Consider the following 57,671-nt stretch of genomic DNA (forward strand, 5'->3'; position numbering starts at 1 on the left):
CCCCCCCCCCCCCCCCCCCCCCCCCCCCCCCCCCCCCCCCCCCCCCCACAAAGGGGCTCAGCGTAGAACCTGTTGACCTGTATCAAGATCTTCAGACCTGCATAGCGGCACAATACTGGCACCTTGCCAAAACTGTTTCCGCTATCAGAGAAGACCTCCATGGGTGCCTGGCTTAGCAATATCTCGCTGAAATACAAATTCTGGGCGGTCAATGCGGTCGCTTTCGTCACCACCCTGCTGCTGGTGCTGTACGCCGTGCAACTCGAGCAGCAAGCCCGCAGCCAAGCCTCACAAGCGTCTGCTCAGGCTCAGGCGCAATTGCTCAAGGCCTGGCCGGCCGGGCAGGCGTTGCCCAAGGCTGACCAGGTGCTGACGTTCAAACGCGGTGAAGCGCCGCGCCTCAACGACCAACCTGTGCTGGAGATCAGCGAAAGCAACGGCTGGAACGAGATCAATCACCTGCCGCTGTTCGGCAACAACCCGCTGATGGGTGCCGAAGTGTTCAGTCGCGCCGACGGCCAGCAAGTCGCGGTCATTGCCTATGGCCCAAGCCTGGCGCAAGTGTTCAGCGAGCGTTTTGCCAACTACGCCGTGGCGGTGTTCATCCTGATGTTCGCCATGCTTTGCGCCTCACAGTTGCTGATCCGTTTCCTGCTCAGCCAGCTCAACACGCTGAAAGACGTGATGCTGCATGTCGAAAAAAGCGGTGACCTCTCGGCCCGCGTGCCGCTGGCCTGCAAGGACGAAGTCGGGCAGATGGCCAATGCGTTCAACGCGATGCAGGCCGGTTATCAGCGCGTGGTCACCACCGTCGCCAACACCGCGCGGCAACTGGACGTCGGTGCCGCACGTCTGGCGGCGAGCATGAACGACGTGCGCCACGGCATGCTCGGTCAACAGAGCGAGACCGATCAGGCCGCCACCGCGATCAACGAAATGACCGCCACGGTTTATCACATCGCGCAGCACGCCGGTGCCACTCGCGACCTGTCGCAAACCGCCGACAGTCTGGCCGGCAGCGGCCAGCAAGTGGTCAGCCGTGTGCAGCAGTCGATTGCCGGACTCTCCAGCGGCGTGCAGCAAACCGCCGAGATGATTCAGCGTCTGGCCGAGGACAGCCAGAAAATCAACGGTGTGGTCAGCGTGATTCACAGCATCGCCGAGCAAACCAATCTGCTGGCGCTGAACGCCGCCATCGAAGCGGCCCGCGCCGGCGAGATGGGCCGTGGCTTTGCGGTGGTCGCCGATGAGGTGCGCAACCTCGCCAAGCGCGTGCAGACCTCCACCGATGAAATCACCACCATGGTCTCGGCACTGCAGGCCGGCACGCGCGATGCGGTGGACTTCATGCAGGAGAGTTCGTACAAGGCCGACGACTGCGTGCAGCAGGCGCAGGAGGCTGGCGAGGCGCTGGCGGAAATCACTGGCGCCGTGGCGCAGATGCGCGAGAGCAACACGCAGATTGCGGTGGCGGCGGAACAGCAGAGTCAGGTGGCTGAAGAGATGAATCGGGCGGTGGTGAGCATTCGTGATGTGACCGAGAATACCGTGCAGCAGACAGTAGATTCGGCGACCACCAGTAATGAGTTGGCGACGTTGGCCGGGGAGCTCAACAAGGCTATTGGTCAGTTGAAACTCTGACGACGCCTTCGCGAGCAAGCTCGCTCCCACAGGGAATCTGTGGCGTACACAAATCCACTGTGGGAGCGGGCTTGCTCGCGAAGGCGTCAGTCGGGTCAACATCGAATCCGGCGATGACGCCTATCATCGCCATAGCCAACCTTGATTCGCCGCCCCACCCGCCCCGGCCTATTCTCCAACCATGTGTTCAACATGGATCGAGGAGTAGCAAACATGGGCAAACGTCACCCCAACCTTCCCGCGTGGCAATGGCGCGCGTACCCGAACAATCACCAGCACCCGACCAATCTGGTGTTGCACCTGATTGCCGTACCGTTGTTCATCGTCGCGTTTCTGTTGATCGTCTCTGGCGTGTTCAGCCTGAGTCTGGCCAGTGTCGCCATCGGCGTGATTGGTATTGTCGCGGCGCTGGCTTTGCAGCGCCACGGCCACAGCCTGGAGGCGCAAGCCTCCGAGCCGTTCAGCGACCGCCAGGATGCAGTGTCACGCTTGCTGGTCGAGCAGTTCCTGACCTTTCCGCGGTTCTTGCTCAGCGGTGGCTGGTGGCGCGCCTGGCGGGAGCGTCACCGTCGGCATTGATTCAGGCAAAAATCGTTACGGTCTGACGACTCATGGCGATCAACTCCCCGTCCGCACTCCACAGTTTGGCGGCGACATGGCCGTAACCGTCGGCGGCGTATTCGATGTCTGCCAGGTATTTGCACCAGTCCAGGGTGCTCAGGTCGCGTAATGGCTGAACGAATTCAATGGTCCAGGTCAGCGTGCTGCCCGGTGCCGGCTTCTTCAGATACGGCAACAATGCCGGTGGCCACGCATCCACCAGTGCCAACAGATGCGCCTCATTGACCGGCTCTTCCTTCACATCGCCACGCAAACGCACCCAACCGCCCATCTGCCGCGATTTATTGCCGGTGAACGGCATGCCGCCGACACTCCAGCGCATCGACAGATGCCGCATGAACTCCGGGGTCACGCCTTTGATATAGGGCAACTCCTGGCATTCATCCCAGTGTTTCATTTCAGCAGCGGGATAGGCCTCAACCGCCACCTCCGAGGGCCGCGAAGCGCCGAAACTGCCTTGCACGATCGTTACCACCTGACCGTTCTGCATGGCCCGCCCCAGCACCTGGCTGACTGCTTTGCCTTCGCGCAACACATCGACTTCGAAACTCACCGGTACTTCCGGCTCGACCGGGCCGACAAAGGTGATCGCCAGCGAACGCACCGGGCGCTCGGCCGGCACTTTCGCGCGCATGGCTTCGTATTGCAGCGCCGCGACCAGGCCACCAAAACTGGCCCGACCCTGGCCCCACTCGGCGGGAATGGTCAGTTCTGGATCGCGACGGACCGCATCGAGCAGATCGGAAAAGCGCATGACAACCTCAGCAAGCGAAAATTGAATGCTGCGATCTTAACCAGCATGAGAGGGCGCCGCAGCGTCTATTCCGGTCAAATGGACTGACAGAAAGGCCTTAACTCAATATCAACCGCACCGCAGATCCCTTGTAGGAGTGAGCCTGCTCGCGATGAGTTCGTATCAGTCGACATCAATGTTGACGAATATAACGCTATCGCGAGCAGGCTCACTCCTACAGGAGATATGTGCCGATATCGGGGGTTATTTGAAACAGGCTGAACTGAGTTTGTCGAGCACCCGATCCGCCTTGGCTTCAGCCTTGATCAGGCCCGCCTGCCACGTCGCGACGCACGGTTGCAGATCGCTTTCCAGTTCGGCCCGCGCCAGCCACTGCCAGCAATCGTGCCAGTCACCCAGCGCGCCCTGCGCCGACTTCAGCCGCGCCAGCGCCGGTTCAGGCAGGCGATCGAGTTCCGGATAGGCTTCGATGCCATAACGCACGCGTTTGATCAGCAAGCGCAGACGATGGCGATCGTGGGCGGGATCGTGCAAAGCCTCGTCGAGTTTTTTCCACTGTTTGTGCAGGCGCTTTTCGATGCGTTTGCCCAGGCCCTTGAGCAGCCCCTGGCGCTCGGAGGCACGCAAAAATCGCGGGAAGGCATCGAGGATGATCAGCAGCGAAGCCACTTCGGCGCTCGCTGCCAACGTCGGATAGGCTTCAGCCATCTGCGCCATGCGCCGCTGCGCGGCCTGCGGTTGATCGTGCTGGAGCAGGTAGGCGGCCAGCACCTCGCGATCGCGCCACGGCGTGGTCAACTGACCGACCGCCGACGCGGCGCCCTCCAGCTGTTCCACACCCGGCAAGCCACGCAAGGGCCGCAACAGGCTGCGCAAGCGGCGCACCGTGGTGCGCAAGTCGTGCAGCGCCTCGGGGTCGGTACGCGCAGTCAGGCGCGCCTGACAGGCCAGCAAACGCACTTCCAGACTCAGGACATGAGCCACCAACCGGTCAACCAACGCAGACATCGCTTGCTCCTGATTCACATGGCCTGAAGGCTGAGTCTGCCGTGAGCAGGCAGGCGCATCCTTGCGTCAAGTCAGCAGCTTAGCGCCCGGCGCGGGATTCGCGAATATAGAAACGCGCCTTCTCGGCTTTGTTGCTGCAGCCCTCGAAACCTTCGAATTGCTGTTGGGTCTTGGCCGCCGTCAGCAACGACAGCGCCTTGGAGTAACTGACCGTGCCGGCGAAACCTTCGGCCTTGGCCAGATCCAGTTCATGCCACGCCGCATCGAGCTGACTGCCGCAGCTGTCGCGATAAGCAGTCTTGCCAGCGCAACCGGCCAATGCCAGCGCGATCAACGGCACACAGATCCAGGCTTTCATCACTAACTCCTCAAATAGGTCAACAGTCGTGCAGGTAAGACGTTACGGCGCGAAAAAAGTGCCTTGGCGCCCGGTGAATCTGCGGTGACGAAAAGATAACCCCGACGGGTCACACAGTATCGGAAAACGACTCTGCTGCCGCCCCGAACGACTCTGGCGATTGTCGCCCGCCCATGGATGGGTGCATTGTGGTGCCTTGTCGGGGGAGGAAGTTTGATGAAAAAGCGTGTAGCACTGGTGCTGGGCTCCGGAGGCGCCCGGGGCTACGCCCATATCGGGGTCATTGAGGAGATCGAAAGACGCGGTTACGACATTGCCTGCATTGCCGGTTGTTCGATGGGCGCAGTGGTCGGCGGGATCTATGCGGCGGGCAAACTCGACGAGTACCGCACCTGGATCGAAACGCTCGATTATCTGGATGTGCTGCGTCTGGTGGACGTGAGCTTTCGCCTTGGGGCGATTCGCGGTGAGAAAGTCTTCGGGCAGATCCGCAAGATCGTCGGCGAGATCAATATCGAAGACCTGCGCATTCCCTACACCGCCGTCGCCGCCGACCTCACCAACCAGCAGGAAATCTGGTTCCAGGAAGGCTGCCTGCATCAGGCAATGCGCGCCTCGGCGGCGATTCCCAGCCTGTTCACCCCGGTGATGCAGGGTAACCGGATGCTGGTGGATGGCGGCATTCTCAACCCGTTGCCGATCGTGCCGGTGGTCTCCAGCCACTGTGATCTGATCATCGCGGTCAACCTCAACGCGACCAACCAGCGGCATTACAAATTGCCGGTAATCCAGCGCCCGCCAGCCTTTCGTTCGCGCTTCGACAGCCTGCTCAGTTCGCTGGGTTCGAAAATGCCGTTCCGCCGCAAACAGGCCGAGCAGTTGTTGTTACTGGAGCAGGAAGCGCTGCGCGCCGAAGCGGGCGAGATCAACCCGTGGCTGGAAGGCAGCGAACCGGAGAGCCAGCAACCGGCAGCGGCTCCCGAACGCGAAGGCGCGCCGAAATCCGCCACCGGCTCGTTCATCATCGACAACGTCGGACCGGCGTCACTGCTGGACCTGATCAACCAGAGTTTCGAGGTGATGCAGACCTCGCTGGCGCAATACAAGATCGCCGGCTATCCGCCGGACATCCTGATCAACGTGCCGAAGCGCGTGTGCCGGTTTTTCGAGTTCTACAAGGCGCCGGAGTTGATCGCACTGGGACGGGAGATTGCGCGGGATACGCTGGATCGGTATGAAAGTGAGCAGAGCAGAGAGCCTTGAAGTTCTCGGTTGCCTGTCAGGGCCTCTTCGCGGGCAAGCCCGCTCCCACAGGGTTCTGGGGTGTTTTGAAAATTGTGTATCACACCGACCACTGTGGGAGCGGGCTTGCCCGCGAAGGGGCCAGACCAGGCAACACAAAAACTACAGGCTGCTCTCACTCAACAGCCGATACCCCACCCCCGCTTCAGTCACGATAAACCGCGGCCGGGTCGGATCATCCGCCAGTTTCTGGCGCAAATGCCCAACCACAATCCGCAAGTAATGACTGTCCTCGGTATGCGTCGGCCCCCAGATATCCTTGAGCAATTGCTGCTGGGTGATCACCCGGCCCGGATGCCGCGCCAGTTGCGCCAGCACCGCGTATTCCTTGCGGGTCAGCGCCACTTCGACACCGTCGAGCAGCACCCGCCGATAAGCCAGATCCACGGTCAGCGGGCCGAACGTCAGCGCCGCTTGCTGGGCCTCGCCGGCAGGCGCCTGACGCAACAACGCGCGGACCCGGGCGAGAAATTCCTGAATGCCGAACGGCTTGGTCACGTAATCGTTCGCGCCGCCATCCAGCGCCTGGACTTTCTGCCCCTCACTGGCGCGCACCGAGAGCACCAGCACGGGCGCGGTGGCCCACTCGCGAAACTCGCGCAGCACCTGCTGGCCGTCCATGTCCGGCAAGCCGAGGTCGAGCACCAGCAGGTCGGGTTTGTTCAACGCCGCCTGGGCCAGGCCCTCGGCGCCGGTGCCGGCCTCCAGCACTTTATAGCCTTGTGAGGCGAGGCTGATGCGCAGGAATTTACGGATCTGTGGTTCGTCATCAATGACCAAAATGGTCGCGGTCTGGCTCATGAATTCACATCGACACAAAAGATTGGCAAGAGAGTAGCGCAGTCGCGATCAGGCTTCATTGTCCATCCCCGGTTGCGTCTGCAACGGCAGGTGCAGAGTGATGCAGGTGCCGCGGCCGTCGATGCCGTCGGCCACGCTGATCCGCCCGCCATGCGCGCCGACCATGCCCTGACAGATCGCCAGCCCCAGCCCCGTGCCCTGCCCTCCGCGATCACCCCGCGCGGCGGTGTAGAACATGTCGAAAATCTTCGCCCGCTCGTCCTCGGGAATCCCCGGGCCTTCGTCGCTGACCGAGAAGAAAATCTCTTCGTCACTGGCGCCGGCACGCAGTTGCAAACGCCCATGGGCCGGCGAGAACCGCGCAGCGTTTTCCAGCACATTGACCAGCGCCTGTTCGATCAGCGCCGCGTGCACGAACAGCAGCGGCAGCTCGGCGGGCACGTCGGTGCTGACCTGCAGCGGCGCCAGCACCGCACGCAGGCGATTGAGCGAACTGCCGACGATGTCTGCCGGCGACACCCAGTCCCGCGCCAGCTTCAACGCACCGTGGCCGAGGCGCGTCATGTCGAGCAGATTCTGGATATAGCGATCGAGGCGTTCGGCTTCATCGCGTGTGCCTTCGAGCAACTCGCGGCGATCCTCCAGCGGAATGGCTTCGCCGAGGGCCAACAGGCTGTCGATACTGCCGCGCATGGACGTCAGCGGTGTACGCAGATCGTGGGACACCGAGGCCAGCAGCGCACTGCGCAGTTGTTCGGTTTCGCCGTGCAGGCGCGCGGCTTCCAGATCATCGGCCAGTTGCGCCCGGGACAATGCCTGAGCCAGTGGCTGACTCAACGCGGTGAGCAGGCGTCGGCGCTGGCCGCTCAAGGTCTGGCCCTCTTTGGCGCAGACCCCGAGCAGCGCCAGCGGCCCGTCCTCCACCGACAGCGGCCACCACCACCAGCGACCGAACGGCAGCGTGCCGGTGCCCATGCCGGCCGGTTGATCGTGCTGCCAGGCCCAATCGGCCGCAGCCCGTTCCGCCTCGGTGAACTCCAGCGGCCCGCCGGTCTCGACTTTCCAGCCGCCCTGCCCGTCCCGATTGAGCAGGCACAACTGCAAATCGCTCCAGCCATTGAGGTGCTGCGCCGCAGCGCTGATCACCGCCTGACGATCCGTCGCGGCAGTCAGTTTACGTGACAGGTCGAGCAGTTCGCTGGTCTCCTCCTGCGTGTCGCGCAGGGCCTGTAACTGGCGGCGCTGGCGTGCGGCGAGATTACCGGTGAGCGCCGCCATCAGCAGGAAGAACAGCAAGGTCAGAACGTCTTCTTCGCGCTGGATGGCGAAGGAAAAATTCGGCGGAATGAACAGGAAATCGTAGGTCAGAAACGACAGCGCCGCGCACGCCAGCGCTGGCCCCAGGCTGCTGCGCACCGCCACCAGCAACACCGCTGCGAGGAACACCAGCGAGATGTTCGGCAGCGGCAAAATACTCGACACCGCCCACGCCAGCGCACTGGCCAATACCGTGGCGACCAGTGCCAGCGCGTAATCGAACCACACCAGCGTCGGCGTGACGCGAAGGCGCGGCGCAGGCTGCTCGCGATCATTGTCGAGCACGTTGATTTCCAGGCCGTGGGCCTGACGCAGCAAACGCGCCGCCAGACCACCGCCGAACAGGCGACGGCGCAGACTCGGCCGCGACTGGCCGACCAGCACCAGACTTGCCCGGCGTTCGGCGGCATGCTGGATCAGGGTTTTCGCCACTTCGCCGGCGCGCAACAACACCACTTCGCCGCCGAGGCGTTCGGCCAGTTGCTGGGCATTTTGCAGGCGCAGGCGCGATTGCTCGTCGCGCACCGTGCCGTTGTCGACATGCACCAGACTCCACGGCAGATGCCGACGCTGGGCCACCCGGCTGGCGTGGCGCACCAGGCGTTCGGCATGCGCATCGCCATCGACGCCGACCAGCAAACGCCCGCGCACCGCCGGCGCCGCCTGACCGAGTTGGCGATAGCCTTGAGCGAGATCGTTATCGACCTGCGCGGCGGCAGTCTGCATCGCCAGTTCACGCAACGCGGTGAGGTTGGTCTGGGTGAAAAACGCATCGATCGCCGCCCGCGCCTGTTCCGGCACGTAGACCTTGCCTTCGCGCAGACGCTCCAGCAATTCACGCGGTGGCAGGTCGATCAGCAGCAGTTCGTAGGCTTCCTGCAACACCCAGTCCGGCAGGGTTTCGCGCACCTGCACACCGGTGATCCCGCGCACCTGATCGTTGAGACTTTCCAGGTGCTGGACGTTGACCGTGGTGTACACGTCGATTCCGGCGGCGAGCAGTTCCTGAATGTCCTGCCAGCGCTTGGCGTGGCGACTGCCGGGGGCGTTGGTGTGCGCCAGTTCGTCCACCAGCACCAGTTTCGGTTTGGCCGCGAGCAAGCCGTCGAGGTCCATTTCTTCGAGCATCACGCCACGGTATTCCGAGCGCACCAGCGGTTGCTGCGGCAAACCACCGAGCAGCGCTTCGGTTTCCGCTCGGCCATGGGTTTCGACGACGCCGGCAATGATTTTCACGCCCTGACGCAATTGCGTGTGCGCCGCCTGGAGCATGGCGTAGGTCTTGCCGACACCGGGGGCGGCGCCAAGGAAAACCTTGAGTCGGCCACGGCCGTCGCGGGGCAGTTCTGCTAACAGTGCGTCGGCGCGGCCGGCGTCGCTCATGCTTGATCTCTTCAGTCAGATGTTGATGTGTTGCCAGTTATGGCCTCTTCGCGAGCAAGCTCGCTCCCACAGGTTCAGTGTTGCTCTTGTGGGAGCGAGCTTGCTCGCGAATGGCCGCACCGCCGATTCAGAGTTTTTCCAGCGCCATGTTCAGCTCCAGCACATTCACCACCGGTGGCCCCACCAGCGGCTGTTCGATGTGCGCATCGAGCAGTTGCTGCAAGGTCGACACCGGCAGGTTGCGCGCTTGCGCGACACGCGCCAGTTGATAGGCAATTGCCGCCGGTGGCAAGTGCGGATCGAGGCCGCTGCCGGAGGTGGTGAGCAGCGCCAATGGCACCGGACCCTGGCCGGGCACCTGCAACTTGTTGGCGTCGTCGATCACTCGTGTGGCGAGTGCCGGATTGCTCGGCGCCAGGTTGCTGGCGCTGCTCGACACGGTTGCAAACGCGCCCGCCGAAGGACGTGGATGGAACCATGCATCACCGACGAAATCCTGAGCGATCAGGGACGAGCCGCGCACCTTGCCATCGGCGCCGTGCACCAGGCTGCCATTGGCCTGTTCAGGGAAAGCGACCTGCGCAACGCCGGTCACCACCAGTGGGTAGGCCACGCCAGTGATCAGGGTCATCAGCACCAGCAGGCTCAGGGCCGGACGTATCATTGTGGACATTGCAAAATCCTCGAATTCGTTGGGCAAACTTTTGCGGGGTGCCAGGGAGATCTTTTCCCCCTCACCCCAGCCCTCTCCCCCAAGGGGGCGAGGGGAAAGGGAGCCGATCTCTGCGCTTTTCCAGACCTGAGTTCGGCTCGCTATCCCAGGTCGGTACGCCTCTTACAAACACCTCGATCAGTCCCCTCTCCCTCCGGGAGAGGGTTAGGGTGAGGGGCTCTTCCAACCTCAAACCAAATGCAAAGCCGTGAGCAGCATGTCGATCGCCTTGATCCCCACGAACGGCACCAGAATCCCGCCCAGTCCGTAGATCAGCAGATTGCGCCGCAGCAGTGCCGCGGCACTCGCTGCCTGTACGCGCACGCCACGCAATGCCAGTGGAATCAGCACCACGATGATCAGGGCGTTGAAGACGATGGCCGAAAGGATCGCGCTCTGCGGACTGGTCAAGTGCATGATGTTCAGCACGCCCAGTTGCGGGTAGATCGCGGCGAACAGCGCCGGCAGAATCGCGAAGTACTTGGCGACGTCGTTGGCGATGGAGAAAGTCGTCAGCGCACCACGGGTCACCAGCAATTCCTTGCCGATCTGCACCACGTCCAGCAGCTTGGTCGGGTCGCTGTCGAGGTCGACCATGTTTGCGGCTTCGCGTGCGGCTTGCGTGCCGTCGTTCATCGCCATGCCGACGTCAGCCTGGGCCAGCGCCGGAGCATCGTTGGCGCCGTCGCCACACATCGCCACCAGACGACCGTCGTTCTGCTCATGACGAATGCGTGCGAGTTTCTTCTCCGGGGTGGCTTCGGCGAGTACGTCATCGACGCCCGCTTCTGCCGCAATGGCCGCCGCGGTCAACGGGTTGTCACCGGTGACCATCACCGTGCGAATCCCCAGTTTGCGCAGCTCGGCGAAACGCTCACGAATGCCTGGCTTGACCACGTCCTTGAGGTGGATCGCACCGAGCAGTTTGCCGTCGGCGCAAACCAGCAACGGCGTACCGCCGCTCTGCGCGATCTTGTCGATTTCCCGCGACAGCGCCGGGGCCAGATCGGAGCGTTGTTGACCGAGGAACGCCAGCAGCGAATCGACTGCGCCCTTGCGGTACACGCGGCCCTGATAGTCGATACCGGACAAGCGGGTTTCCGCGCTGAACGGCACCGCTGTCAGGCTATCCAGCGCCGGCTCGGTTTGCGGGTGCAGACCGCGCAGGTATTCGACGATGGATTTGCCTTCGGCGGTTTCGTCCGCCAGCGAGGCGAACAACGCGCCTTCGGCCAACTCGCGACCACTCACGCCCGGCGCGGCATACACCGCGCTGCAACGGCGGTTACCGAAGGTGATGGTGCCAGTCTTGTCCAGCAGCAGCACGTGCACGTCACCGGCCGCTTCCACTGCACGCCCGGATTTGGCAATCACGTTCAGCCGTACCAGTCGATCCATCCCGGCGATACCGATCGCCGACAACAGGCCACCGATGGTGGTCGGAATCAGCGTGACCAACAGCGCCACCAGAAACACCAGCGGCAGGCTGCCGTTGGCGAAGTGGGCGAACGGTTGCAGGGTCACGACCACCAGCAGGAAGATCAGGGTCAGGCCGATCAGCAGGATATCCAGCGCGATTTCGTTCGGGGTCTTCTGGCGTTTGGCGCCTTCGACCAGCGCGATCATACGATCAAGGGTCGATTCACCAGGGTTGGCGGTGATCTTCACCAGCAGCCAATCGGACACCAGGCGCGTGTTGCCGGTGACCGCCGAGCGGTCGCCGCCGGACTCGCGAATCACCGGCGCCGATTCACCGGTGATCGCCGCTTCGTTGACCGCGGCGATGCCTTCGATGACTTCGCCGTCACCGGGGATCATCTCCCCCGCTTCGACGCGCACCACGTCGCCTTTGCGCAGGTTGGCGGCGGGCACCACCTGGAAGCTGCCATTGGCCATTTTGCGTCGTGCGCTGAGGCCTTCGCTGCCCGCCTTGAGGCTGTCGGCGCGGGCCTTGCCGCGACCTTCGGCCAAGGCTTCGGCGAAGTTGGCGAACAGCACGGTGAACCACAGCCACAGGGCAATCTGCGCGGCGACGAACGTCGGCACGACGTTGTCCGGGATGAAGCACAGCACGGTGGTGAAGATCGCCGTCAGTTCGACCACCAGCATCACCGGCGAACGCACCAGCTGGCGCGGGTCGAGCTTGACGAAGGCTTGCAGCAGCGCCGGACGCCACAGTGCCGAAATCGCGGTTTTCGCTTGTTCCGGTGCCTTGACGGCAGCGGGTTTGATTGCAGGCATATTCATGATCTATTCCTTAGAAACCCATGCTCAGGTGTTCAGCAATCGGACCCAGCGCCAGCGTCGGCAAGAACGTCAGGCCGCCCACCAGCAAAATGGTCACGGTCAACAGAGTCACGAACAGCGGGCCATGGGTCGGGAAGCTGTTCTGGCCGATCGGTGCGGTTTTCTTCATCGCCAGGCTGCCGGCCAAAGCCAGTACCGGAAGGATGTAACCGAAGCGACCGATCAACATGCCCAGACCGAGCATCAGGTTGTGGAACGGCGTGTTGGCGCTCAGGCCACCGAAGGCCGAACCGTTGTTCGCGCTGGCCGAGGTGTAGGCATAGAGCAACTGACTGAAACCGTGCGGGCCGGGGTTACTGATGGTCGCCGCCGGGCCAGGCAGAGTGGCGGCAATCGCACCGAGCACCAGCACGCCGACCGGCATCACCAGCAGGGTGACGACCAGCAATTGCACTTCCCGCGCCTGCAGTTTCTTGCCGAGGTATTCCGGGGTGCGGCCAATCATCAGGCCGGCGAGGAACACCGCGATGAGCACGTTGAGCAACATGCCGTAGAGCCCGGCACCGACGCCGCCGAAGATCACTTCGCCGACCATCATGTTGACCAGCGCGACCATGCCACTGAGCGGGTTGAGGCTGTCGTGCATGCCGTTGACCGAACCGTTCGACGCCGCGGTGGTGGTCACCGACCACAGCACAGTGGCGGTGGTGCCGAAGCGTGCTTCCTTGCCTTCCAGCGGCGCGGTCTGCTCGACAGCAACGTTGTTCAGCGCAGGGTTAGGCTGATATTCAGCCCACAGCGAAGTCGCGCCGCCGATCAGGAACAGTGCGAGCATGCAGGCGATGATCGCGCGGCTCTGACGCAGATCCTTGACGTAGTGACCGAAGGTGAACACCAGGGCCACCGGGATCAGGATGATCGAAGTGACTTCGAACAGGTTGCTCCACGCGGTCGGGTTCTCGAACGGATGCGCCGAGTTGACACCGAAGAAGCCACCGCCGTTGGTACCCAGTTGCTTGATCGCAATCTGACTGGCCGCCGGGCCGAGCGGGATCACTTGATCAACGCCCTGCATGGTCACCGCGTTCACATATTGCGCGAAGGTCTGCGGTACGCCCTGCCACACCAGGTACAGCGCCAGCAGCAGGCACAGCGGCAGCAGGCCATAGAGGGTGGCGCGGGTCATGTCGACCCAGAAGTTGCCCAGGGTCTTCGCCGACTTGCGACCGATGCCACGGCACAGTGCAACCAGCACGGCGAGGCCGGTAGCGGCGCTGACGAAGTTCTGCACAGTGAGGCCGACCATCTGGCTCAGGTAGCTGAGGGTCGCTTCACCGCTGTAGGACTGCCAGTTGGTGTTGGTCATGAAACTGACCGCCGTATTGAACGCCTGAGTCCATTCCTGGCCCGGCAGGTTTTGCGGGTTCAGCGGCAGGTGATCCTGGAACAGCAGGATCGCAAACAGCAGCAGGAAACCGGCGAGGTTGAACGCCAGCAAGGCCAGCGTGTACTTCTGCCAGCTCTGTTCAGCCTGCGGATCAACCCCGGAAATGCGATAACAGCCACGTTCGACCGGGCCCAGAATCGGCGTCAGCCAGGTGCGCTGACCTTCCATCACCTTGTAGTAAAAGCGCCCGAGGAACGGCGCCGGCAACAACACCACCGCAAAAAACGCGAGGATCAGCCAATAGTCATAACTGTGCATAGCCGCTCCTAGCCCCGATCCGCGCGCAATAGCGCAACCAACAGATAAATGAACAGCCCGGCTGCCAACAGCAGGGACACCCCGTCCAGAACGCTCATGGAAGATCTCCGTGTTACGGCGTATTGCCGCTTGTCGGGGCATTGTCGGAAAGGAGGCTGTAAAGGCGCGAGACCGAGGGGGTTGGCTGGGCATAAAGAAAGCGTAAAGAGTGGGTTTATGCGTTCGTTACAGGTGGGTTTTGCGTCGTGTTGGCGGGCCCCTTCGCGAGCAAGCCCGGCTCCCACAGTTTTTTGCGTGGTCCGCAGAGTTTGATTCCAACGCCAAACCTGTGGGAGCGGGCTTGCCCGCGAAGACGGCAGCACTAACGACGTCGCACCCAACTGGCGCACGAAAATGTGCCCATCCGGTAATGAACATCTTGGATAACGACAGCTTTCAGCCTATTGCGACCTGATTCACAGGACTGGCACGCCCACTGCACACGCCCTCCCCCGAGCTTTCCAAACCGTTCAGGGAGCATGCGCATGAACACACAACTCAAACCCACACTGGGCACCTTGCACCTGTGGGGCATCGCCGTCGGGCTGGTGATTTCCGGCGAGTATTTCGGCTGGAGTTACGGCTGGGGCGTGGCCGGTACGCTGGGCTTTCTGGTGACCTCGTTCATGGTCGCGACCATGTACACCTGCTTCATTTTCAGCTTCACCGAACTGACCACTGCGATTCCCCATGCGGGTGGGCCGTTCGCCTACAGTCGCCGAGCCTTCGGTGAAAAAGGCGGACTGATTGCCGGGCTGGCCACGCTGATCGAATTCGTCTTCGCGCCGCCGGCCATCGCCCTGGCGATTGGCGCTTATCTGAATGTGCAGTTTCCGGCGCTCGATCCGAAACACGCAGCGGTCGGCGCCTATATCGTCTTTATGGGTTTGAACATTCTTGGTGTGAAACTGGCGGCGACATTCGAGCTGATCGTCTGCGTGCTGGCGGTGATCGAATTGCTGGTGTTCATGGGCGTGGTCGCACCGGCGTTCAGCTTCAGCAGCTTTGCTTTGAATGGCTGGGCCGGTTCCGATGTGTTCGGTGTGCCGGCGATTGCCGGGATGTTCGCCGCGATTCCGTTTGCGATCTGGTTTTTCCTCGCCATCGAAGGCGCGGCGATGGCCGCCGAAGAGGCCAAGGATCCCAAGCGCACGATCCCCAAGGCCTACATCAGCGGGATCCTGACCCTGGTGTTGCTGGCAATGGGCGTGATGTTCTTCGCGGGCGGCGTCGGTGACTGGCGCACCCTGGCGAACATCAACGATCCATTGCCGCAGGCGATGAAGACTGTGGTCGGCGACAACTCCGGCTGGCTGCACATGCTGGTGTGGATCGGCCTGTTCGGCCTGGTGGCGAGTTTCCACGGGATCATCCTCGGCTACTCGCGGCAGTTCTTCGCCCTCGCCCGCGCCGGTTACCTGCCGGCGTCGCTGGCGAAACTCTCGCGCTTCCAGACCCCGCACCGCGCGATCATTGCCGGCGGCATCATCGGCATCGCCGCGATTTACAGCGACGGCTTGATTAATCTCGGCGGCATGACCCTCACTGCGGCGATGATCACCATGGCGGTGTTCGGCGCGATCGTGATGTACATCATGAGCATGCTCAGCCTGTTCAAACTGCGCAAATCCGAACCGAATCTCGAGCGTACTTTCCGTGCGCCGTGCTATCCGCTGATCCCGCTGATCGCACTGGTGCTGGCAGTGGTGTGCCTGATCGCCATGGCCTGGTTCAACGCACTGATCGGGCTGATTTTCCTCGGTTTCATGGCGGTCGGCTTCGGCTACTTCTTGCTCACCGGGCAGTTGCGAGCTGACGCTCCGGCCGATGCGATGCTCACGGGACGATAACCCATGCCTCCTACAGGGATTTAAGGTGCACCGGGGATATCGGACCTAGAATGGAACCACTGCGAACTCACTTCGCTCAAAAGTGGTATGCAGCGTCGCACGGCGAAATCCTCGCCCGTCGAACTGCCCTTAAGGAGAGCCGTTATGCCCTGGTATGCCTGGTTGATTCTGGTCGTTGCAATCGGCTCGATCGTTGGCGGATTGATGATGTTGCGCGACACCGCCAACAAGGTTGAACTGACCGATGAAGAACGCAAACGCGTTGCGCAGCGCAACGCCGAAGCGGACATCAAGGACGCGCAGGATCGCTGAATGAAAAACCCCGCCTGAATCGGCGGGGTTTGTTTTTTATGGCTTTGGACTTATCCGCACGCTTTTTAGAAGTAGAAGTACAGTCACCATTTAATTTTCCGTGGTTAAGATGGTGGCCTTGTCGCGGAGAGTCGAAATGCGTTACTCGCAGGATCACAAAGCCCAGACCCATCAGCGCATCATCAAGGAAGCCTCGGCACGCTTTCGCCAGGACGGTATCGGCGCCACCGGTTTGCAACCATTGATGAAAGCGCTCGGGCTGACCCATGGCGGGTTCTATTCGCATTTCAAGTCTAAGGACGAATTGGTGGAAAAAGCCTTGCAGGAGGCTGGCGCGCAGCTGGACGCGCATTGCGCCATGCTGTTCTCCGAGGAACGCCCGCTGGAGGCGTTCATCGACAGTTACCTCTCCGAATGGCACTACAGCTCTGCGCACGAAGGCTGCCCTTTGCCGACCATGTCCTCGGAAATGGGTCTGCGCGGTCAGCCCAGCCCGACCACCGACGCGGTGCTCAACAGTCGACTGGAACAAGTGCAAAACACGCTGGAAGGCCCATCCGCCGCTGATCGCAGCATTGTCATCATGGCCACACTGGTTGGTGCACTGGTGCTCGCACGCAGCGTCGAAAATCCGCAGTTGGCCCAACGGATTCTCGACGTCACACGTGACACCCTGAAGAAAGATCAGGACTAGCCTTCCCAGCGCTTGAACAGCACGCTGGCATTCACCCCGCCAAAACCGAAGCCGTTGGACAACGCATATTCAATCGGCATCGACCGCGCCTGGCCGTGAACGATGTCCACACCAGCACTTGCCGGGTCAGGGTTTTCCAGATTGAGCGTCGGCGGCACCACCTGATCGCGGATGGCCAGTAACGTGAAGATCGCCTCCAGCCCGCCGGCCGCGCCGAGCAAATGTCCGGTAGCGGACTTGGTGGAAGTGACGGCGATTTTGTTCTGCTCGCCAAACACACTTTTGATCGCCGCCAACTCACCCAGATCGCCGACCGGGGTGGAGGTGGCATGTGCGTTGAGATGTTGCACCTGATCCGGCGCGATACCAGCCTGAGCCAGCGCCAACTGCATCGCCCGTTGTGCACCACTGCCGTCCTCCGGACCGGCGGTCAGATGATAGGCGTCGGCACTGGTGCCATAACCCACCAACTCGGCCAATGGCTGTGCACCACGTGCCAGCGCATGCTCAAGCGACTCGATCACCAGCAAACCCGCGCCCTCCCCCATCACAAAGCCATCGCGACCGCTGTCAAAGGGCCGGGAAGCGCGCTCGGGAGTGTCGTTATAGCCGCTGGACAACGCTCGCGCCGCGGCAAAACCGGCCAGGCTGACCCGATCGATGCAGGCTTCCGCTCCACCGCAAACCGCGATATCCGCTTCACCGGCGCGAATCATCCGCGCAGCATCGCCGATCGCCTGGACGCCGGCAGCACAAGCAGTCACCGGTGCACCCAACGGGCCTTTCAAAGCATGCTGGATCGATACGTGTCCGGCCGCCAGATTGACCAGAAACGATGGGATGGTGAACGGCGACAGACGACGCGGGCCACGACTGTCGGTGGTGCGTACAGCGTCGGCTATTGCACCGAACCCGCCAACACCGGAGCCGATGATCGTTGCGGTGCGCTCCTGATCCCTGGCCTCGGACGGCTGCCATTCGGCCTGCGCCAACGCCTGGCGCGCCGCTTCCATGGCGAACAGGATGAAGCGGTCCATCTTCTTCTGCTCTTTGGGTGGCGTGGCAAGGTCCGGATCGAAACCGGCCTCGACGTCCTCTGCCGCCGTTGGCACCATCCCGGCGACCCGGGTCGGCAGATCTGCACTCACCGCGTCCGGCAAATTGCGCAAGCCGGAGCGCCCGTCCAGCAAGCGCTGCCAGACAACCTCGACGTTACTGCCCAAAGGAGAAACCAGGCCCATACCGGTGACAACAATTCGACGCTGACTCATACCGCAGTTACCTCTGATCAATTTTTGTAGCGTTGCGCCGCCGAGCTGCGCGACAGATTCGGCGCCATGACATGCCGTGCACGCACGAATGCCTGCCATTCACCTTCGTCAGGCAGCGACGGGATGGTGATCAACTCACCCTGATCCAGACCGGCCAGCGCCGCATCCACCATCTCACCGGCCTCCATCACCATCTCCGCCGGAATACCACTGGCGTCGATGCCCGAGCGCTCCCAGATTTCAGTACGGGTAACACCGGGCAACACCGCTTGCACCTTGACGCCAGTACCTTCGAGTTCGGCGTTGAGCGATTGAGTCAGGCTCAACACGTAGGCTTTGCTGGCGCTGTAGGTCGCGTTGAAGCGTTCAGGAAACAGCGCCACCACCGACGCGATGTTGATGATCGTGCCGCGTCCAGCCTTGGCGAAACTGGCGGCTGCTGCCGAGGCCAGCAACGTAACGGCGGTGACGTTCAACTGGATCAGACGCTCCAGTTGCTCGGCGTCGGAATTGGCCAGCAAGCCATCGGCTGCAACCCCGGCGTTATTCACTAACAGGCTGATGCTCGAATCACTGCGCAGGCGTTGCTGGAGTTTGAGGACATCATCCTTTTGCGTCAGGTCGGCTTTGAGCACTTCGACCTGGACACCTTGTGTCTCGCGCAACTGGTTCGCGGCGTTTTCCAGACGCTGCTGATCGCGGGCGACCAACAGCAAATCAAAACCACGTGCTGCCAGCCGCTGCGCGTAGATGGCACCGATACCTGATGATGCCCCGGTGACGACGGCCGTACCTTGAGACTGGACTGAACTCATGAGAGCGCTCCTGAAATACTTTGGGATTGGCCCTCAGCGTTGTTTGCATGAAGGCGGCGGAAATTATTATAGGCATAATCTCACAGCTATATGATACCCATAATTTTCAGCCCACCGACAAACGCAACGCAGCTCCCTTTGGCGAATCTCTGACATCAGAAAACAGAAAGGCCGGTCAATGACCGGCCCCTTGGCGTTGAATTATCAGCTTAGTTCACTTCCAGCTTGTCGCGATTGCGATCCAGGATCGCCTTGCCGATGCCCTTCACTTCCAGCAACTCATCCACCGAGGCGAATGGCCCATTAGTATCACGATACGCAACAATCGCTTTGGCTTTCGCCTCGCCTACTCCGGACAACTGTTTTTGCAGAGTTGCTGCGTCGGCGCCGTTGAGATCGACCTTTTCACCTACAGATACCGTTACCGCCTCCGTCACCATCGTCGCCTTTTCCACCTGAGGGGCCGCAACAGGTGCCGCAATCGCAGCGATCGAAGCACTTGTGAGGAAGGCGAAAACCAGGGAGTAGAAAAAACCGTTACGCATAAATGACGCTCCATCATCGTTTGAGAAAGCAGCTTTTCCGAAGCTGCTCTTCAAACTTAGGCGATGGTTGGCGGGTGTCAAAAATGCGTCTATTACAGGATGTGAAACAATCAGGGTTCGAGACGGCGTTGCTGATAGATCCAGTCGACGATTTCGCTATCAGGGCTGTAACCGCTAACGGTTTCGCGCAGAAGTTGGCGGACGCGCGCGTAGTCGTCCTGCTCAACTGCCGCCAACAACTCAACCAGCTTTGCCTTGAGCACATCCCAGGAAAGGTAATCCTCGCTGGCAGTCATGATCATCGGGTGCAGAGTCGCCGCAACGTTATCGCCAATCAGCAACTCTTCGTAAAGTTTTTCACCAGGACGAAGCCCCGTGAATTCAATGGCGATATCACCATGTGGATTCTTTTCCGATCGCACACTCAGACCAGAAAGGTGAATCATCTTTTCTGCCAGCTCGACAATCTTCACCGGCTCACCCATATCCAGAACAAAAACATCACCGCCCTGCCCCATTGAACCTGCCTGAATCACCAACTGGGCGGCCTCAGGGATAGTCATGAAATAGCGGGTGATCTTCGGATGAGTGACCGAAAGGGGCCCACCTAATTGGATCTGTTTATGGAACAACGGAATAACCGACCCGGAAGATCCCAGCACGTTCCCGAAACGCACCATCGTGAAACGGGTTTTATTGACACGGGACACATTCGACGTATCACCAAACAAAACAGGGGCCAGCTCGCGGCTCAGAGCCTGGAGCGTCATTTCAGCCAAACGCTTTGTACTACCCATCACGTTGGTTGGCCTGACTGCCTTGTCCGTGGAAATGAGTACGAAGTTGGCAACGCCGGCTTGCAACGCGGCTTGCGCGGTGTTCAGCGTACCGATGACATTATTGAGTACGCCTTCGGCAATATTGTGTTCAACCATCGGAACGTGTTTATAGGCCGCGGCGTGATACACCGTGTCGACTCGCCACGTCCTCATTACGTCCAGCAGTTTGTCCTGGTTGCGCACAGAGCCAAGGATAGAGAGCAACTTTACAGGCAACGATTCGCGCACGATCCGCTGCTCCAATTCCGACATGATGCTGTAAAGGTTGAACTCACTGTGTTCAAACAACAGGAGAGTGGTGGGCCGCAAAGCAAGGATTTGCCGGCACAGTTCAGAGCCGATCGAACCACCGGCGCCGGTCACCAGAACCACTTGTGACTTTATGCAGTGTTCAAGCAGATCGCCCTGTGCGGGTACGGCATCACGGCCAAGCAGGTCGCCGATGTCGACCTCTTGAATGTCATCGACTTTCACACGACCGCTCGCCAGATCCATGAAACCGGGAACACTTCGCACATGCAAAGGAAAACCTTCCAGGTACCCCAGAATTTCACGACGTCTTCCACGATTGGTCGAGGGTATGGCCAGAAGGATTTCCTGAGCGCCAGTCGCCTCGATCATCCGCTGGATATGCTTGGGCTTGTAAACCTGTAATCCCGAAATAACCCTGTCGGCAATACTGCTGTCGTCATCGATAAAGGCGACCGGACGCATGGCTCGCCCCATGCGCAGCGCAGCAACGAGCTGGTTGCCCGCCGCCCCGGCGCCATAAATGGCAACCTTGGGCAAACCATTGTCTCGGTTAGTGAACGGTACGTGCTGAGCAGCGGTAAACCAGTCACCGAGGAAATATTGACGCATCGCCAGCCGCAGACCACCAATCGTGAGCAGACTGAGCCACCAATAATTGAAAACAATTGAGCGGGGTACAACTTGCTCATGATTGCTATACCAATAGACCACAAGGCCGAGTATGAGCGCTGACAGGCTCACGGCCTTTACAATTTCGATCAGCGCATCGTTACCGAAGTAACGTAGAACCGCGCGGTACAGACCGAAACGAATGAAGAGCGGAATCGCGATGACAGGAGCACACAGGAACAACCACGTGTGATCTCTCAGCGGGTTTATCATATCGTCAATTCCAAGACGAACGACAAAGGCCATCCAAAGCGCAATCCAGACCAACACTACATCGGTCCCAACCTGCATCAGCCTTTTTTGCCGCCGAGGAAGCTGGAGTAGCCATTGGCGAAGCATTTCAATATCCTTTTCAAAAAATCAAGCGACAAGCTTAAAGCTCAAGAGGGTTTATCTCAATTGACTTCGAGGCTCTTTGCCCCTGTGCACCTTGAAAATTGCACTTGGAAGAAGCACCGAACTAGCCTTCGCGTTGACCTGCTTTGAACCGCAAGGCCAAAAGAATCAACGGTACGTAGGCTATCAACAAACCGACACCCCCCTCTAAACTGCCAAGGGCCACCAAAGTGGCAATCGGCAACAGCCAGATCAGGTTGATGCCGGTAACGGACAACGTGATGGGCAGATGCCCACCAAACTGACGTGATGCATATTGATAGGCATGGTTGCGATGAGCCTCGTACACCTTGTCACCCCTGACCAGTCGGACAACGAGGGTACAGGTCGCATCGACGATGAATACGCCCAACAGGATGAGCCACCCCCATAATAATGCAGGGTTGACCCACGCTGCTTGCAACGACAAGAGACCCAGCGTAATTCCCAGGAACCCGCTACCCGCATCACCCATAAAAATGCGCGCCGGGGGGAAATTCCAATATAGAAAACCAGCCACTGCCAAGGCCAGCACTATGGGACCCCACACAAATTCGATGTGTCCGGAAACAAAATAGAGTAGCGCCCCGCCCAGGCAAGCAAATATGGCTTCCATACTTGCCAATCCATCTATTCCGTCCATGAAGTTATAAAGATTTAACAACCAGACAAGATAAAAACTTCCGAACACGTAACCAGCCCAAGCTAAATTCAACGACATCCCGAATACTTGAATCGGCGCCAATCCGCCGATAATAACCAATCCCGTGATCGCAGAGACAAAATGCCAAAATAACCGCCAGCGGGCTGGAGTATGGGCATAATCGTCGAGCAAACCGATGACAGTAACTCCCCCCCCAGACACGGCGATCGCCCCTATCACGGACCATTGAATCAGCCCGGTCAGTGCAAGCAAAAGCGCGCTCAATACAAATGAGACAGCAATGGCCACACCTCCACCCGTGGGGGTAGGTAGCTCATGAGAACTTCTCGCATTAGGAATATCTATCAGATTATTGGAAAGCGCATATCGACGCAATAAAGCTGTCCCAGTGAGTGCACCAGCAAGCGCCAACGATAAAATCCAATACAAGTTCGTCATCAACGATATTCCAAAAAATCTTTAGCCGTTCTATTCAACGCATCTTGTACCGAAACGGGCGAATTCCAACCCAATAACGTTTGGGTTTTACTGATATCAACCTGCAGAGATTTGCACAACCGCTGAGACAATGCGCGGCGTCCTAAAGCAACTGCGAAGAAAATCAACATTTGTTCAGGCACGGGAACCAAACGACTTTTGACGCCTAGGGCCTCGGCGGTGCGATTCAGCAACTCAGTCGTAGAAAGGTCAACGCCATCGCTAACTAAAAATATCTGACCGGCGGCGTTATGATGCGTAACGCAAACCAAAATTAAACTGACCAGATTTTCGAGTGAAACCAAGCTACGTCTATTATTAATAGCGCCGAAAGGCAGAGGTACGCCTTTTTTGAGCCACGTCATCATTTTCCGAAAATTTGCCTTGACGCTCGGACCATAAATCAAGGTGGGGCGAATAATAACAACCTCCATACCCGTTTCGCCGGAAAGAGCCAGTAACGCCTCTTCCGCCTCCTTCTTGGAAATCCCGTAGGGGTCGGATGGCGTCGGAATATCGTCAGCAGTGAACGGGCGACCAGGCTCCGTCTCCTCGCCATTCACTTTAATTGAACTGATAAAAACAAAACGTTTAACCCCGGCTTGCGCAGCTTGCCGGGCAAGATTGACTGTGCCCTCGACATTGACTCTGCGAAATTCTGATAACGCATCCGCGACGACTTCTTTCATCACATGCACCCGTGCAGCAGCGTGAACAATAACCGCTACGCCCTTTAGACACCCCTCCCATTCGGTTGATGATGAGATATCGGGGATGCAGAATGTTTGGGTGTTTGCTACAGGCGATTTAACTTTTGAACGCACGACGGAAATTGGCAAATAACCCGGTTGGTTTTCCAAAGCTCTGACCAATGCAGATCCAACAAAGCCGGTTGCCCCAGTGACCAAGACTCGCAGAGGTGCGTGCTCTATATCCATAGTCAATCTGAAAACCCCGCGTACTCGAGAGCGATGTATTTTTTAGAATCATCGAAATTACAAACTATTTTATGTTTTTGCGAACGTTCACATCTGTAACAAGCCCGAGAACATAGTCTCCGAACAATTTGAATGGCTCAACAATCACAAGAAATATATTGCAGCCCTTATTTACAATTTCGGCGGATTTCGAAAAAAATTGTTCAACACCTTTGCCAAGCATAACTTTAACAAAAAATAAAAAACCCTTACGCGACTCAGGAATAGGCTCGTCACTTCTTTCGCCGCGGCTGCCGATAACCATATCCTCCTGATCCTCATTCACCGGATCCATGAACTCCTTCCACGACTTGAAATGCGGCGCTAACTGGCCTTCCGGACTAACCACAGGGTCATTTCTCTGATTCCGTTCAAGCCAAGGCGCGCGTTCGTACAGCGAGAAACCACCGAGCCCACGAGTCACAGCCCTATCGCGAGTAGGCACACTTTCACACACTGGCTCAAGCATGGTATTGACGGCCAGTCGCACATCCCTGGGCTCCACCCATATGTATAGGTCCATGGTTCTGCCGCTGACTCTGCAAGTGTTCGAATTTCATTTGTTCCACCAACGATTTAAAATTTAGGAAGTTTTCCAGGAATCCGCGCGTATTGCAGTCTATCGAACCGTGACCGGGGGGGACGTTTCGGTTTTGGCATTTTCTCGTGAGCTTGGGAAGGCAACAATGGCCCATGAGCCTGGATGGTAGCAAAGTCGCATGGGGTGGAAAACGTGTGGCAGCTAAACGGAGGGGCAAAAAAACGCCTCAGTGTGGCATCATATGCAGCGAAATTCGTCGCCTGCCGGCTGGCGATGTGCAGACCTGAGCCGCTGAGCCTGATCCGCCAGCAGCTTGGCAACGATCAAGTTATTGCTTCGGTTTGTGTGTTCATCAACACCATTCCCTCGGAACCTAGGCATATATTGCAGGCAGGAAGCCGATTTTGATGACTGTAGGCGGAGATGCCGTAGATCCGGTGCGCGAGGCTGGTGGTGGCGTTGTAGCAAGCCGGATGATCTGTAGGCACCTGCGGGTGCAATCCTGGCGTTGCTGGATGTCTCGATTGAGGGACGCAGCACCCTAGCTGACAATGGGGCTGAGTTCTATCGAAAAGAACTGTCATTTCAAATCGGTTTTGATCTCTCTGGCGAGCATTTCAAGCGTTTGATGAAATGATTCAAACGCCTTTTTCTCCAACGATAATATTTTTCAAGGATCTCCGATGTCAAAACGCTTATTCGATATTGTGGCCTCCATGGCCGGGTTGATTGTCTTGTCTCCCGTGATCGTAATAGTCGCATACTTGATTCGCAAGCGATTGGGATCACCGATTTTGTTTCGACAGGTCAGGCCAGGCCTAGGTGGTAAACCCTTTGAAATGGTCAAGTTTCGCACGATGCGGGACGCGTTGGACGCCAACGGTAACCCCTTGCCCGACTCGGAGCGAATGACGGGTTTTGGCAGTTTTCTTCGATCCAGCAGCCTGGATGAGTTGCCTGAGTTGTGGAACGTCATAAAGGGGGATATGAGTCTGGTTGGGCCTCGTCCACTGCTGATGGAGTACTTGCCTCTGTACGATACATTACAGGTTCGCAGGCATGATGTACGCCCAGGCGTCACTGGGTGGGCTCAAATAAATGGTCGCAACGCACTGTCCTGGGAGGAAAAGTTCAAACTGGATGTATGGTATGTAGATAATCAGTCCCTTTGGCTCGACATTAAGATTATCCTTCTCACTGTCAAAAAAGTTTTGGTCAGGGATGGGATCAGTGCTCAAGGTGAAGTCACTATGACCAAGTTCACCGGGTCCAAAAGATGAAGAGATTGGCAATTCTCGGTGCGAGTGGTCACGGAAAGGTTGTCGCCGACACGGCTGAATGTTGTGGATGGCGAGGCATCGAGTTCTTTGATGATGCATGGCCTCAGGTTTCATCCATCGGGCTGTGGCCGGTAGTTGGAACAACCCAGGACTTGCTCCACCGCGTGCAAGAGTTCGACGGTGTCCTGGTAGCTATTGGCAACAACAGTGTCCGCCGCAGTAAAATTGACGAACTGAAGGCTGCAGATGCGCAAATTCCTTCGCTAGTCCACCCCTCTTCGATCATAAGCCCATACGCTAAGATTGGGGCTGGAACCGTGGTGTTTGCACTGGCAGTGGTCAATGCCTATGCGACAGTCGGTGAAGGGGCGATTCTGAACACGGGATGCAGCGTGGATCATGACTGCACTCTTGGTTTGTGCGTGCATATCAGTCCCGGGGCCCGCTTGGCAGGCTCCGTGAACATAGGCGATGGAAGCTGGGTAGGTATCGGTGCCAGCGTCAGGCAGATGCTCAGGATAGGTTCCAACGTGATGGTTGGTGCCGGTGCCGCAGTGGTCTGCGATATTTCTGATAATAGCACTGTGGCAGGGGTTCCCGCTCGAGCGATTGTCAGGTCCTGAATGCCCAGGCATCGGATAAATGTGACTGATTAGCCGTTCGAATTTTCGACGGTTCTTTTTAAATTATGGATGGCAGGTAAAAACCGTGTTGAATTCCCCATTTTCTCCTTGGCCTTCGTTCACAGAAGAAGAGGCCGATGCCGTTCGCGATCTGATTCTTTCCAATAAAGTTAACTATTGGACCGGGCAAGAGTGCCGCGAATTTGAAAAGGAGTTTGCCACTTGGGCAGGCACGGGATACGCGATCGCCCTGGCGAACGGTACCGTTGCACTTGATCTTGCTTTAAATGCTCTGGGAATCAGGCCCGGAGATGAGGTCATCGTCACCCCACGGACTTTTCTGGCGTCGGTTTCCAGCATCGTCAATGCCGGTGCAGTTCCGGTCTTTGCCGAGGTCGACCGAGATTCCCAGAACATTACCGCGCAGACAATCCAGGCTGTACTGACTCCCCGTACCCGCGGCGTGATCTGCGTGCACCTGGCTGGCTGGCCATGCGATATGGATCCGATCATGGAGCTTGCGGCCCTCCATGACCTCAAGGTAATCGAAGACTGCGCCCAAGCACATGGTGCAATGTATAACGGACGTCCTGTGGGCTCCATTGGTCATATAGGTGCCTGGTCATTTTGCCAAGACAAGATCATGACCACCGGGGGTGAGGGCGGGATGGTTACGACGAATGATCGTAGTCTCTGGTTGAAAATGTGGTCTTTCAAGGATCATGGCAAGAGCTGGGAAGCCATTTACGAACGCGAGCATCATTCAGGCTTCCGTTGGCTGCATGAAAGTTTCGGTACGAACTGGCGAATGATAGAAGTGCAAGGAGTCATAGGCCGGATTCAGTTGCGTCGCATGGCCGAGTGGCGTGCCAGCCGAATCAACTATGCGGAACGTATCTGGTCGGTTTCTCGTGAGCTTAAAGGTTTGCGTGCTCCAATGGTTCCTGAAAACTGCGTTCACGCTGCCTATAAATGTTATGTGTTCGTAGAGCCGGAGCAACTGAAGGCCGACTGGAACCGCGATCGGATTATGTCCGCTATTTCCGAGCTTGGAGTTCCATGTTTTTCTGGTTCTTGCTCTGAGGTGTATCTCGAGAAAGCGTTTGATGATACCGGCTGGCGCCCAGAAGAACGACTGGCTGTGGCGAAAGAGTTGGGAGAGACAAGCCTGATGTTCATGGTGCATCCAACGCTGACTGAAGCCGAAATCGATAAGACCTGCGACGTGATTTGCAGCGTAATGCAACAAGCCAGTCAGCCCTAGCGCTACTTCGGCCTTGGGACACCTTTGGTGTCTCCTGGGCCGGCTTATTGCTGGTAAGAGTGTTACGATGAGCTGTGTTATTACCTGAACCTTGCCAGATTACACCGTCGAATTTCTCAACATCGTGCTTTTGTATCTGGGATTTTGGAAGCAAATTTATGAGGTTGCCTGGGAGTAATCTCGATCCGGGCGGCGTGGATTTCGCCACAGCGACTTTGGACCTGGTAGATATTATCTCGTTGACGCTACACGCGCCCTATTTCGACACCTGAATAGAGGTAAAGGGTTTACGAGCCATCGGAGGCATGCGTATCAATTCACCTCGCATCGATACCAGACGCATCCACCGCTCACTCCGTCTTTCGGCGGAATCAGCGCCTAATCGAGCGCCGATCAGTCCATCCTGTACGTGCGTGAAATTTGGCAGGCACCTAAACCGACGGAGACCTTTTCAACCAGCGGGCGCAGGAAGTTCGGTCGCTTCTGCTCGATGGTTATCGCGGTTACCTGATGACCGACGATTATCCTGAGCACAAACTCCTGCATGTCGCGGTTTCAAACCATCGACCAATGCCGCCCCTACGAATCCGGTCGCTCAGGAAAGCAAGACTCGCTGAGGTAAGCGATGTAAATCAACAGTCAGCTCGAAAGCTTCTGTACTCATTTATCAACAAATCTGAACAATTGTTCGCGCCAAAATCGCTACACGCACGATCTCGGGCAGCAGTACCCATCGCCGACATTAACGGGGCATTGTTTAAAGTAGATAGAATAGCCGCTTCAAGCGCCGCAGAGTCTCTGACTGGAACTAACACCCCGGTTTCGCCATCGACTATTGCATCTGACAAGCCATAGATGTCAGTACCAATCGTGGGCGTTCCCATGGCTGCGGCTTCGATAACGACTGTGCCAAATCCTTCCCGATAACTGGGGAGACATAAGAGATCGGCGAGCGCCATATATTTTTCCGGCTCATCGGTATAACCAACTGTCTTTATATTTTTTCGCACGTCCACATCTGTAATCTGGGCGACGATATTCTCTCCGGCAGATTCAAATGGACCAACAAACACAAGAAAGATATTGCTGTCTTTATTCACGATCTCGGCAAATGCAGAAACGAGTTCTTTAATGCCTTTGTCAGGTGTAATTCTGCCAACAAACAAAAGAATTTTACCCGACTCCGGAATATCCAGATCGGCACGTAACAAACTTAGTTGTTCCGCAGTGTAGCGGGATGGATCAAACCGATTCAAATCGATACCGGCAATAGAGCCCACACCTATTACCGATATCTTTTCAACCTTGATTATCCCGCAGGAAACGAGAAATTTTTTCTGACTTTCACTATCAGCATAACAATGAGTGTTCAACAAACCGATAACTCTGTCGCACAGTTTTAATATTGATCGCTTGACACCAGTCATGGTAGCCCACGGCTGCCCTGTAAACGTATGCAATCGAATCTTCGTCCCCGAAAAAACACCTGCTATAGCACAAAGCAATCCGGCTTTGGGAGTAGTTGAGTGAATGATATCAAATTTGTTTTTTCTGAAAATGCGAACCAGAGCGACTAGACTTAAAAAATCCTGGACGAGATTGATTTCTCTCTCAATATTTACTGGCACATAGGTCAAATTCTTATTTTTCGTAAGCTCATTACTCATTTCGTCGCGACTGGTAATGACCGTAACCGCCATACCGGCAGCGCTCAACGCTTGGATCTGAGCTTGCAGGTGAGCAACCACAAAGAGCGGAACTGTCGAAACTCGAGCAATCTTTAATTCATTAGTTTGCAATGAAAATCTCTCCTCAATGACTTGGCGCCGACCATACCTATGTAAACCCAGCAAATTCCTGTACCTGCAGTCTTTAAGACGTGCCCTAGATTATAGCTTATATTCTGAGGCAATCAGTCTCGTAAAACAATCAATACGCCCCTGATCAGACTGCTGTTTTTTCTAAGAAAAGTTCACCGATGCTAGTAGGAACTTTTCTTTCAGGGACAAAACCAAGGATTTCTTGCAGCTTGATCGACGGGTAAGAAGTCTTGGCTACCAGCGTGTCAATCCTCGCTTGAGTAACAGGCAGTCGTAAAAAACGATTGGCAATGCCGACCATCAGACGCAATGGTGCTTCGGGGACACTCCATTCAGGTCTCGAAACACCCTGCGCGTCAGCCATTCCATTTATAAGTTCGAATAAAGCACAATCATTGGAAAGGTTGAATATTTCACCTTTGGCCTTACAGTCGAATCCACAAAGCATCAAGGCAGAGACAACATCATCAACGTGTATATAGGTGGCCACCGAGTCTTTTTTGGCGGAACCGATGTAAAAAAACAATCCTTTCCGTACAATTCGCCCCAATTGCCTAAGTGAGTTATTAGTCATACTTGGGCCAAACACATTGGAAGGTCGCAAAACAGTAAAACTAAAAAACTGATTATTTCTGTTTTTGGTTACCCGCGAGTCCCCGATAGTTTTCGTTTCTTCGTAAACGCCTTGTGGATTTTCGAGCGTTAGTTCGTTTACAACGCGACTAGCTCCTCTTGCAGGCCCATACGCACCTACACTGCTCAATTGAACAAAATGTATGGGATGCTCTTTCCGCGCCGATTGATTTGCAGCTGCGACCAATCGCTCCGTAGCATCCACATGAAGAGAGCGCATAGACTCTTCTTTATGGATTTCACCTGCACAATTAAAAACCACATCACAACCGCAGAGCAAGGCATTAAAATCAGTATCGGGGCTGGTCAAGTCAGCACAGACGACTTCAACGTTATCGTCCTCGCATTCGAAGGTGGAACGAGTCACCACTCTAACTTTATGACCAGCCTCACAAAGACGCAAAAGCAGCGAGCTTCCAATGAATCCTTTGGCACCTGTCAACAATATCAAAGTTTGTCTCCTTGTTTGATGGTGATAGACTTCTCTTCAGCATAAAAACGTTGCTGACCTTTCGCGAAATTATTGCTGACTGCACGGATGACATAAGCCAATTCCAACGGATAGTAGATCCAAGAATAGACACCAAATCTATCATTATAAGCCACATCAAACATCGCGATATGAAGACAGGAAAGCAAAGCGCAGACATAGAAAATATAAGTTTCTCGCTTATTTAGCTCTCCTCCAAGCAACTTTAGAACCACCAGCAAAATTACAGCAACCGAAGAAAATGCCCAAAAATCCCATCTAAACCCAGTAATATAATCAATATCACCAACATCATTATAGTTAACAGCCAAACCATAGCTGAACGACAAATCAAACAACACCGAAACCAATAAAACAAACAACTTCAAATATGAAGCCAAAGAGAATCCTAGCCACAAAACCATTAAACCAGAAACTCCCACCTTAAGGACCAACCGTCGAAATAGAATAACTGGAAAATAAATAATGGATGATTTATGAAATAGAGTCGCAATTATTGTATGGATCACACCACGCTTCCAATACCCTCTCGTAGCACAGTATAGTGATAAATTTATAAAGCACATGGCAAAGCCTTGCCGAATAACGTTAGCAGTCAACGAAAAGAAAAACGGGTAAAACAGAACCGCCGCAAAAACAATCAAAGACCAACGGGACTGAACACCAAATATTGCTTTGATCAGAAAATAATACGACCACAAAAACATAAATGTAATGAAATAAAAAAAACTCTGGTAGTCGAGTGACAAATACCCAAAAACTCGCACAATCCCAATAAATCCCGGCTCAAATGTTTGAAAGGGGTTTTCCAGGCCGGAATTCAAGTCATTAAAGAAATTAATATAAACCGCCGTATCACCCTCCATATCAAAGGGTCGATTAGACACATCATGAGAAACGACGGCGATTGCAAAAAACACAGCAAAGAGCTCAATGACTCGATTGACATCTACAACGCTGCGATTCCGTGCCAGAGTTTGGAACGCAGCAAACAGGAACAGAAAAGTGCTAACCAGATAAAACGCCGTGCCGTAAAGATCTAGACCTAACATCCTATCGCCTCAGTTGCTGCGGACCCACAATGCACACTCATCACCGTACCTTGTTCTCGGGTCCGACACGTTTTCGGACGTTTACAGTCTCACCAATTTTGTGGAATCGAAAACAGTGTAAATTTCGCAATAAAAACATCAGACTCTTTACGGTACATTTATGAGTTGACCTTGCCATCGCTAAGAAGGTGACGAAAAAATTAGCGTATAGATCAGTCCTTAATTTCGGCTGCGAATTAAAATAGCCATACAAATCATTAAGATATATTGTATAGGATTTAATCCTACCGGTAGTTGTAGACAAGTAAGAACCTGCTGACAGGTTACATCTATACCTTACCAACGGCGCATTGATATAAGCCGCCTTTTTATTGGGAAGTAAGGAATCTATTACGAAAAACCACTCCATAAATTCCCGATCAATCACCGCCCGCCTGGAATCCCGTCGATAGGCGTAGGAGCTGTGAACAGCAATAGCACCCCAACGAGCCATTTCTTCCAGTGAGATCAAAGACACCATATCTGTATCTGCCTCAGGGAATTGTGTTTCTGACGAATACGAATTATCGTCCGAAAAATAGACTGCTTTGTGAAATACGACATTCACGTCTGAGTTATTTTTAAATACATCATATTGCTGCTGTAGTTTCCCCGGCAGCATGACGTCATCACCATCAAAGTGATAAACAACATCGCCGGATGCCATTTTATGCACACCATGATAATTCAATGCCGCGCCGACATTTTTATCTCTGAGCAGAAGTTTGACTCTACCCGGATGCCTATCAGAGTATGCGCGAAGCCTGTCCTGAGTACGATCAGTTGAACAATCATCCGAAACTATGATCTCACAGGCAAAGTTGATTTCTTGAGAAAGTATGCTATCCAGACACTCTTCTATGTAATCTTCCTGATTATAGCAGGATACCACTACGCTCCCGGTTAACATCAAATACTCCTCCTTCTATAAATCATAAATCCAATAATTGAAACCAAAAAATATACGATATTCATTATCAAATTAGCGAGAAAAACTCCCTTAACCCCCAATCCGCTGTGCAGAAAAGAGAGGCTTAATCCACAGAAAACAAAACCTTGAGTCAATTCACTTACTAGGTAAATCCTCAGCGCAGCCTTCGCGACCACAACAAAACTTATTACATAGGTTGAAATACGAAAAAAATCAGCCAACAGCTGATATTTTATCAAGCTTTCAAGTTCTACAAACTCTGCTGAAAGCAATAAAGGTATGAGGTATTGTCTCAAAGCGTAAAAAACCAACGCCCCGGATATAAAAATCACCATGACTAGTTTCATAAACCTTAAAACCAAAGGCGTAATATGAGAAACTTCCGCCTTCTCCGACACCATTGGCATAAAATACACGGCAAGAAAAATGGTAAAAAAACCCATATAAGCGCTTGATAGCTTGATGGATGCCTGCCATATGCCAGCCGCTACAAAACCAACATTATCAATAATCTGCTCGCGAATTATTATCTCTATCAGTGGGACACTGATTGCACCTACCATTGCCATCAATGTAAACGCCATTAGCCGCTTGAATCCTTCGGCCTCGTACTTCAAACCTTTCGAAAACTTAAAGAAAATAGACCGCCGATAAAAATACAATGCCGGGATCGTGTAGAACGAGAAAAAAAACACCATCGATAGCGCAGCACCGATAAGGTGAAAATTCTTGATCAGAATCCAGCTCACAGGCAGTACAAGTACATTCCCTGCAATTTGAATAAGCGCATACGTTTTGGTGTCCCGTAGCCCATTGATGACTCCGGTCACCAGATTAGTGAACGCAAATCCAAATTGAGCAATAGAAAGAAAGATAATAATCCAGTAATTGTCCGGAGTTTTAAATATATAGCCCGATAACAACTTGGAAAATATGCAGCCTAAGAAACAAATAAGTGTGCAAAATACCAAAGAATAAGCTTTTGACACCGCGACTGTATCCATCAGTCTTTTCGGCTGCTTTTTATACTGGGCAACATATTTGATCAGACCGTTAACAATCCCGCCCCCCGCAAGTAACGACAGAAGGGTTACTACGCTCATAAAGTGGCCAAGTTGTCCCATACCTCCGGCACCGAGGTAAACCGCGATAAGCTTAATGAAGGCGAAGCCCACCCCGATCTTGGAAATCTGAGCAATGGTAGTAAAAGCGGCGCTGATGAGCGCACGCTTTTTGTCAGAAGCATCCGATGCAGCCTTACCGGAAAGTTGCATTTACTGCACCGATCACAGTCGTAGCTACTTGCTCCATTTCCGACTTTTGCATGCCATACCAGATTGGCAGACGGATAAGGCGCTCACTCTCAATAGTAGTGTGTACATCTGTGCCATGAAAGCGACCTAGTCTCAAACCGGCAGGTGCAGAATGCAACGGAATGTAATGGAAAACAGCGCCAACCCCCTGTTTTTTTAGAATATCCAAAACCTGGGTGCGAACTTCAATATCCCGGACTTTTATATAAAACATATGCGCATTACCGACACATTCATCCGGAAGACTAGGAAGTTCAATGCAGCCGTCATTCGATGTTTTTTGCAATGCTTGGTAATAATAGTCCCAAACAGCATGTCTGGCTTGATTGATTTGATCTGCTTTTTCGAGCTGACCGAAAAGATAAGCTGCTTGAAGCTCCCCTGGAAGGTAGCTGCTACCAACATCGACCCATGTATATTTATCAATCATCCCGCGGAAGAAAAGACTACGATTGGTGCCTTTCTCACGGATGATTTCGGCTCTGACAACAAATTGATCATCATTGATCAGGAGCAAGCCGCCTTCGCCACCACTTGTATAGTTTTTTGTTTCATGGAAACTGTAAGCCGCCATGTGGCCTATTGTTCCCAATGCTCGCCCTTTATAGGTCGACATCATGCCTTGGGCAGCGTCTTCAATCACAAACAGATTATGCCGATTGGCAATGGACATGATTGTGTCCATCTCGCACGCTACACCGGCGTAATGAACCGGAACGATAGCTTTCGTCTTGTCAGTAATTGCATCTTCAATTAACGATTCATCAATGTTCATGGTATCGGCACGAACGTCAACGAAAACAATCTTTGCGCCGCGCAAGACAAACGCGTTCGCTGTGCTGACAAATGTATAGCTAGGCATAATTACTTCATCGCCTGGCTGTATATCGATCAACAACGCCGCCATCTCGAGTGCCTGAGTGCAGGAAGGTGTCAGCAGCGCTTTCTTACAGCCCACTTGCGCCTCGAACCATGCCTGGCAACGAAGTGTAAAATCGCCATCACCGGACATTTTTCCGCTTCGCATTGCGGTGATGACATGCTGGTCTTCGTTACCAGTATAAGGTGGCTTGTTGAATGGTATTGTCATTTTGATTCATCCAAAAACTGTTGTTCCAGATCCAAAAGATCCCGCTTGCGCTCTTTCACTCGAACCGCCGGAATGCCTGCGTAGATACCCCATGACTCGGTACTTTTAGTCAGTAAGGCCATCGCACCTACGGAGCAGCCCTCTCTGATAATTACCCCAGGCATGATTACGGCTCCCGCGCCCACTATGACGTGCCGTTCGAGCGCCACCTTCTCAAACTTCTCGTTCTTGAATTTTTTCGGAACGAGCGAGTTGGTCAAGGTGGCGCCGCTATAGTCATCTGATTGCGAGAATACTTTTACGCCATACGCCAATGTGCAGAAATCCGAAAACTCTATCCCCGGCTTTCCGCCCGCCACTAAACACATCGGAGTAATATGGTTGTACTTGCCAAATATCACACGACCTGACACAACACAGAAATCATCGATTCGCGTATGATCGCCTAACTCTATCAACTCTGGGTTATAGATACTGGCCTTATCGCTGATTTTGACTTCTTTGCCGAGTTTCTTGAAACCCATTTCTTCTAGCTGTGCTGCATTCAAGTAGGCCATGACTCACCTGCAATAAAAAGCGTGAACACCGAAAAATCACTGTTCATCATGTTCTTTGATGAGTCCGAGCAGGTATTGCCCGTAATTATTTTTCTTCAGCTCATTGGCTGTTTTGTACAGTTCGGCAGTAGTTAACCACCCGTTCTTGAACGCGATCTCTTCCAAGCAGGCGATTTTGAAGCCCTGACGTTTTTCAATGGTTTCAACGAAATGAGAAGCTTCCAGTAAACTTTCGTGAGTTCCCGTATCCAGCCACGCAAACCCTCGGCCAAGGAGCTCTACCTGCAAATCACCCCGATCCAAATATGCCTGGTTGATCGATGTAATTTCCAACTCGCCTCGTTCCGACGGTTTTACTTTTTTAGCGATTTCAATGACATCGTTGTCGTAAAAATATAAGCCGGTTACTGCGTAACTGGACTTAGGCTTCAGGGGCTTTTCTTCAATGGACATTGCCTTTCGACTTTCATCAAACTGCACTACACCAAATCGCTCAGGGTCTTTTACCTGATACCCGAACACGGTTGCGCCACTCTTGCGTGTAGCAACATCCTGAAGCATTGTGGTGAAGCCTTGGCCATAGAAAATATTGTCGCCGAGAACAAGGCACACGGAGTCTTCGCCGATGAACTTTTCACCAATAAGAAATGCCTGGGCCAAGCCATCTGGACTAGGCTGAACTGCATAACTGAGATCCACACCAAATTGAGCGCCGTCAGCCAGCAAGCGCTGAAAACCGGTGAGATCGTCCGGGGTGGTGATGACAAGGATTTCGCGAATACCGGCGAGCATTAGCACCGAAAGCGGATAAAAAATCATCGGCTTGTCGTAGATAGGCAGCAGCTGCTTGGATACGCCCTTTGTCAGCGGATACAAACGTGTACCTGAACCCCCCGCCAGAATGATGCCTTTCATTTTCAACCCTCTCGCCTGATCCTAGGCTTTCACTAACATTGGAACATTAATCATCTGACCGGGCATAATTATACATTTGTTTCAATGATGAATGGCCGGAAGCAGATGCAAAGCATGTTGTTCACTGGCTTCTGAACCAGTATTGAATGGCTCAGAAACTCATGATTTATAGACATAAACACCAACGCAAAAAAGGTGATAGACAAGACCTATCGATCAACACGAAAATTTTGGCCAGCCAATTCCTTCCGATTGATCAGAAGCGCGTTGCGAAGCAGTACGACGATGATCCCCAGCATGATACCGACAATCAGACCACCCAGAACGATCAGGGCAGTTTTCGGTTTCACAGGCTCGCCGGAAAGTTCAACATCACCGTCCATGCGAAATGTATTAACCTTCCGAAATTGTTGGGACAATTGTTTATAGAAATTGTAATTCGCCTCGAAACCACGCAGCTTCTTGATGAATGGATCGTCAGACTTTCTCACTTGCAGATTCGCTATCTCGGCTTCGAGGGCCTTAGTGCCGCGCATGTAAGTAAGTTCACCGCCCATATTACCCGCGATATTTATCGACTGATTTGGATTTCCGCTGACAATAGGCGGCTTTTCCAGGCCAATGGCTTTGGCGACGATCAGTGCCTCGCGTAGTTTCGCCAGCGAATCCTGTCTGGCTCTCTCGCCTTCGTCTCGAAGCACGCTTATTTTTTGATTAAAATCCTGTACAGCAACGTCAAACTCACCTGCAAGATTCTTATTAATCTCTTGCAGGGACAGCTCCTGCGCTCTGGCGATATATTGATCTACCCATTGCTGCGCGCGTCGTGCGTCCGGATCCTGCAGCACGATCTTGAATCGCTCATTCACATCTTTGCCGACCGGCGCGATCGTAAGATCCTTGTTCAGCTTTTCATAAAACTTGCCTTTAGGATCATCGCTTTGCCCCTGGGCCGGCAGGTAAGTCCTGTCGAAGAACTCGCGACGCAAGGATTCGGCCTGCAAGTTTTTCAAGAATACCGAGTAAACATCCTTCACGGTTAATGGTGCAAGATTGAGCGTGGCTCGCCCCTTGTTCAGGCTCTGAATGTCGTTCTGTGTAGGCGGCGTTATGAAAGATCTTGCTTCATAAATTGGCTGGGCCACAAATGCATAGGCAGCCGCCATGGCGACTCCTAATGCAGCAAAACACAGAATCACAATTTTTTGGCGCCAAATTGTAAAAATGAGGGAATAAACATCAAGCCCTTCATTAGCAACTTCGTTTCCGGAATTGACTTGCATATCCTGATGCCCTTGAATTAAAAATTTCATGATTTTTATATCGCACCACCGAGTGCGCATACCAACGGCTCAATTCTCATCGAATTTGGCAGTCGCGACTCTTGTTAGTGGCTTAACTCATTTCTAAAACCACTTAAGTCGATAAAAAATCATTTATGTATTTGTAAATTGCTCATTTTCCCAAAATCTCTCCGAGCACTCGATCCAGACCCGACTGCCAGGATGGGAGGTGTACGGAAAAGCGCTCCCGGAGCTTGCGGGTATCCAGACGTGAATTCATTGGACGGCGCGCAGGCGTGGGATAAGAACTGGAATCAACGGGATTGACCGTTGAAACAACCAGATCCTCGCCATTTTCTCGAGCAAAATCGAATATGTAGCTGGCATAGGAATACCAGGTGGTCTCCCCCTCTGCCGCAAGATGATAAATACCTATTAGATCAGAATTGACCAAGGCCTTTTGTACCGCCAGTACGGTAACGTCAGCAATCAAATCGGCTGCCGTTGGGGCGCCTACCTGATCGGATACGACGTTCAACTCTTTGCGCTCGCGAGCAAGCCGCAACATCGTTTTCGCAAAATTGTTGCCTCGCTGGGCATAAACCCAGCTGGTGCGAAAAATCAGATATTGACAGCCCGATTGAATAATTGCTTGTTCACCCGCAGCTTTACTCCTTCCGTACTGGTTCAATGGCGCAACTAAGTCAGTCTCTTTCCAAGGCTCGCAACCTTGACCGCTGAAAACGTAATCCGTTGAGTAGTGGACAAACCAAGCGCCCAGCGCCTTCGCCTCTTGCGCCATGATCTCGCATGCTTGAGCGTTTACGCGATCAACTTTCTCCTTGTCTGACTCTGCCTTATCGACTGCAGTGTACGCAGCAGCGTTAACGATCAGGTCCGGCTCGACTGCTCTTACTACTGCACGCAGCGCTTCGGCATCGGCGAGGTCAACAGCCAAGCCTTGAGCAGCATTATGCCCATAGGCCACCAACTCGCCTAACGGAGCGAGCGCACGCTGCAATTCCCAACCAATTTGGCCATTTTTCCCAAAAAGTAGAATTTTCATGCTTTGTGAGAGCGATCCGCATAGTTTTGATCAATCCACTGCTGATAGCTGCCGCTTTTGACGTGCTCTACCCACTCGGTATTGTTCAGATACCACTCTACTGTCTTGCGAATACCGGTCTGGAAAGTTTCCTCCGGCGACCAACCCAGCTCGCGCTGGATTTTGCTCGCATCGATCGCGTAACGCTGATCGTGGCCAGGACGATCTTGCACGTAGGTGATCAAACCTGCATGCGGGCGGTGAGCGGAATCAGGACGCAGCTCATCAAGAAGAGCGCAAAGGGTATGTACCACTTCGATATTTTGTTTTTCGTTATGCCCACCGATGTTGTACGTCTCGCCGATGCTGCCTTCGGTCACAACCTTGTAAAGTGCACGGGCGTGATCCTCCACATACAGCCAATCGCGAACCTGGTCGCCCTTGCCATAAACCGGCAGAGGATTGCCTTCCAGCGCATTGAGAATGATCAGCGGGATCAGCTTCTCCGGGAAATGGCACGGGCCGTAGTTGTTGGAGCAGTTGGTGACCAGCGTCGGCAGACCGTAGGTGCGCGCCCAGGCTCGCACCAGATGATCGGAACTGGCTTTGCTGGCCGAATACGGCGAACTTGGCTGGTACGGTGTGGTTTCGGTAAACAGATCTTCCGGACCTTCAAGGTCTCCATACACTTCGTCCGTAGAAATGTGATGGAAGCGGAAGCCAGTCTTGCGCGTATCATCGAGCTGAGCCCAATAATGACGCGCCGCTTCCAGCAGCGTGTACGTGCCGATGATGTTGGTCTGGATGAATTCAGACGGACCGGAGATCGAACGGTCGACGTGCGATTCGGCTGCCAGGTGCATGATGGCGTCAGGCTGATGTTCGCGTAGAACGCGGTCGATCTCGGCACGATCACAAATATCGACACGCTCGAACTCATAACGAGGGTTTTGGCTGACATCAGCCAGCGACTCCAGGTTACCGGCATATGTCAGCTTATCGACATTAACGACTGCATCAGTCGTATTGGAGATGATGTGACGAATGACTGCGGAGCCAATAAACCCGGCGCCGCCGGTGACGAGAATTTTCACGCGAGACCTTACCCTTGAGCTGCAGACAACGCCTCAGAGGTGCGTTGTCGTGATCCATGAATGCAAGAGCCTGAATGATTCGGCTCTTATCAGATTCAATCCAAAGCGACGTGGGAAACGGTCACTATCGAACAAGGGCAGTATTTTACAGCTTAATGGACGTTTTACTAATGGATATAAACACGCGGCAATGCAAATTCGATAGATGCCCATGTTGAGTGAAGCCTTCAAGACAGACGTTTGCGGGGTGTCCGGGACGAACGCCCCATAAACCAGCTCAAAACCCGGCCAATCAGCATGCCAAGCAGCAGCGACAGGACCATTACAACTGATACCGGTAACTGAGGACCCGCCCAGCCGAGAAACAATAACGATACTGCTTGCTGATTCTCGAGAGCGAAGGCGAGTATTACCAGCATCAGCAAAAGAATGAAAACGCAAATAAACACGCGCTTCAGCTTACGCATGAGCAACTCCTTGATAACCAGCGGTGTGGATCAAACTCCATCCTCCTCTTCATTCACCCGATCACGCAATTCCTTGCCCGGCTTGAAATGCGGAACAAACTTACCATCCAAACTGACAGATTGGCCGGTCTTCGGATTACGTCCCACACGTGGCGCGCGGTAGTGCAGAGAAAAGCTGCCAAACCCACGGATCTCGATGCGATCACCGGTAGCCAGGCACTGGGACATTTGTTCAAGCATGGTCTTGATGGCCAGCTCCACATCCTTGGATGAGAGTAGCCCTTGATGGGTGACAATTCGTTCGATCAACTCCGACTTCGTCATATTTTTCCCTTCTTTTTCAAGCAGCTAGATCAGCGCTTGAAAGGTTTTAGCACGCCCGGAAGAATTTGAACAGCCCAGGGATTGACATATCTTCCCTGGCGCCGAAACGCCCGTTTTCAGCGCACAAAAGCACAAGCCGAAGCCGCGCACATTCAACGGCACATGACCAGCATGGTTCGAGTGACGTAGCCTGCGGGATTGAAGCCAAACGGATATTCATCTTCATCCTTCGCCTGATCAGATCGGGTGATCACCCTGTAACCCGCCCCCTTGCACTCCTTCGCCGCGCGCCTTTGACATTTTTCCCACCCTGACCCCAGACCAGAGCAGTCAATTTCTATACCGCTGACACCTCGCACAGCATGAGTCTTGGCACTCGTGGTACAGCCAGCCAATACCAACAACGCCATCAAGACAATAAATCTGTTCATCCACTTCCTTATGCCAGGCAATGCCCGACTACTGCACGACTAATACCCAGCTTAGTCGCGAATAGGCGATTGATCCGATTAAAGAAACAGACAACCAGGCAGGAGGATTGGTTTCACGACAAACCCGATGCAGCCCAAGCACCCTTCGCCACCAAATCGCAGGCACAAAAAAGGGCGACCGAAGTCGCCCTTTTTCATGATCAAGCAGAACTTAGTTCTGTTTGGCCATTGCTTGACGCAGCAGTGCAGCCATAGTGGTGTCTGCTTCGCCTTCAGCTGCCGGAGCCGATTTCAGGCTCTGGATAGCTTCTTTTTCTTCAGCATCGTCTTTCGACTTGATCGAGAGCTGGATTACGCGGCTCTTGCGATCAACGCTGATGATCTTGGCTTCAACTTCCTGGCCTTCTTTCAGAACGTTGCGCGCGTCTTCAACGCGGTCACGGCTGATTTCGGAGGCTTTCAGGGTCGCTTCGATGTCGTCAGCCAGAACGATGATGGCGCCTTTGGCGTCAACTTCTTTCACGGTGCCAGTAACGATAGCGCCTTTGTCGTTAACCGAGACGTACTCGGAGAACGGATCGCTTTCCAGTTGCTTGATGCCCAGGGAGATGCGCTCGCGCTCTGGGTCAACCGACAGGATGACGGTGTCCAGCTCGTCGCCCTTCTTGAAGCGACGTACGGCTTCTTCGCCCACTTCGTTCCAGGAGATGTCGGACAGGTGAACCAGACCGTCGATGCCGCCGTCCAGACCAATGAAGATACCGAAATCGGTGATCGACTTGATGGTGCCGGAGATCTTGTCGCCCTTGTTGAACTGGCCAGAGAAGTCTTCCCATGGGTTCGACTTGCACTGCTTGATGCCCAGGGAGATACGACGACGCTCTTCGTCGATGTCCAGAACCATGACTTCCACTTCGTCGCCGACTTGTACGACTTTCGAAGGGTGGATGTTCTTGTTGGTCCAGTCCATTTCCGAAACGTGTACCAGACCTTCAACGCCTTCTTCCAGCTCAGCGAAGCAGCCGTAGTCGGTCAGGTTGGTTACACGAGCGGTAACGCGAGTGCTTTCTGGGTAACGGGCTTTGATAGCAACCCATGGATCTTCGCCCAGTTGCTTCAGGCCCAGGGAAACACGGTTGCGTTCGCGATCGTATTTCAGAACCTTGACGTCGATTTCGTCACCAACGTTGACGATCTCGGAAGGATGCTTGATGCGCTTCCAGGCCATGTCGGTGATGTGCAGCAGGCCGTCCACGCCACCCAGATCGACGAATGCGCCGTAATCGGTGAGGTTTTTGACGATACCTTTGACTTGCTGGCCTTCCTGCAGGGATTCCAGCAAAGCTTCACGCTCGGCGGAGTTCTCGGCTTCCAGGACGCTGCGACGGGAAACGACAACGTTGTTGCGCTTCTGGTCCAGCTTGATGACCTTGAATTCCAGCTCTTTGCCTTCCAGGTGCGTGGTGTCGCGCACTGGACGGACGTCAACCAGGGAACCTGGCAGGAACGCACGGATGCCGTTAACGTCGACAGTGAAGCCGCCTTTAACCTTACCGTTGATAACGCCCTTGACCACTTCCTCAGCTGCGAAGGCTGCTTCCAGAACGATCCAGCATTCAGCGCGCTTGGCTTTTTCACGGGACAGCTTGGTTTCACCGAAACCGTCTTCAACCGAATCCAGAGCAACGTGAACTTCGTCACCGACATTGATAGTCAGGTCACCAGCATCGTTGTAGAACTGTTCCAGCGGGATGAGTGCTTCAGACTTCAGGCCAGCGTGAACGGTTACCCAGCGAGCCTGGTAATCGATATCAACGATAACACCGGTGATGATGGAGCCTGCCTGAAGGTTCAGGGTCTTTAGGCTTTCTTCAAAGAGTTCCGCAAAGCTTTCGCTCATTTTAATTCCTGTAGATGAGGGCGAAGAATACGCCCATCTCCACACCCCAGACGGCGTGGGTTAGTTTCATTTAAAAGAAGCGCTGCAGGACTATGACTGGTCCCCTGCGGCCTTCTTGGTCACCCGGCGATATCGCGAATGGCGATCTCGCTCATGATGCGTTCAAGCACCTGATCGATGGACAACTCCGTGGAATCCAGCTGTATCGCATCTGCCGCCGGTTTGAGCGGGGCTACTGCGCGCTGGGTATCACGCTCGTCGCGTGCACGGATCTCATCTAGCAGACTCGACAGACTAACACCCTCGACTTTGCCCTTCAACTGCAAATATCGGCGGCGCGCCCGTTCCTCGGCACTGGCGGTGAGGAAAATCTTCAGCGGCGCATCCGGAAAAACCACAGTACCCATGTCACGACCATCGGCCACCAGGCCCGGCACCTCCTGAAAAGCACGCTGGCGCTGCAGCAGCGCCTCGCGGACTGCCGGCAATGCGGCCACCTGAGAAGCACCGGAACCGACGCTTTCAGTGCGGATGACATCGCTGACTTCATCACCTTCCAGAATGATGCGCTGCAGTTGACCGTCGGTCGCCGCGATGAACTGCACATCCAGATGAGCGGCCAGTTTCTTCAACAGCTCTTCATTGGTCAGGTCGACACCATGATTGTGCGCAGCGAACGCCAGCAGGCGATACAGCGCACCGGAATCCAGCAGGTTCCAGCCCAGACGCTTGGCCAGAATCCCGGCGACCGTGCCCTTGCCCGAACCGCTTGGCCCATCGATGGTGATGACCGGTGCAATGTTTTTCACGACTGAGCCTCTTGAACCACACGAATGCCGACCTGCGCGCACAGCGCGAGGAAGTTCGGGAACGACGTCGCGACGTTGGCGCAATCATGGATGCGGATCGGGGCAGTGGCGCGCAGCGAAGCGACGCTGAAAGCCATGGCGATACGGTGATCACCGTGACCATGCACTTCGCCACCACCGATCTGGCCGCCATCGATGATGATGCCGTCCGGGGTCGGCTGGCACTTGACGCCCAGCGCCAGCAAGCCGTCCGCCATGACTTGAATACGATCCGATTCCTTGACGCGCAGCTCTTCGGCACCGGTCAGCACGGTACGGCCTTCGGCGCAGGCCGCCGCCACGAACAGCACCGGAAATTCGTCGATGGCCAGTGGCACCAGCGCTTCCGGAATCTCGATACCTTTCAGTTTAGCCGCTCGCACGCGCAGGTCAGCTACAGGTTCGCCGCCGACTTCACGCTGGTTTTCCAGGGTGATATCAGCGCCCATCAGGCGCAGGATGTCGATCACACCGGTACGGGTCGGGTTGATGCCAACGTGTTCCAGCACCAGCTCGGAGCCTTCAGCGATCGAGGCCGCCACCAGGAAGAACGCCGATGACGAGATGTCGCCCGGCACTTCGATGTGGGTCGCGGTCAGCTTGCCGCCGGATTCGACCGACGCCGTGGCGCCATCGACGCTTACCGGATAGCCGAAACCACGCAGCATGCGCTCGGTGTGGTCGCGGGTCGGCGCCGGTTCAGTGACGGTGGTCTTGCCTTCGGCGTACAGACCCGCCAGCAGCAGGCAGGACTTCACCTGAGCACTGGCCATCGGCATGGTGTAGGTCAGCCCCTTGAGCTTGTGACCGCCACGAATGGTCATCGGCGGACGACCTTCGGCAGCGGTTTCGATCACGGCGCCCATTTCACGCAGCGGATTGGCCACGCGATTCATCGGACGCTTGGACAGCGACGCATCACCGGTCAGGGTGCTGTCGAAGTTCTGCGCCGCCAGCAGGCCGGACAACAGACGCATCGAAGTGCCGGAGTTGCCCAGATAGATCGGACCCGGTGCCGGCTTCAAGCCATGCAGGCCGACGCCGTGAATGGTCACGCGACCGTGGTGCGGGCCTTCGATGACCACGCCCATGTCGCGAAAAGCCTGCAAGGTCGCCAGGGCATCTTCGCCCTCGAGGAACCCTTCAACCTCGGTCACGCCTTCGGCCAGCGAGCCGAGCATGATCGAACGGTGGGAAATCGATTTGTCACCTGGTACGCGAATCCGACCGGACAGGCGGCCACCAGGTTGAGCCAGGAAAATCAGATCGTTGGAATTCATAGCGTCCACATAGGCCCTGCGGGCCAGGATTTTACTGAAATGCTCGCGGGCAACCCGGGCGCGCGTGAAGACGCCCAACAATTGGTGCCCATCCCCTGCATCGACCGCGTCGCGCAAGGCGTCGAGGTCGCTGCGAAATGTATCGAGTGTGCGCAGGACAGCCTCGCGGTTGGCGAGGAAGATGTCGTGCCACATCACCGGGTCGCTTCCGGCGATTCTTGTGAAATCGCGGAAACCGCCCGCAGCGTAACGGAAGATCTCAAGGTTTTCATTGCGTTTGGCCAACGAGTCGACCAGACCGAAGGCCAGCAGGTGCGGCAGATGACTGGTCGCGGCCAACACTTCATCGTGGCGCTCGACCTGCATGTGCTCGACATCGGCACCCAGTTCGCGCCACAAGCGATCGACCACCGCCAGTGCGGCCGGGTCGGTTTGCTCGAGCGGCGTCAGAATCACTTTGTGCCGACGGAACAGCTCGGCATTGGAAGCTTCCACCCCACTCTGCTCGGAACCGGCAATCGGATGCCCCGGGACGAAACGCGCCGGCATGCCGCCGAACGCCTCGGTCGCCGCGCGCACCACATTGCCCTTGGCGCTGCCGACATCGGTCAGAATCGCCTGCCCCAGATCGACGCTCGCCAGACGGGCCAGCACCTTCTCCATGGCCAGAATCGGCACCGCCAGTTGAATCACGTCGGCGCCCTGACACGCAGCGATCAGGTCATCCTCGCAACGATCCACCACGCCCAACTCGACCGCCAGCTTGCGCGATTGCGGGTCGAGATCGACCCCGACCACCTCACGGCAGATACCGCTTTCACGCAAGCCTTTGGCAAACGAACCACCGATCAATCCCAGACCGACCACCACAAGGCGACCGATCATAGGTGCAGCAGATTGCAGAGCAGTGACATCACCCACGAGCCAGAACCTTACGCAGCGCTTCGAGGAAGCGGCTGTTTTCCGCCGGCAGACCGATGGTCACCCGCAGGTGGTTCGGCATGCCGTAGTTGGCCACCGGACGCACGATTACGCCTTCACGCAGCAGGCCCTGGAAAATCGGCGCTGCCACCTGTCCGAGGTCGACGCAAATAAAGTTGCCTTTGGACTCGATCCAGCTCAGGCCCAGCTCACGGAAACCATCCTGCAACTGCTGCATGCCGGATTCGTTGAGCTGACGGCTTTGCGCCAGATACTCCTCGTCCTTCAACGCCGCACAGGCCGCGGCCAGGGCCAGGCTGTTGACGTTGAACGGCTGGCGCACGCGGTTCAGCACGTCCGCCACCACCGCAGTGGACAGGCCATAACCTACGCGCAGCGCCGCCAGACCGTAGGCCTTGGAGAACGTGCGCGATACCAGCAGATTCGGGTACGCCGCGAGGAAGTCCAGACCGTCTGGCAGATCGCTGCCTTCGGCGTATTCGATGTACGCCTCGTCCAGCACCACCAGCACGTGCTCCGGAACGTCCTGCAGGAACTCGTCCAGCGCTTCGGCGCCGAACCAGGTACCGGTCGGGTTGTTCGGATTGGCGATGAATACCACGCGGGTATTGGCGTCGATGGCCGCAAGCATCGCAGGCAGGTCATGCCCCCAGTCTTTGGCCGGAACCACTTTGGCCTGCGCACCGACAGCCTGGGTGGCGATCGGGTAGACAGCGAACGCGTGCTCACTGAACACGGCGTTGAGGCCCGGCGCCAGATAGGCGCGCGCTACCAGCTCAAGAATGTCGTTGGAGCCGTTGCCCAGGGTCACCTGATTCAGCTCGACACGGCACTGCTCGGCCAGCAGCGATTTCAGCGCAAAGCCGTTGCCGTCCGGATAACGGGTCAGCTCGGCCAGCTCTTCGCGAATCGCTGCCAGCGCTTTCGGGCTGGCGCCCAACGGGTTTTCATTGCTCGCCAGTTTGACGATTTTCGCCGGATCCAGATCCAGCTCGCGCGCCAGTTCGTCCACAGGCTTGCCCGGAACGTACGGCGAAAGTTGTTGCACGCCCGGCTGTGCCAGAGCGAGGAAGTTGCCACTCATTTGCTACCGCCCTTAGAGAACTGCTTTCGGGTAGGAACCCAGCACTTTGAGTGCTACTGCTTCCTGACTGATCTTTTCCAGCACGCCCTTGATCAACGGATCACGGTGGTGGCCGACGAAGTCGATGAAGAACACGTAAGTCCATTTGCCGCTGCGCGACGGACGGGTTTCGATCCGGGTCAGGTCGATCCCGTTGTCATGGAACGGCACCAGCAGCTCATGCAGCGCACCGGGCTTGTTGCTCATCGAGACGATGATCGAGGTCTTGTCGTCGCCGGTCGGCGGCACTTCCTGGTTACCGATCATCAGGAAGCGCGTCGAGTTGTCCGGACGGTCTTCGATCTTCTCGGCCAGACGGGTCAGGCCATACAGGCCTGCCGCCATGTCGCCGGCAATCGCCGCCGAGTTCCACTCACCCTTGACCCGCTTGGCCGCTTCGGCGTTGCTCGATACCGCCACGCGCTCGACATTCGGGTAATGCGCGTCCAGCCACTTGCGGCACTGGGCCAGCGATTGCGCATGGGAGTAGATGCGACTGATGCTGTCAGTCTTGGTGTTTTCACCGACCAGCAAATGATGGTGAATGCGCAGCTCGACTTCGCCGCAGATCACCATGTCGTGCTCAAGGAAGCTGTCGAGGGTGTGGTTGACCGCGCCTTCGGTGGAGTTTTCCACCGGCACCACGCCAAAGTTCACCGCCCCCGCCGCCACCTCACGGAACACTTCGTCGATCGCCGCCATCGGCTTGCTGATCACCGCGTGACCGAAGTGCTTCATGGCCGCCGCCTGGGTAAAGGTGCCTTCAGGGCCGAGGTAAGCCACTTTCAGCGGCTGCTCGAGCGCCAGGCACGAGGACATGATTTCGCGGAACAACCGCGCCATCTCTTCGTTACCCAGCGGCCCCTGATTGCGCTCCATCACGCGCTTGAGCACCTGAGCTTCACGCTCGGGACGATAGAACACCGGCACTTCGCCTTCGGCCAGCGAGGCCATCTTTACTCGCGCGACTTCCTGGGCGCAGCGGGCACGCTCGCTGATCAGCTCGAGGACCTTGCTGTCCAGAGCATCGATGCGAACGCGCAGTGCCTTGAGTTCTTGCTCGGACATCAGCCGTGTTCCTTCTCGAATTCAGCCATGTACGCCACCAGCGCATTGACGGCGGTGATGTCGACGGCGTTGTAGATGGAGGCGCGCATACCGCCCACGGAGCGGTGGCCCTTGAGGTTGAGCAAGCCACGCGCGTCGGCACCGGCGAGGAACGGCTTGTCCAGACGATCGTCAGCCAGACGGAACGGCACGTTCATCCACGAGCGGTCCGACTTGTTGATCGGGTTGCTGTAGAGACCACTGGCGTCGATGAAGTCGTACAGCGTGCGCTGCTTGACGTCATTGAGCTTGGCGATCGCTTCGACGCCGCCCTGCTCCTTCAGCCACTGGAACACCAGGCCGGAGAGGTACCAGGCCAGGGTCGGCGGCGTGTTGTACATCGAGCCGTTATCGGCCGCGACCTTGTAGTTGAGCATGGTCGGGCACAGCGAACGCGCCTTGCCCAGCAGGTCTTCGCGGATGATATTGACGACGATGCCGCTCGGGCCGATGTTCTTCTGCGCGCCGGCGTAGATCATGCCGAATCGCGAGATATCGACCGGACGCGAGAGAATGTCCGACGACATGTCGGCCACCAGCGGTACGTCGCCGGTTTCCGGGATCCACTGGAATTCCAGACCACCGATGGTTTCGTTCGGCGCGTAGTGAACGTAAGCGGCGTCTTTCGACAGGCTCCACTCGTTCTGGCCCGGAATGGCGAAATAGTCATAAGGCTTGGCGGTGGCGGCAACGTTGACGTGGCCGTAGCGTGAGGCTTCTTCGATGGCTTTCTGCGACCAGATACCGGTGTCGATATAGTCGGCGCTGCCGTTTTCCGGCAACAGATTCAGCGGGATCTGCGCAAACTGCTGGCTGGCGCCACCTTGCAGAAACAGCACTTTATAGTTCGACGGGATATTCAGCAGGTCACGCAGGTCCTGCTCGGCCTGGGTGGCAATGGACACGAACTCATCACTGCGATGGCTCATTTCCATGACCGACAGCCCCTTGCCGTGCCAATCAAGGAGTTCACCCTGGGCACGTTGCAGTACAGCTTCAGGAAGCGCCGCAGGACCGGCACAGAAGTTATAGGCTCGCTTGCTCACATCCAATCTCGCTCTGATTTGATATCACGCATTAAATCGCATTAATCGTCGACACCGGAACGGCCCGGAAGCGCATCACCCTGTAGGAGTGAGCCTGCTCGCGATTGCATCACTGCGGTAGTTCAGATGCACCGCGGCGCCTGCATCGCGAGCAGGCTCACTCCTACAAGAGATCTCCGATGTTTCATACCGGACAAATAACAAGGGGGCGAATTTTCATCCGCCCCCTCGCTTGTCCGCTTATTCCTGCGGCTCTTCGTCAGCTGCGGCGTCGAGTTGCTGGTCCTCGGCAACGTCGTCGATCACGACATCCCCCTCGAACACGGCACCCTCTTCACCTTCCAGCTCTTCGCCTTCGACTTCCGATGGCTCCTGAACCCGCTCCAGACCGACCAGGGTTTCATCCTTGGCCAGTTTGATCAGGGTCACGCCCTGGGTGTTACGACCCAGGCTCGACACTTCGTCGACACGGGTACGCACCAGAGTGCCCTGATCGGAGATCAGCATGATTTCTTCGCCGTCGAGCACCTGTACCGCACCGACCAGACGGCCGTTACGCTCGTTGCTGACCATGGCGATCACGCCCTGGCCGCCACGCTTGTACTCAGGGAACTCGGTGATCGCGGTGCGCTTGCCATAACCACGCTCGGAAGCGGTGAGGATCTGGCTGCCTTCTTCCGGGATCAGCATCGAAATCAGCTTCTGCCCTTCCGGCAGACGCATGCCGCGCACACCGCGGGCGGTACGGCCCATGGCACGTACATCGGACTCTTTGAAGCGCGTCACCTTGCCGCCGTCGGAGAACAGCATCACTTCGCGCTCGCCATCGGTGATAGCCGCGGAGATCAGCACGTCGCCTTCGTCCAGCTCCAGCGCGATCAGACCGACGCTGCGCTGACGACTGAAGGATTCCAGCGGGGTCTTCTTGACGGTGCCGTTGGCGGTCGCCATGAAGATGAAGTGACCTTCGGTGTATTCCTCGACCGGCAGCATGGTGGTGATGTATTCACCGTCATCCAGCGGCAGCAGGTTGACCAGCGGACGACCACGGGCGGCGCGGGACGCTTCCGGAATTTCGTAAGTCTTCAGCCAGTACACCTTGCCCTTGCTGGAGAACAGCAGCAGCGTGGTGTGGCTGTTGGCAACCAGCAGGTGAGCGATGTAGTCCTCATCCTTGACGCCGGTCGCCGACTTGCCTTTACCGCCACGACGCTGAGCCTGGTACGCAGCCAGCGGCTGGGTCTTGGCGTAGCCACCGTGGGAGATGGTCACGACGCGCTCTTCTTCCGGGATCATGTCACCCAGGGTCAGATCGAGGCGCGCATCGAGAATCTCGGTGCGGCGCACGTCGCCGTATTCGGCGCGGATCACTTCCAGCTCTTCGCGGATCACTTCCATCAGGCGCACGGCGCTGTTGAGGATGCGGATCAGCTCGCCGATCTGGTTGAGGATCTCTTGATACTCGGCCAGCAGCTTCTCGTGTTCCAGACCGGTCAGACGGTGCAGACGCAGTTCCAGAATGGCTTGCGCCTGTTCTGGCGACAGGAAGTACTTGCCTTCGCGCAGACCGTATTGCGGATCGAGGTTTTCCGGACGGCACGAATCGGCACCGGCACGCTCCACCATCGCCACCACCGCCGAGGACTCCCACGGCGTGCTGACCAGCGCTTCCTTGGCTTCCGACGGGGTCGGAGACGCCTTGATCAGGGCGATCACCGGGTCGATGTTCGACAGGGCAACGGCCTGGCCTTCGAGGATGTGACCACGCTCGCGGGCCTTGCGCAGCTCGAACACGGTACGACGGGTGACGACTTCGCGACGGTGACGGACGAAGGCTTCCAGCAGATCCTTGAGGTTCAGGATACGTGGACGACCGTCGATCAGCGCGACGATGTTGATGCCGAATACCGATTGCAGCTGGGTCTGGGCGTAAAGGTTGTTGAGGATCACCTCAGGCACTTCGCCGCGACGCAGTTCGATCACGACGCGCATACCGTCCTTGTCGGACTCGTCGCGCAGCTCGGTGATGCCTTCGAGTTTCTTCTCTTTTACCAGTTCGGCGATCTTCTCGATCAGACGCGCCTTGTTCAGCTGGTAAGGGAGTTCGGTAATGACGATCTGCTGACGGCCACCGACCTTGTCGATGTCTTCGATGATCGAGCGGGCACGCATGTAAATGCGGCCGCGACCGGTGCGATAGGCTTCGATGATGCCGGCGCGACCGTTGATGATCGCGGCAGTCGGGAAGTCCGGACCGGGGATGTACTGCATCAGCTCATCGACGGTCAGCTCAGGGTTGTCGATAAGGGCCAGGCAACCGTCGATGACTTCACCGAGGTTGTGCGGCGGAATGTTGGTCGCCATGCCCACGGCGATACCGCTGGAGCCGTTGACCAGCAAGTTGGGGATGCGCGTCGGCATCACCGCCGGGATCATTTCGGTGCCGTCGTAGTTCGGCACCCAGTCCACGGTTTCCTTGTGCAGGTCGGCCAGCAGCTCGTGCGCCAGCTTGGTCATGCGCACTTCGGTGTATCGCATGGCCGCGGCGTTGTCGCCGTCGACCGAACCGAAGTTGCCCTGACCGTCAACCAGCAGGTAGCGCAGGGAGAAAGGCTGAGCCATGCGGACGATGGTGTCGTACACCGCGGTATCACCGTGCGGGTGATACTTACCGATTACGTCACCGACAACACGGGCAGATTTCTTGTACGGCTTGTTGAAGTCGTTGCCCAGCTCGCTCATCGCGAACAGTACGCGACGGTGCACGGGCTTGAGGCCATCGCGCGCATCCGGCAGTGCACGGCCGACGATTACGCTCATCGCGTAGTCGAGATAGGACTGTTTCAGCTCGTCTTCGATATTGACCGGGAGGATTTCTTTGGCCAGTTCGCCCATGAGAAGCCTGATTCCTTTTTCTGGTGAAACTTCGTCATATCCATATGGGATGTACGAAGCTCGTCGGGGCAGGCTGAGTGCCATGCGCCGACTTACGACAAATCAACAATTCGGACCGTGGATTTGCGCAGTAAAGACAGCTCCGTGAAGCTGCCTCGGAAAACGCCGGATGTTATCACAAGAGCCGCCACGCACCTATCCCCCAGATGCGCATGGAGCATAGTTAGTTGACCGATGACAGGCGTAAAGGGGACGAGAGAGGCTCAGAGCTTCTTTGAATGCAGATTTGGGGCTTGATTTGGAGATGTTTATTGACTTTGACGGCCCCATTGCGAGCAGGCTCACTCCTACAGGGTTTGCGTTCGACACCAATCAATGTAGGAGCCAGCCTGCTGGCGATGGCGTCCTTTCAGACGCCACAGCCCATCAATGCAGGCGCTTGCGGCACATCAACTGGGCCATCTTCGCTGTATCCGGTCGCTCGACGATGCCCTTCTCGGTAACGATCGCATCGATCAGATCCGCCGGCGTCACGTCGAACACCGGATTGAACGCCTCGACGTCCGCCCCCACGCGCTTGCCACCGACTTCCAGCAGCTCGGCGCCGTCACGCTCCTCGATCGGGATGTCGTCGCCACTGGCCAGATGCATGTCGATGGTCGAACTCGGCGCCACCACCATGAAACGCACGCCGTGGTGCATGGCGTTGACCGCCAGTTGATAGGTGCCGATCTTGTTCGCCACGTCGCCATTGGCGGTGATGCGGTCAGCGCCGACGATCACCCAGGTCACGCCTTTGGTTTTCATGATGTGCGCAGCAGCCGAATCGGCATTGAGCGTTACCGGGATGCCTTCGTTCGCCAACTCCCACGCGGTCAGGCGCGAGCCCTGCAGCCATGGCCGGGTTTCATCGGCATAAACCCGCTCGACCATGCCTTCCAGGTACGCCGCACGAATCACTCCCAGCGCGGTACCGAAACCGCCAGTGGCCAGGGCGCCGGTATTGCAGTGGGTGAGAATCGCCTGGGCATTGCCCTGATGTTTGCGGATCAGGTCGACGCCGAGCTGAGCCATGGTCAGGTTGGCTTCGCGATCACTTTCATGAATGGCGATGGCCTCGGCTTCCAGCGCCGCCAGCGGATCGGCATTGTCCTTCAGGCGATCCAGTCGATCGTGCATGCGATTGAGCGCCCAGAACAGATTGACCGCCGTCGGGCGGGAATCGGCCAGCAGCGCGAAATCCTCCTCCAGCGCCGCGTACCAGTCACCGCCCTCGGCCACCCGGGCACGGGCCGCCAGCACAATGCCATAAGCCGCACTGATGCCGATGGCCGGCGCGCCACGCACCACCATCGAGCGAATGGCCTCAGCCACGCCGGCGGCGCTGGTGTAGGCAATCCAGGTTTCCTCGAACGGCAAAATACGCTGATCCAGCAGGTAAAGCGCGCCGTCACGCCAATCGATGGCCTTTACTTTCTCCGCAGCCAACAGTCGATCGCGCATCCCTCACCCCGCACTCATGAACAAAAGCCGCCGATTATAGCGATCCCCCCGCGAAGACGCTCGGGTATACTTCGCCATCCTTTACAAAAGCACTGGAACCGACCCTCGATGCCGAAACCTGCCATTGCGCTCGACTTATTATTGCTGCCGACCTGGCTGGTACCCGTCGAACCCGCAGGCGTTGTGCTCAAGGAGCATGGCCTGGGCATTCGCGACGGTCGCATCGTGTTTATCGGCCCGCGCGCCGAAGCATTGAAGTGTAACGCCACGGAAATCCGCGAGTTGCCGGACGTGCTGCTCAGCCCGGGCCTGATCAACGCCCACGGCCACGCGGCGATGACATTGTTCCGCGGCCTGGCCGACGATCTGCCGCTGATGACCTGGCTGGAAAATCACATCTGGCCGGCCGAAGCCAAATGGGTCGATGAAGAGTTCGTCCGTGATGGCACCGATCTGGCGATTGCCGAGCAGATCAAGGGTGGCATCACCTGCTTTTCCGACATGTATTTCTTCCCCAAAGTCGCCAGCGAGCGCGTGCACAACAGCGGCATTCGCGCGCAGATCGCGATTCCGATCCTCGATTTCCCGATCCCCGGCGCCGCCAGTGCCGACGAGGCCATTCGTCAGGGCGTCGAGCTGTTCGGCGATCTGAAGCATCACGAACGGATCAAGATCACCTTCGGCCCACATGCACCCTACACCGTGGGCGACGAGAACCTGGAAAAAATCCGTGTGATCGCCGAAGAGCTGGACGCGTCGATCCACATGCACGTCCACGAAACCGCCTTCGAAGTCCAGCAATCGCTGGAACATCGCGGCGAGCGCCCCTTGGCCCGTCTCGGTCGTCTCGGCCTGCTCGGCCCGCGCTTCCAGGCCGTACACATGACCCAGATCAGCGATGACGATCTGGCATTGCTGGTAGAAAGCAACACCAGCGTGATCCACTGCCCGGAATCGAACCTGAAGCTGGCCAGCGGTTTCTGCCCGGTCGAGCGTCTGTGGCAGGCTGGCGTGAACGTCGCCGTCGGCACCGATGGCGCCGCCAGTAACAACGACCTCGACCTGCTCGGCGAAACCCGCACCGCCGCGCTGCTGGCCAAAGCCGTCGCTGGCTCGGCCACCGCGCTGGACGCCCATCGCGCGCTGCGCATGGCCACGCTCAACGGCGCCCGTGCCCTGGGCATCGAGGCGCAGGTCGGCTCGCTGGAGATCGGCAAGGCTGCGGACATCGTCGCGTTCGACCTGTCCGGTCTGGCCCAGCAGCCGGTCTATGACCCGGTATCGCAGCTTATCTATGCCACCGGCCGCGACTGCGTGAAACACCTGTGGGTCGCCGGCAAACAGTTACTCGACGACCGGCGCCTGACCCGCCTGGACGAACAACAGCTGGGCGTCACTGCCCGGGCCTGGGGCCAGCGCATCAGCGGCCACACCGAATCGTAAACACCGCGGAGCAGACTCTGCGGCTACAGCCTTTTTCAAGTTTTTCGAGGAATAGATCATGAGCAACGTCGACCACGCCGAAATCGCCAAATTCGAAGCCCTGGCCCATCGCTGGTGGGATCGTGAGAGCGAATTCAAACCGCTGCACGACATCAACCCGTTGCGGGTCAACTGGATTGACGAGCGGGTCAATCTGGCCGGCAAGAAAGTCCTCGACGTCGGTTGCGGCGGCGGCATCCTCAGCGAAGCCATGGCCCAACGCGGCGCCACGGTCATGGGCATCGACATGGGCGAAGCGCCACTGGCGGTCGCGCAACTGCATCAGCTGGAATCCGGCGTCAGCGTCGAATACCGACAGATCACCGCCGAAGCCCTGGCCGAGGAAATGCCTGAGCAGTTCGACGTGGTCACTTGCCTGGAAATGCTCGAGCACGTACCGGATCCGTCGTCGGTGATCCGCGCCTGCTACCGCATGGTCAAGCCGGGCGGCCAAGTGTTCTTCTCGACCATCAACCGCAACCCGAAGGCGTACCTGTTCGCCATCATCGGCGCCGAATACATCATGAAGCTGCTGCCGCGCGGCACCCACGACTTCAAGAAATTCATCCGTCCGTCCGAGCTGGGCGCCTGGAGCCGCATCGCCGGCCTGACCGTCAAGGACATCATCGGTCTGACCTACAACCCGCTGACCAAGCACTACAAGCTGGCCAACGACGTTGACGTCAACTACATGATCCAGACCCTGCGCGAGGAGTAAGCCGATGGCCATCAGAGCAGTCCTTTTCGACATGGACGGCACCCTGCTCGACACCGCGCCGGACTTCATCGCCATCTGTCAGGCGATGCGCGCGGATCGCGGCTTGCCGCCGATGAACGACAAGCACATCCGCGACGAAATCTCCGGCGGCGCCAAAGCGATGGTCGCGGTGACGTTCTCGATGGACCCGGAATCGCCGGGCTTCGAAGAACTGCGCCAGGAATTCCTCGAACGCTACCTGGCCGGTTGCGCCGTACACAGCAAGCTGTTCGACGGCATGGGCGAACTGCTGGCCGACATCGAGCGGGCCAACCTGATCTGGGGCGTGGTCACCAACAAACCGGTACGGTTTGCCGAGCCGATCATGCAGCAACTGGGGCTGGCCGAGCGCTCGGCGCTGCTGATCTGCCCCGATCACGTGAAGAACAGCAAGCCGGACCCGGAGCCGCTGATCCTCGCGTGCAAGATGCTTGATCTGGATCCGTCGACGGTTTTGTTTGTTGGCGATGATCTGCGCGATATCGAATCGGGCCGCGATGCCGGCACCAAGACCTGCGCCGTGACTTACGGCTATATCCACCCGGACGACAACCCGCGGCACTGGGGCGCGGACGTGGTGGTGGATCATCCGCTGGAATTGCGCAAGGTGCTCGACAGCGCGCTGTGCAGTTGCTGACCTGACACACCCCTGTGGCGAGGGAGCTTGCTCCCGCTGGGCCGCGTAGCGGCCCCTTTTTTACCTGAGTCCGCATTTTCTCAGGCACACCGTACTGGCTGGCGCTACGACTGCTTCGCAGCCGAGCGGGAGCAAGCTCCCTCGCCACAGAGTTCAGCATTCGCCTTATGGAGAGGTTTTTATGTTTGATTACACCGCCCGTCCCGAATTGCTCAAGGATCGGGTCATTCTGGTCACCGGTGCCGGTCGTGGCATCGGTGCGGCTGCCGCCAAAACCTACGCCGCCCATGGCGCCACCGTGCTGCTGCTGGGCAAGACCGAGGCCAATCTGACTCAGGTCTACGACGAGATCGAAGCAGCGGGCCATCCGCAACCGGCAGTGATCCCGTTCAACCTCGAAACCGCCCTGCCCCATCAATACGATGAGCTGGCGGCGATGATCGAAACCGAGTTCGGCCACCTCGACGGCCTGCTGCACAATGCCTCGATCATTGGTCCACGCACGCCGATCGAACAGCTGTCAGGCGAAAACTTCATGCGCGTCATGCAGGTCAACGTCAACGCCATGTTCATGCTGACCAGTACTCTGCTGCCGCTGCTCAAACTGTCGCAGGATGCCTCGGTGGTGTTCACTTCCAGCAGCGTCGGGCGCAAGGGTCGCGCTTACTGGGGCGCCTACGGGGTGTCGAAGTTCGCCACCGAAGGCCTGATGCAGACGCTGGCCGACGAAGTCGACGGCGTGGCACCGGTACGCTCCAACAGCATCAACCCGGGCGGTACTCGTACAAGCATGCGCGCTCAAGCCTACCCAGGGGAAAATCCGCTGAACAATCCGACCCCGGAAGAGATCATGCCGGTGTATCTGTACCTGATGGGCCCGGACAGCACGGGCATCAACGGCCAGGCGTTCAACGCGCAATAACTGCCATACGTCGCTTTTGTTGCCGTGGCGGATTCCCGTCGCGGCATACATTTGCCGCCTGCCAGCGTCACATCCCAGTCAAATATCCGCCACCCAACCCCAAAGAAAAATGCCATCCTGTTGATTCATAACGGTTTTAATTTAGATGAACCGAATGGCACGACTTTCGCTCTAATTTTCCTCAAAGCATGCCGTGTGAAGGCACTGGGGCAAGGCCGATTTCGATAGCTGACTAATCGTCATCAGGCAGACTAAACTTACGCCAAATGTCCTACGGGACTGATGGATCAGTATGACGCGCAGCCCATAGCCGCTCTCACCCAGCCTGTAAGACAGACTTACTGCTTAGGGGCTCACGCCATATGAAATCACCTTCCCAGACCAATGCAATTGACTTTGACAGTGCCAA

The 57,671-nt window shown here is 56.5% G+C and carries 52 protein-coding genes (1 of these 52 running past the window's edge); 14 read left to right on the top strand and 38 right to left on the bottom strand.

The features are described from left to right. Positions 1-159: 159 nt before the first annotated feature. Both NTD85_RS12125 and NTD85_RS12130 read left to right on the top strand, forming a co-directional pair. Positions 160-1,641 carry a methyl-accepting chemotaxis protein gene (locus NTD85_RS12125; RefSeq protein ID WP_003226828.1) on the top strand — a complete coding sequence of 494 codons (1,482 nt, stop codon included), beginning with the start codon at positions 160-162 and terminating at the stop codon, positions 1,639-1,641. Between the two features lie 213 nt (positions 1,642-1,854). Further along, positions 1,855-2,220, top strand: coding sequence for an Mpo1-like protein (locus NTD85_RS12130; protein WP_003226831.1), 366 nt, complete (start codon positions 1,855-1,857; stop codon positions 2,218-2,220). A 1-nt stretch (position 2,221) separates the two neighbouring features. Here the strand turns inward: NTD85_RS12130 and NTD85_RS12135 are convergent, their stop codons facing one another. The 3 genes from NTD85_RS12135 to NTD85_RS12145 form a co-directional block, all read right to left on the bottom strand. Then, positions 2,222-3,016 (bottom strand): acyl-CoA thioesterase, encoded by a 795-nt coding sequence (locus tag NTD85_RS12135; RefSeq protein ID WP_003226833.1) that lies wholly within the window; start codon positions 3,014-3,016, stop codon positions 2,222-2,224. 243 nt (positions 3,017-3,259) lie between these two features. Then, positions 3,260-4,024, bottom strand: a complete 765-nt coding sequence (locus NTD85_RS12140) for a CHAD domain-containing protein (protein WP_262142258.1) — start codon at positions 4,022-4,024, stop codon at positions 3,260-3,262. Positions 4,025-4,103: 79 nt separating this feature from the next. Next, the gene (locus tag NTD85_RS12145; RefSeq protein ID WP_007963692.1) at positions 4,104-4,382 is read right to left on the bottom strand and encodes a hypothetical protein; all 279 of its coding nucleotides are present in this window, start codon (positions 4,380-4,382) and stop codon (positions 4,104-4,106) included. Positions 4,383-4,598: 216 nt separating this feature from the next. Here NTD85_RS12145 and NTD85_RS12150 point away from each other — a divergent pair, with 216 nt between their 5' ends. Continuing rightward, complete coding sequence (locus tag NTD85_RS12150; RefSeq protein ID WP_003226842.1) at positions 4,599-5,645, top strand: patatin-like phospholipase family protein; 1,047 nt, start codon at positions 4,599-4,601, stop codon at positions 5,643-5,645. Positions 5,646-5,786: 141 nt separating this feature from the next. Here NTD85_RS12150 and NTD85_RS12155 read toward each other — a convergent pair whose 3' ends face one another. The 6 genes from NTD85_RS12155 to kdpF all read right to left on the bottom strand — a co-directional run bounded on the left by NTD85_RS12155 (position 5,787) and on the right by kdpF (position 13,947). Continuing rightward, a complete protein-coding gene (locus NTD85_RS12155; RefSeq protein ID WP_262142259.1) occupies positions 5,787-6,485 on the bottom strand; it encodes a response regulator in 699 nt (232 codons plus the stop codon). Positions 6,486-6,533: 48 nt separating this feature from the next. Further along, entirely contained in the window at positions 6,534-9,185 is a 2,652-nt protein-coding gene (locus NTD85_RS12160; protein WP_226499707.1) for a sensor histidine kinase, read from the bottom strand. A 127-nt stretch (positions 9,186-9,312) separates the two neighbouring features. Continuing rightward, positions 9,313-9,858: a potassium-transporting ATPase subunit KdpC gene (gene kdpC, locus NTD85_RS12165; protein ID WP_262142260.1), complete on the bottom strand. Its 546-nt coding sequence runs from the start codon at positions 9,856-9,858 to the stop codon at positions 9,313-9,315. A gap of 228 nt (positions 9,859-10,086) precedes the next feature. Then, positions 10,087-12,144, bottom strand: coding sequence for a potassium-transporting ATPase subunit KdpB (kdpB, locus tag NTD85_RS12170; RefSeq protein WP_103484360.1), 2,058 nt, complete (start codon positions 12,142-12,144; stop codon positions 10,087-10,089). A gap of 10 nt (positions 12,145-12,154) precedes the next feature. Beyond that, on the bottom strand, positions 12,155-13,849 hold the full coding sequence (kdpA, locus tag NTD85_RS12175) for a potassium-transporting ATPase subunit KdpA (protein WP_003226852.1): 1,695 nt from the start codon (positions 13,847-13,849) through the stop codon (positions 12,155-12,157). Between the two features lie 8 nt (positions 13,850-13,857). Next, entirely contained in the window at positions 13,858-13,947 is a 90-nt protein-coding gene (gene kdpF / locus NTD85_RS12180; RefSeq protein WP_003226853.1) for a K(+)-transporting ATPase subunit F, read from the bottom strand. 426 nt (positions 13,948-14,373) lie between these two features. On the opposite strand from kdpF, the gene eat reads away from it, so the two are divergent. From eat to NTD85_RS12195, 3 genes are all read left to right on the top strand, one after another. After that, the gene (gene eat, locus NTD85_RS12185; protein ID WP_003226855.1) at positions 14,374-15,738 is read left to right on the top strand and encodes an ethanolamine permease; all 1,365 of its coding nucleotides are present in this window, start codon (positions 14,374-14,376) and stop codon (positions 15,736-15,738) included. A gap of 144 nt (positions 15,739-15,882) precedes the next feature. Next, positions 15,883-16,050, top strand: coding sequence for a DUF2897 family protein (locus NTD85_RS12190; protein WP_003226857.1), 168 nt, complete (start codon positions 15,883-15,885; stop codon positions 16,048-16,050). A 136-nt stretch (positions 16,051-16,186) separates the two neighbouring features. Beyond that, positions 16,187-16,744, top strand: a complete 558-nt coding sequence (locus NTD85_RS12195; RefSeq protein ID WP_045122570.1) for a TetR/AcrR family transcriptional regulator — start codon at positions 16,187-16,189, stop codon at positions 16,742-16,744. On the opposite strand, the gene fabF is transcribed toward NTD85_RS12195, so the two are convergent. From fabF to NTD85_RS12230, 7 genes are all read right to left on the bottom strand, one after another. Continuing rightward, positions 16,741-18,015 (bottom strand): beta-ketoacyl-ACP synthase II, encoded by a 1,275-nt coding sequence (gene fabF, locus NTD85_RS12200; RefSeq protein WP_262142261.1) that lies wholly within the window; start codon positions 18,013-18,015, stop codon positions 16,741-16,743. The two genes, NTD85_RS12195 and fabF, sit on opposite strands and share 4 nt — an antisense overlap. Positions 18,016-18,032: 17 nt before the next feature. Continuing rightward, on the bottom strand, positions 18,033-18,830 hold the full coding sequence (locus NTD85_RS12205) for an SDR family NAD(P)-dependent oxidoreductase (RefSeq protein WP_262142262.1): 798 nt from the start codon (positions 18,828-18,830) through the stop codon (positions 18,033-18,035). Positions 18,831-19,039: 209 nt separating this feature from the next. Next, positions 19,040-19,375, bottom strand: coding sequence for a ComEA family DNA-binding protein (locus NTD85_RS12210; protein ID WP_262142263.1), 336 nt, complete (start codon positions 19,373-19,375; stop codon positions 19,040-19,042). A 110-nt stretch (positions 19,376-19,485) separates the two neighbouring features. Next, a complete protein-coding gene (locus tag NTD85_RS12215; RefSeq protein ID WP_262142264.1) occupies positions 19,486-21,474 on the bottom strand; it encodes a polysaccharide biosynthesis protein in 1,989 nt (662 codons plus the stop codon). A gap of 121 nt (positions 21,475-21,595) precedes the next feature. Next, positions 21,596-22,612, bottom strand: coding sequence for an MraY family glycosyltransferase (locus NTD85_RS12220; protein ID WP_262142265.1), 1,017 nt, complete (start codon positions 22,610-22,612; stop codon positions 21,596-21,598). Beyond that, positions 22,612-23,589: a UDP-glucose 4-epimerase family protein gene (locus tag NTD85_RS12225; protein WP_262142266.1), complete on the bottom strand. Its 978-nt coding sequence runs from the start codon at positions 23,587-23,589 to the stop codon at positions 22,612-22,614. Before NTD85_RS12225 ends, NTD85_RS12220 begins: the two co-directional genes overlap by 1 nt. A 64-nt stretch (positions 23,590-23,653) precedes the next feature. After that, on the bottom strand, positions 23,654-24,118 hold the full coding sequence (locus tag NTD85_RS12230; RefSeq protein WP_262142267.1) for a hypothetical protein: 465 nt from the start codon (positions 24,116-24,118) through the stop codon (positions 23,654-23,656). 734 nt (positions 24,119-24,852) lie between these two features. On the opposite strand from NTD85_RS12230, the gene NTD85_RS12235 reads away from it, so the two are divergent. The 3 genes from NTD85_RS12235 to NTD85_RS12245 all read left to right on the top strand — a co-directional run bounded on the left by NTD85_RS12235 (position 24,853) and on the right by NTD85_RS12245 (position 27,336). Then, on the top strand, positions 24,853-25,449 hold the full coding sequence (locus NTD85_RS12235) for a sugar transferase (protein ID WP_262142268.1): 597 nt from the start codon (positions 24,853-24,855) through the stop codon (positions 25,447-25,449). Next, on the top strand, positions 25,446-26,072 hold the full coding sequence (locus NTD85_RS12240; RefSeq protein WP_262142269.1) for an acetyltransferase: 627 nt from the start codon (positions 25,446-25,448) through the stop codon (positions 26,070-26,072). Before NTD85_RS12235 ends, NTD85_RS12240 begins: the two co-directional genes overlap by 4 nt. An 85-nt stretch (positions 26,073-26,157) precedes the next feature. Beyond that, complete coding sequence (locus NTD85_RS12245; protein ID WP_262142270.1) at positions 26,158-27,336, top strand: DegT/DnrJ/EryC1/StrS family aminotransferase; 1,179 nt, start codon at positions 26,158-26,160, stop codon at positions 27,334-27,336. A 632-nt stretch (positions 27,337-27,968) separates the two neighbouring features. On the opposite strand, the gene NTD85_RS12250 is transcribed toward NTD85_RS12245, so the two are convergent. The 22 genes from NTD85_RS12250 to mtnA all read right to left on the bottom strand — a co-directional run bounded on the left by NTD85_RS12250 (position 27,969) and on the right by mtnA (position 53,464). Next, positions 27,969-29,135: a glycosyltransferase family 4 protein gene (locus tag NTD85_RS12250; RefSeq protein ID WP_262142271.1), complete on the bottom strand. Its 1,167-nt coding sequence runs from the start codon at positions 29,133-29,135 to the stop codon at positions 27,969-27,971. A 145-nt stretch (positions 29,136-29,280) separates the two neighbouring features. Beyond that, complete coding sequence (locus NTD85_RS12255) at positions 29,281-30,240, bottom strand: NAD-dependent epimerase/dehydratase family protein (RefSeq protein ID WP_262142272.1); 960 nt, start codon at positions 30,238-30,240, stop codon at positions 29,281-29,283. After that, positions 30,237-31,331 carry an EpsG family protein gene (locus NTD85_RS12260; protein WP_262142273.1) on the bottom strand — a complete coding sequence of 365 codons (1,095 nt, stop codon included), beginning with the start codon at positions 31,329-31,331 and terminating at the stop codon, positions 30,237-30,239. Before NTD85_RS12260 ends, NTD85_RS12255 begins: the two co-directional genes overlap by 4 nt. 40 nt (positions 31,332-31,371) lie before the next feature. Next, a complete protein-coding gene (locus NTD85_RS12265) occupies positions 31,372-32,280 on the bottom strand; it encodes a glycosyltransferase family 2 protein (protein ID WP_262142274.1) in 909 nt (302 codons plus the stop codon). Next, positions 32,280-33,575 carry an O-antigen translocase gene (locus NTD85_RS12270; RefSeq protein WP_262142275.1) on the bottom strand — a complete coding sequence of 432 codons (1,296 nt, stop codon included), beginning with the start codon at positions 33,573-33,575 and terminating at the stop codon, positions 32,280-32,282. The genes NTD85_RS12265 and NTD85_RS12270 overlap by 1 nt, the downstream gene beginning before the upstream one ends. Beyond that, a complete protein-coding gene (rffA, locus tag NTD85_RS12275; RefSeq protein ID WP_262142276.1) occupies positions 33,559-34,704 on the bottom strand; it encodes a dTDP-4-amino-4,6-dideoxygalactose transaminase in 1,146 nt (381 codons plus the stop codon). Before rffA ends, NTD85_RS12270 begins: the two co-directional genes overlap by 17 nt. Next, the gene (locus NTD85_RS12280) at positions 34,701-35,261 is read right to left on the bottom strand and encodes an acyltransferase (RefSeq protein WP_262142277.1); all 561 of its coding nucleotides are present in this window, start codon (positions 35,259-35,261) and stop codon (positions 34,701-34,703) included. The genes rffA and NTD85_RS12280 overlap by 4 nt, the downstream gene beginning before the upstream one ends. 36 nt (positions 35,262-35,297) lie before the next feature. After that, entirely contained in the window at positions 35,298-36,176 is an 879-nt protein-coding gene (rfbA, locus tag NTD85_RS12285) for a glucose-1-phosphate thymidylyltransferase RfbA (protein WP_262142278.1), read from the bottom strand. A 209-nt stretch (positions 36,177-36,385) separates the two neighbouring features. Continuing rightward, positions 36,386-37,489: an LPS O-antigen chain length determinant protein WzzB gene (locus NTD85_RS12290; RefSeq protein ID WP_262142279.1), complete on the bottom strand. Its 1,104-nt coding sequence runs from the start codon at positions 37,487-37,489 to the stop codon at positions 36,386-36,388. 142 nt (positions 37,490-37,631) lie between these two features. After that, positions 37,632-38,525: a dTDP-4-dehydrorhamnose reductase gene (gene rfbD / locus NTD85_RS12295; RefSeq protein WP_262142280.1), complete on the bottom strand. Its 894-nt coding sequence runs from the start codon at positions 38,523-38,525 to the stop codon at positions 37,632-37,634. Further along, positions 38,522-39,598: a dTDP-glucose 4,6-dehydratase gene (gene rfbB, locus NTD85_RS12300; protein ID WP_262142281.1), complete on the bottom strand. Its 1,077-nt coding sequence runs from the start codon at positions 39,596-39,598 to the stop codon at positions 38,522-38,524. The genes rfbD and rfbB overlap by 4 nt, the downstream gene beginning before the upstream one ends. A gap of 227 nt (positions 39,599-39,825) precedes the next feature. Continuing rightward, the gene (locus NTD85_RS12305; RefSeq protein ID WP_262142282.1) at positions 39,826-40,065 is read right to left on the bottom strand and encodes a LapA family protein; all 240 of its coding nucleotides are present in this window, start codon (positions 40,063-40,065) and stop codon (positions 39,826-39,828) included. Between the two features lie 30 nt (positions 40,066-40,095). Next, the gene (gene ihfB, locus NTD85_RS12310) at positions 40,096-40,389 is read right to left on the bottom strand and encodes an integration host factor subunit beta (RefSeq protein WP_262142283.1); all 294 of its coding nucleotides are present in this window, start codon (positions 40,387-40,389) and stop codon (positions 40,096-40,098) included. A 152-nt stretch (positions 40,390-40,541) separates the two neighbouring features. After that, positions 40,542-40,820: a hypothetical protein gene (locus NTD85_RS12315; protein ID WP_226499685.1), complete on the bottom strand. Its 279-nt coding sequence runs from the start codon at positions 40,818-40,820 to the stop codon at positions 40,542-40,544. 211 nt (positions 40,821-41,031) lie between these two features. Beyond that, on the bottom strand, positions 41,032-42,720 hold the full coding sequence (rpsA, locus tag NTD85_RS12320) for a 30S ribosomal protein S1 (protein WP_003226898.1): 1,689 nt from the start codon (positions 42,718-42,720) through the stop codon (positions 41,032-41,034). Positions 42,721-42,839: 119 nt separating this feature from the next. Continuing rightward, positions 42,840-43,529: a (d)CMP kinase gene (cmk, locus tag NTD85_RS12325; RefSeq protein ID WP_003226900.1), complete on the bottom strand. Its 690-nt coding sequence runs from the start codon at positions 43,527-43,529 to the stop codon at positions 42,840-42,842. Further along, the gene (locus NTD85_RS12330) at positions 43,526-45,733 is read right to left on the bottom strand and encodes a bifunctional prephenate dehydrogenase/3-phosphoshikimate 1-carboxyvinyltransferase (RefSeq protein WP_242486643.1); all 2,208 of its coding nucleotides are present in this window, start codon (positions 45,731-45,733) and stop codon (positions 43,526-43,528) included. Before NTD85_RS12330 ends, cmk begins: the two co-directional genes overlap by 4 nt. 28 nt (positions 45,734-45,761) lie before the next feature. Beyond that, entirely contained in the window at positions 45,762-46,874 is a 1,113-nt protein-coding gene (hisC, locus tag NTD85_RS12335) for a histidinol-phosphate transaminase (protein ID WP_003226905.1), read from the bottom strand. A 12-nt stretch (positions 46,875-46,886) separates the two neighbouring features. Continuing rightward, entirely contained in the window at positions 46,887-47,981 is a 1,095-nt protein-coding gene (gene pheA / locus NTD85_RS12340; RefSeq protein ID WP_003226907.1) for a prephenate dehydratase, read from the bottom strand. Further along, a complete protein-coding gene (gene serC / locus NTD85_RS12345; RefSeq protein WP_103484384.1) occupies positions 47,981-49,066 on the bottom strand; it encodes a 3-phosphoserine/phosphohydroxythreonine transaminase in 1,086 nt (361 codons plus the stop codon). Before serC ends, pheA begins: the two co-directional genes overlap by 1 nt. 240 nt (positions 49,067-49,306) lie before the next feature. Further along, positions 49,307-51,961 carry a DNA gyrase subunit A gene (gene gyrA, locus NTD85_RS12350; protein WP_103484385.1) on the bottom strand — a complete coding sequence of 885 codons (2,655 nt, stop codon included), beginning with the start codon at positions 51,959-51,961 and terminating at the stop codon, positions 49,307-49,309. Positions 51,962-52,387: 426 nt separating this feature from the next. Further along, positions 52,388-53,464: an S-methyl-5-thioribose-1-phosphate isomerase gene (gene mtnA / locus NTD85_RS12355; RefSeq protein WP_003226912.1), complete on the bottom strand. Its 1,077-nt coding sequence runs from the start codon at positions 53,462-53,464 to the stop codon at positions 52,388-52,390. Between the two features lie 108 nt (positions 53,465-53,572). Here mtnA and NTD85_RS12360 point away from each other — a divergent pair, with 108 nt between their 5' ends. The 5 genes from NTD85_RS12360 to NTD85_RS12380 form a co-directional block, all read left to right on the top strand. Then, complete coding sequence (locus NTD85_RS12360) at positions 53,573-54,907, top strand: TRZ/ATZ family hydrolase (protein WP_103484387.1); 1,335 nt, start codon at positions 53,573-53,575, stop codon at positions 54,905-54,907. Between the two features lie 58 nt (positions 54,908-54,965). After that, positions 54,966-55,664 carry a bifunctional 2-polyprenyl-6-hydroxyphenol methylase/3-demethylubiquinol 3-O-methyltransferase UbiG gene (gene ubiG / locus NTD85_RS12365; protein WP_047598712.1) on the top strand — a complete coding sequence of 233 codons (699 nt, stop codon included), beginning with the start codon at positions 54,966-54,968 and terminating at the stop codon, positions 55,662-55,664. A gap of 4 nt (positions 55,665-55,668) precedes the next feature. Further along, positions 55,669-56,340 carry an N-acetylmuramic acid 6-phosphate phosphatase MupP gene (gene mupP, locus NTD85_RS12370; RefSeq protein WP_003226921.1) on the top strand — a complete coding sequence of 224 codons (672 nt, stop codon included), beginning with the start codon at positions 55,669-55,671 and terminating at the stop codon, positions 56,338-56,340. 181 nt (positions 56,341-56,521) lie between these two features. Beyond that, on the top strand, positions 56,522-57,262 hold the full coding sequence (locus tag NTD85_RS12375; RefSeq protein WP_003226924.1) for a YciK family oxidoreductase: 741 nt from the start codon (positions 56,522-56,524) through the stop codon (positions 57,260-57,262). Positions 57,263-57,624: 362 nt separating this feature from the next. After that, positions 57,625-57,671 carry the start of a GGDEF domain-containing protein gene (locus NTD85_RS12380; RefSeq protein ID WP_262142284.1) on the top strand. Its footprint extends 880 nt past the window's final position, so only the first 47 of its 927 coding nucleotides appear in the window; the start codon lies at positions 57,625-57,627; the stop codon falls past the right edge of the window.

Origin of the sequence: Pseudomonas sp. 13B_3.2_Bac1 (assembly GCF_025466205.1) — a bacterium.
In the GTDB taxonomy this organism is placed as follows: Bacteria; Pseudomonadota; Gammaproteobacteria; order Pseudomonadales; family Pseudomonadaceae; genus Aquipseudomonas; species Aquipseudomonas fluorescens_H.

What these genes read in the sequence shown, in the direction of transcription:
- ihfB (WP_262142283.1), bottom strand. Translation starts at nt 40,389, where the DNA reads ATGACGAAGTCGGAGTTGATCGAACGAATTGTCACCCATCAAGGGCTA.
- NTD85_RS12330 (WP_242486643.1), bottom strand. Translation starts at nt 45,733, where the DNA reads ATGATCGGTCGCCTTGTGGTGGTCGGTCTGGGATTGATCGGTGGTTCG.
- NTD85_RS12220 (WP_262142265.1), bottom strand. Translation starts at nt 22,612, where the DNA reads ATGACGAACTTGTATTGGATTTTATCGTTGGCGCTTGCTGGTGCACTC.
- eat (WP_003226855.1), top strand. Translation starts at nt 14,374, where the DNA reads ATGAACACACAACTCAAACCCACACTGGGCACCTTGCACCTGTGGGGC.
- NTD85_RS12375 (WP_003226924.1), top strand. Translation starts at nt 56,522, where the DNA reads ATGTTTGATTACACCGCCCGTCCCGAATTGCTCAAGGATCGGGTCATT.
- NTD85_RS12270 (WP_262142275.1), bottom strand. Translation starts at nt 33,575, where the DNA reads ATGCAACTTTCCGGTAAGGCTGCATCGGATGCTTCTGACAAAAAGCGT.
- mupP (WP_003226921.1), top strand. Translation starts at nt 55,669, where the DNA reads ATGGCCATCAGAGCAGTCCTTTTCGACATGGACGGCACCCTGCTCGAC.
- hisC (WP_003226905.1), bottom strand. Translation starts at nt 46,874, where the DNA reads ATGAGTGGCAACTTCCTCGCTCTGGCACAGCCGGGCGTGCAACAACTT.
- NTD85_RS12360 (WP_103484387.1), top strand. Translation starts at nt 53,573, where the DNA reads ATGCCGAAACCTGCCATTGCGCTCGACTTATTATTGCTGCCGACCTGG.
- kdpF (WP_003226853.1), bottom strand. Translation starts at nt 13,947, where the DNA reads ATGAGCGTTCTGGACGGGGTGTCCCTGCTGTTGGCAGCCGGGCTGTTC.
- rfbD (WP_262142280.1), bottom strand. Translation starts at nt 38,525, where the DNA reads ATGAAAATTCTACTTTTTGGGAAAAATGGCCAAATTGGTTGGGAATTG.
- NTD85_RS12205 (WP_262142262.1), bottom strand. Translation starts at nt 18,830, where the DNA reads ATGAGTTCAGTCCAGTCTCAAGGTACGGCCGTCGTCACCGGGGCATCA.
- NTD85_RS12235 (WP_262142268.1), top strand. Translation starts at nt 24,853, where the DNA reads ATGTCAAAACGCTTATTCGATATTGTGGCCTCCATGGCCGGGTTGATT.
- NTD85_RS12290 (WP_262142279.1), bottom strand. Translation starts at nt 37,489, where the DNA reads ATGAAATTTTTAATTCAAGGGCATCAGGATATGCAAGTCAATTCCGGA.
- NTD85_RS12160 (WP_226499707.1), bottom strand. Translation starts at nt 9,185, where the DNA reads ATGAGCGACGCCGGCCGCGCCGACGCACTGTTAGCAGAACTGCCCCGC.
- gyrA (WP_103484385.1), bottom strand. Translation starts at nt 51,961, where the DNA reads ATGGGCGAACTGGCCAAAGAAATCCTCCCGGTCAATATCGAAGACGAG.
- NTD85_RS12280 (WP_262142277.1), bottom strand. Translation starts at nt 35,261, where the DNA reads ATGGCCTACTTGAATGCAGCACAGCTAGAAGAAATGGGTTTCAAGAAA.
- NTD85_RS12305 (WP_262142282.1), bottom strand. Translation starts at nt 40,065, where the DNA reads ATGCGTAAGCTGAAGCGCGTGTTTATTTGCGTTTTCATTCTTTTGCTG.
- rpsA (WP_003226898.1), bottom strand. Translation starts at nt 42,720, where the DNA reads ATGAGCGAAAGCTTTGCGGAACTCTTTGAAGAAAGCCTAAAGACCCTG.
- NTD85_RS12190 (WP_003226857.1), top strand. Translation starts at nt 15,883, where the DNA reads ATGCCCTGGTATGCCTGGTTGATTCTGGTCGTTGCAATCGGCTCGATC.
- NTD85_RS12260 (WP_262142273.1), bottom strand. Translation starts at nt 31,331, where the DNA reads ATGTTAGGTCTAGATCTTTACGGCACGGCGTTTTATCTGGTTAGCACT.
- NTD85_RS12215 (WP_262142264.1), bottom strand. Translation starts at nt 21,474, where the DNA reads ATGCTTCGCCAATGGCTACTCCAGCTTCCTCGGCGGCAAAAAAGGCTG.
- NTD85_RS12155 (WP_262142259.1), bottom strand. Translation starts at nt 6,485, where the DNA reads ATGAGCCAGACCGCGACCATTTTGGTCATTGATGACGAACCACAGATC.
- NTD85_RS12240 (WP_262142269.1), top strand. Translation starts at nt 25,446, where the DNA reads ATGAAGAGATTGGCAATTCTCGGTGCGAGTGGTCACGGAAAGGTTGTC.
- NTD85_RS12210 (WP_262142263.1), bottom strand. Translation starts at nt 19,375, where the DNA reads ATGCGTAACGGTTTTTTCTACTCCCTGGTTTTCGCCTTCCTCACAAGT.
- NTD85_RS12315 (WP_226499685.1), bottom strand. Translation starts at nt 40,820, where the DNA reads ATGAACAGATTTATTGTCTTGATGGCGTTGTTGGTATTGGCTGGCTGT.
- rfbA (WP_262142278.1), bottom strand. Translation starts at nt 36,176, where the DNA reads ATGAAAGGCATCATTCTGGCGGGGGGTTCAGGTACACGTTTGTATCCG.
- NTD85_RS12265 (WP_262142274.1), bottom strand. Translation starts at nt 32,280, where the DNA reads ATGTTAACCGGGAGCGTAGTGGTATCCTGCTATAATCAGGAAGATTAC.
- rffA (WP_262142276.1), bottom strand. Translation starts at nt 34,704, where the DNA reads ATGACAATACCATTCAACAAGCCACCTTATACTGGTAACGAAGACCAG.
- pheA (WP_003226907.1), bottom strand. Translation starts at nt 47,981, where the DNA reads ATGTCCGAGCAAGAACTCAAGGCACTGCGCGTTCGCATCGATGCTCTG.
- kdpC (WP_262142260.1), bottom strand. Translation starts at nt 9,858, where the DNA reads ATGTCCACAATGATACGTCCGGCCCTGAGCCTGCTGGTGCTGATGACC.
- NTD85_RS12135 (WP_003226833.1), bottom strand. Translation starts at nt 3,016, where the DNA reads ATGCGCTTTTCCGATCTGCTCGATGCGGTCCGTCGCGATCCAGAACTG.
- NTD85_RS12225 (WP_262142266.1), bottom strand. Translation starts at nt 23,589, where the DNA reads ATGGATATAGAGCACGCACCTCTGCGAGTCTTGGTCACTGGGGCAACC.
- fabF (WP_262142261.1), bottom strand. Translation starts at nt 18,015, where the DNA reads ATGAGTCAGCGTCGAATTGTTGTCACCGGTATGGGCCTGGTTTCTCCT.
- NTD85_RS12130 (WP_003226831.1), top strand. Translation starts at nt 1,855, where the DNA reads ATGGGCAAACGTCACCCCAACCTTCCCGCGTGGCAATGGCGCGCGTAC.
- kdpB (WP_103484360.1), bottom strand. Translation starts at nt 12,144, where the DNA reads ATGAATATGCCTGCAATCAAACCCGCTGCCGTCAAGGCACCGGAACAA.
- NTD85_RS12195 (WP_045122570.1), top strand. Translation starts at nt 16,187, where the DNA reads ATGCGTTACTCGCAGGATCACAAAGCCCAGACCCATCAGCGCATCATC.
- NTD85_RS12125 (WP_003226828.1), top strand. Translation starts at nt 160, where the DNA reads ATGGGTGCCTGGCTTAGCAATATCTCGCTGAAATACAAATTCTGGGCG.
- ubiG (WP_047598712.1), top strand. Translation starts at nt 54,966, where the DNA reads ATGAGCAACGTCGACCACGCCGAAATCGCCAAATTCGAAGCCCTGGCC.
- NTD85_RS12140 (WP_262142258.1), bottom strand. Translation starts at nt 4,024, where the DNA reads ATGTCTGCGTTGGTTGACCGGTTGGTGGCTCATGTCCTGAGTCTGGAA.
- kdpA (WP_003226852.1), bottom strand. Translation starts at nt 13,849, where the DNA reads ATGCACAGTTATGACTATTGGCTGATCCTCGCGTTTTTTGCGGTGGTG.
- mtnA (WP_003226912.1), bottom strand. Translation starts at nt 53,464, where the DNA reads ATGCGCGATCGACTGTTGGCTGCGGAGAAAGTAAAGGCCATCGATTGG.
- NTD85_RS12150 (WP_003226842.1), top strand. Translation starts at nt 4,599, where the DNA reads ATGAAAAAGCGTGTAGCACTGGTGCTGGGCTCCGGAGGCGCCCGGGGC.
- NTD85_RS12145 (WP_007963692.1), bottom strand. Translation starts at nt 4,382, where the DNA reads ATGAAAGCCTGGATCTGTGTGCCGTTGATCGCGCTGGCATTGGCCGGT.